A 55959-nucleotide genomic window follows, 5' to 3' on the forward strand; every position below is an offset into this window, starting at 1 on the left:
GGGGGTGGTCCCAGGCCAGCCAGGCCGCGCGCCGCCCGTCGGGCGAGAGGCGGGGGCCGGTGACGAACCGGTGCCGGGCGTCGGTGAGTTCACGTACGGCGTCCCGGTCCTGGGCCGCCGAGCCGTCCAGCGGCACCGCGGCCAGGACGCGGCGCACATCGGTGGGCCCGTCGCCGGTGAACTCCTCCAGCACGCCCCACACCTCACCGCGTCCGGTGAGCACCTGCGGCTCCGCCCAGCGCAGTCCGCCACCCACCTGGGACACCGGGGTGAGGGGGCGCGGTTCGCCTCCGGGCTCGTAGCGGTAGAGCCGCTGGTCGGCGAAGTTCACGAACACCACGAGCGGCCGGCCGTCCACCACGGTGCCGTCCCAGGGCCGGCCGCCGTACTCGATGACGCGGCTGCGCACGTTCCACGGGGCGGGCAGCACCGCCTCCTCGCGGCCGTCGGCGCGCCGCCGCACCAGGGTGCGTCTGCCGCCCTCGGCGGGACGGGGCTCGGTCCACCACGCCTCGTCCCCGACGAAGCCGACGAACTCGGGGCGCCCGTCGTGCGCGGCGGCGAGCGCCGCGTGGATGGGCGAGGGCCAGGATCCGTATGCCAGCGTCTGCACGTTCTCCCCCACCTTGCTCAGGCCGTCCGCAGGAACCGGTCGAGTACCCGCACACCGAAGTGCAGCGCCTCGACCGGGACCCTTTCGTCGACTCCGTGGAACATGGCCTGATAGTCGTAGCCCTCCGGGAGCCGCAGTGGCGTGAACCCGTATCCGGTGATGCCGAGGCGCGAGAACTGCTTGGCGTCGGTGCCGCCGGACATGCAGTACGGCACGATGTGCCCCTCGGGTGCGAACTCCTGGAGCGCCGCGCACATCTTCGCGTACGTCGGTGAGTCCAGCGGCGCCTGGAGGGCCACCTCCCGGTGGTAGAACTCCCACTCCACGTCGGGCCCGGTGAGCCGGTCGAGGGTCTCGCGGAACTCGTCCTCGCTGTCCGGAAGATAGCGGCCGTCGACATGGGCGACGGCCTCCCCCGGGATCACGTTGACCTTGTAACCGGCGTCCAGCATGGTCGGGTTGGCACTGTTGCGGACGGTCGACTCGACCAGCTTGGCGGCCGGGCCGAGCTTCTTCAGCAGTGCGTCGACGTCGTCCAGGTCGGACTCGAGGCCGTAGAGCTCGGCGAGTGCGGCCAGCGCGGCCCGCACGGTCGGGGTCGGCCGCAGCGGCCACTCGTACTCGCCGATGCGGGTGATGGCGGCCGAGAGCCGGGTGACGGCGTTCTCCTTGTTCACCTTGGAGCCGTGCCCGGCCCGCCCGCGCGCGGTGAGCCGCAGCCAGCCCGTGCCGCGCTCACCGGCCGCGACCGGGTAGATCTGCCGGCCGCTGCCGTCGTGGAACGTGAACGCCCCGGACTCGCTGACGCCCTCGGTGCAGCCCTCGAAGTGCCCCGCGTGCTCGTCGGCGAGGAACCCGGAGCCGTCCCGGGCGCTGTCCTCCTCGTCGGCGGTGAACGCGACGACGACGTCGCGCCGGGGCCGGATGCCCTCGCGCGCCCAGGACCGCACGATCGCGAGGATCATCGCGTCCATGTTCTTCATGTCGACCGCGCCGCGCCCCCACACCACCCCGTCGACGACCTCCCCGGAGAAGGGGTGCACGCTCCAGTCCGCGGCCTGGGCCGGGACGACGTCCAGGTGACCGTGGACGAGCAGCGCCCCGGCCGACGGGTCGGTCCCCTCGACGCGGGCCACGACGTTGGTCCGCCCCTCCGTGCGCTCCAGGAGCGTGGGTTCGAGCCCCGCCCCGGCCAGCTGCTCGGCCGCGTACTCGGCCGCGGGCCGCTCTCTGCAGTCCCCGGCGCCCCGGTTGGTCGTGTCGATGCGGATGAGATCGGAGGTGAACCGGACGACCTCGTCCAGCGCCTGCCCGTCAGCCATACTGCTCCTCCACCGCGGCCGAGACGATCGTCGTGACCGCCTTGAAGGTACGGATGCACTCGTACATGGCGGCGCTGGTGTACGCCACCTTCCGCTCACCGATCCGGTCCACACCCGGCACTACGGTGGCGGACATCGCGAGGTGCTCGGCGTCGAACTCCAGGGCCATGGTGAACGGCCCCGCCTGCACCGGCTCGTGACGGACCGCCAGCCGTGCTGCCTCCTTGGCGGCGGCCCGGATGTCGGCGGCGGTCCTGGACGGCGTACGGCACACGGCGGCGTACCGCGAGACATGGTCCTTGACGGCCACCTTCAGCGCCTCGGGCGCGTATCCGAGCGCGTCCTCGCAGGCCACGTCGTCGCCGGTGACGAGGACGACGGGTACCCCGAACTCGGCGACGACGTGCGCGTTGAGCAACCCCTCGCTGGCCCGTACGTCGTTCAGCCACACGCCGGTGAGGGAGTTGGCGAGATACGTGTGCGCGAGGACCCCCTCCATCCCGGCCCCGGCGTGATAACCGACGAAGGCGATCCCGTCCACGTCCCCGTGCTGCACGCCCTCCACCATGGACAGGGACTTGTGCCGCCCGGTGAGCATCTCGGTGCGCTCGTCCAGCTGCTCCAGGAGCAGATTGCGCATGCTCCAGTGGGCCTCGTTGACGACGACCTCGTCCGCCCCGCCGTCGAAGAACCCCAGCGCCGCGGCGTTCACGTCCGAGGTGAACATCGAACGGCACCGCTCCCACTGCGCAGTGCCCGGCAGCACATCGGCCGGCCAGGTCACCCCTGTGGCACCCTCCATGTCGGCGCTGATCAGGATCTTCATGGTGCGTCACGTTACGCGCCGCGGGCCGGGCGGGCCAGGAAGCGGCCGTGTCAGACGGCCCTCGGGGGAGCCCCTCCGTTCGTGCGCCCCGCCACCAGCCACTTCGACGGCAGCTCGATCCGGGTGCCGTTGGGCGCCGACTCCGTGGTGGTCAGGGGCAGTTCGCCGCTCGCCAGGACGGTGAGCCCGGCCGCGCGCACGTATTCGGGCACGGCGTCGTCGGCCACCTCGCCCGGTGCGATGCCGTGCTGGAAGATCGGGGCGAGCTTGGGCGGCGGTCCCGCGGGGCTCTGCGCCAGGCCCAGCAGGACGGGCTTGGCGGCCTCGGAGAGTTCCACGAGGAAGAGCCGGCCCCGGTCGCCGACGAGCGCGGCGATCCCGTCCACCATCGGCTGCCGGTCGTCCGGCTCGGCCTGGTGGAGGACACCGCGCACATAGACGTTGACGTCGCCGAGTTCGGCGTGCAGCGTCTCGGTCTCGCCCTTCTCGACGGCGTCCAGCACCCGGTACGTCGCCTGCCCGGCCGGATCGGCGTGCCGGGCGTGGTCGACGGCGGCGCCCGACAGGTCGGCGCCGACGACGTGCCCGAAGCGTTCGGCGAGGAAGCGCGTCTGGGTGCCGTTGCCGCAGCCCAGGTCCACCATCGCCAGACCGGGGTCGGTGAGGTGCGGCTCGAACAGGGCCAGATGGACGCCGGCGGTCAGCGCCGGCTCCGCGTCCCAGAAGACGGCTCCCTGCTCCTCGGGGGCCTCACGCCAGAAGCCCTCCCAGGCCTCCCGGTACCGACTCGTCACGCTCATGACCGACTCCCCAGGGTACGACGCGGTGACCCGCCCCAAGTGACGGGCGAGTACGGTCTATCGCGCCCTCGTCATGGCGACAAGCGCGTCGCGCATTCCTTCACTCCGCATTCGAGAGGTATGCGCTCCCGCGCGCCTCTCGGCCCCCGCGGGTGCGGTCAGCGCCGCGGCAGAGTGAGCTCGAACCAGACGGTCTTGCCCGTCTTCGTACGGCTGGTGCCCCACTCGCGGGCGAGGGTGCTGACCACCCGCAGCCCGCGCCCGAACTCGTCGGACGGACCGGCGCTGCGCAGCGTCGGCAGGTCGTGGTCGTCGTCGTCCACCTCGCACAGCAGGGTGTCGCCCCGGATCAGCCGCAGTTCGACCGGGCGGCTGTGGGAGTGCCGTACGGCATTGGTGACCAGCTCGCTGACCAGCAGCTCGGCGGGGTGGGTGAGCTTGCCGAGCCCCCAGTCGTGGAGCTGTTCGCGGACGACGGCACGCGCACGGCCGACCTCGATCGGGTCGAGGGCCAGGCGCCACTCGGCCACGTCGTCCGGCTCCACGCCGTTGAGCCGGGCCATCAGCAGGGCCACGTCGTCCTTGCGGCCGCCGCGGGTGTTCAGGGCGCGGATGATCATGTCGCAGGCGTCGTCCATGGAGGCGGCCGGGTGCGCCGCGGACTCGCAGAGCGTCGCCAGGCCCAGTTCGATGTCCTCGCCGCGCACCTCGACGAGTCCGTCGGTGCACATCACGAGCCGGTCGCCGGGCTCCACGCGCACGCGTACCGCCTCGAACGGCACTCCGCCGACGCCGATCGGCGCACCCGTCGGCAGGTCGAGCAGATCGCTGCGGCCGTCCCCGGCACGGACCAGGACGGGCGGGATGTGCCCGGCGTTGGCGATGTCCAGTTCGCCCGCGATCGGGTCGTAGACGGCGTACAGGCACGTCGCGAGATAGGTGTCGCCGAGGCGCTGGGCGAGGTCGTCGAGGTTGCGCAGCAGCTGGGCGGGCGGCAGGTCGAGGGCGGCCATGGTCTGCACGGCCGTACGCAACTGGCCCATCATCGCGGCGGAGTTGAGGCCGTGACCCATGACGTCGCCGACGACGAGGGCGGTGCGGGCGCCGGGGAGTTTCACCGAGTCGAACCAGTCGCCGCCGACGCGGCCGAGCAGCGTGCCCGGCAGATAGCGGGTGGCGATGTCGCAGCCCGCCATGCGCGGCGGGATGTGCGGCAGCATGCTGTCCTGGAGGGTCTCGGCGACACTCTCCTGGTAGGTGTACATGCGCGCGTTGTCGAGCACGAGGCCCGCGCGGGCGGCGAGTTCGGCGCCGGTGACGCGGTCCATGTCGTTGAAGACGGGCCGCTCCGGATGGCGCAGCAGGATCATGAAGCCGAGCACGACGTTCCGCGCCTTGAGCGGCACGACCAGCATCGAGCGGTGCGTGATCAGCGGCCGGATGTCGCGCTTCTCGAACTGCGCGGCGATCGCGTGGCCCATCTCCTCGCTGATGCGCGGCACCAGGACGGGCTCGCCGCTGGTCATGCACTGGAAGAACGGCGTGTGCGCGGGGAAGGGCATGGCCTCGCCGACGGGCACGACGTCGTCCCAGCGGCCGGGTTCGTCGGTGTGCTCGAGCGCGACCCGGTGCCACATCGTGGTCGTGTCCGGCACGCCGTCGGGGAACCCCTCGCCGGCGACGACCTGTTCGCGCAGATAGGTGCCGGCGACGTCCGTGAAGCGCGGGACGACGGCCCTGCTGACCTCGACGATGGTGCGCGACAGGTCGAGGGAGGTGCCGATGTGCCCGCTGACCTCCTTGAGGAACTCCAGATGCTCCCGTACGGCCGCGTACTCCAGGTCCTCGCCCTCGTCGGCGAGTTCCCGGGGCACCGGCTGCCCCTCGGCCATCGCGCGGGCCGCAAGCTCGCGGCGGGCCCTGCGCTCGGCGCGCCGCGGCACGCCCCAGTCGGGGGTGACGGGAACCCGGTCGTTCTGGCTGAACTCCAGGATCGGATAGCCCAGTTCGAGGACCTGCGAGACGATGCGGGCGCTCTCGTCGACGCTCATGCTGGGCAGGATCTCGGGCAGCCGTCGGGCCAGCTGCTCGGCCCCGGGGAAGTCCGTGTGCAGGGCGAAGCCGGGCGCGATCCGCTCGAACGCCATGTCGGCGTCGTCGCCGTGTTCGTCCTGCCGGAGCGCGCCCGCGTCGGCGGCGAGCACGAGCAGCCGCTCGTGGCCCGGGCCCACCAGGGGGTACGCCCACCACAGCACGTCCGCGCGCGCGTGCTTCTGCTCGGGAGCGGTCGGGTCGGGAGCCGTCGGGTCGGGAGCGGGAACCGTCAGCCGGGCACGGCCGGCGGCCGGGTAGGAGAGCCTGCCGTCGAGGGAGGACTCGAGGTCGGGGCCGAGTTCGTCGTACGGGGCGAACGCACCGTACGGGGCGACATCGTCGTCATCGGGCAGTGCGCCGGACACGGGCAGCAGGTCGACCGCCGAGCACCCGAGCGCCTCGTCCTTGGGGACCCCGAACAACCGGCCCGCACCCCTGCTCCAGTGGGACACGAGACCGCCGCGGTCCACGACCACCACGGCCAGCGGGACACGGCCGACCGCGGCGGGCTCCGCCGCCACGCCGCCCCCGGCTCCGCGGCTGGGAGGTGTGTCCCTCCCGGTGTCCCGGTCGGTGCCATTTTCCATGGCCCAGGCCCTCTCTCCCCACGGCTCCGCAAGATCTGTGCCGCCTACTCCACGGTACGGCTCCCGCCGGTGGTGATGTGCGGCAATACGGGAATTGGTGCGGCGGGGCGGTCACCCGCGCGCGGGGGTGTGCGCCGGGGCGCCCGGTTCCGCATGACGCTGTGTCAGGCCGTACCGGGCCGCGTCACCCGGAATCGCCGAGTGCGGGTGCGGCGCCGTCAGTCCTCGTGCCCCAACTGCAGGTCCCGCTCGGTCCGTCCGCCCCCCGCGACCTGGAGAACGGTGGCGACCGGCGGATAGCCCGCGGCGATCACGGTGTACTCGCCGGACGACAGGTCGATGAACCGGAACGTTCCGTCGGGTCCGGTGGTGAGCGTGTCCACCACGTTGCCCGCCGCGTCGAGCAGCGTCACACGCGCGTCCTCGACGGGCCGCCCGCCGCTCGCCCGCACGGTGCCGCGCAGCACGGCGCCGCCCGCGAGCTCGACGTCCTGACGGGTCTCCCGGGCGGCCTGGACGCTGACCGGGAGCGCGGCCGGGCGGAACGCCGGCGCGCTCGCGGCGAGGGTGTACTCGCCCGCGACCAGCTCGCCGATGACGTAACCGCCCTCGCGTCCGCTGCGGGTGGTGGCCACGACCTCGCCGTGCACATTGGTGAGCGTGACGGAGGCGTCCCGCACCGGGGAGCCGTCGGCGGTCAGCACGCTGCCCGCGAGGCGTCCGGCGCCGCCGAGGACCACGTCCAGCTCCACGGGGCGCTCGCCGACGGTCACGGACACGGCCTGCGGCTGGTGGCCGGCCGCGGCGGCGATGAGCACGTAGGACCCCGAGCCGGGCGTGGACAGCGCGTACCGCCCGTCCTCGCCGCTCGCGCCCCGCCCGATCTGCTGTCCCGCCACGTCGATGAGCGTGAGCGCCGCGCGCGGGACGACGGTTCCGTCCGGATGCTGCACCGTGCCGCAGACGGGGATGCCGGCGGGGTAGGGCGAGCGCGGCGAGGTGGGGGTCCCCCCGGCCGAAGGCTGGGGGCGGGCGTGCGGGACCGAGGAGTTCACGGCGTCCGTTTCGGTCGCGTGGTGGGACGCTGCGCTGTTCAAGAGGGGGATCTCCTTGAGGAAGAAGGCGATGACGAGACCGAGGGCGAGCACCGGCACCAGGTAGAGGAAGATCCGGGGCATGGCGTCGGCGTAGGCCCGGATGTAGACGTCGCGCAGCGGCGCGGGCAGCGCGTGGACGAGCTGCGGGGTGATCGACTCGGGGTCGGGCAGCCGCGCACCGGCGCGCGCGGGCAGCCGCTGCGCGAGGGCGTCGGCCAGCCGGCGGGAGAAGAGGGTGCCGAAGACGGCGGCGCCGACGCTGCCGCCGATCTGCCGGAAGTAGTTGTTGGCGCTGGTGGCGGTGCCGAGGTCGGCCGGGGGCACTGAGTTCTGCACGGCGAGGACCAGGACCGGCATCACCATGCCGATGCCGGCACCGAGCACCGCCATCCAGACGCTGTACTGGAGCCGGGACGTGTCGACCTCGAGCCGGGAGAGCAGCCACATGCCGAGGACGGACACGGCGCTGCCGAGCACCGGGTAGAGCTTGTAGCGCCCGGTGTGGCTGATGAGCTGTCCGGAGACGATGGAGGCGACGACGATCCCGCCCATCATGGGCAGCATCAGCAGGCCGGACTCGGTGGCGGAGGCCCCGTCGACCATCTGCAGGAAGGTCGGCAGATAGCTGGCGGCGCCGAACAGCGCGACGCCGATCACCAGACCCACCAGGCTCGTGACGTTGAAGACCTGGTCCCTGAACAGCCTGAGCGGGATGAGGGGTTCGGCCGCGAAGTGCTCGGCGACGAGGAAGAGCACGGTGGCGGCGGCCGCTCCCGCGCCCAGCCCGACGATCTCCCGCGAGCCCCACGCGTACTCGGTGCCACCCCAACTGGTCAGCAGCACAAGGCAGGTGGAGGCCGCGGCGAGCAGCAGCGCACCGAGGACGTCGAGCCGCGGCTTGGTCCTCGGCCGGGGCAGCTTCAGCACGACGGTGACGACGGCCAGGGTGAGCAGCCCGAAGGGGACGTTGAAGTAGAAGCACCAGCGCCACGAGAGGTGGTCGGTGAAGTAGCCGCCCAGCAGCGGTCCGGCGACGGACGCGAGGCCGAACGCGGCGCCGATCAGGCCCATGAAGCGGCCGCGCCGCCGGGGCGGCACGATGTCGGCGATGATCGCCTGCACGCCGATCATGAGCCCGCCCGCGCCGGCGCCCTGGACGGCGCGGAAGGCGATCAGCTGGTTCATCGACTGCGCCCGGCCCGCGAGCGCGGCGCCGATCACGAAGACCACGATGGCGAACTGGAAGACACCCTTGCGGCCCAGCAGATCGCCGAGCTTGCCGTAGATCGGGAGCCCGACGGTGGCGGTCAGCAGATAGGCGGTGATCGCCCAGGACATGCGGTCCAGGCCGTGCAGCTCGCCGACGATCTTCGGGAGCGCGGTGGCGACGATCATCTGCTCCAGGGCGGCGAGCAGTAGCGCCAGCATCAGCCCGAGGAAGACCAACCGCACCCGGCGCGGGCCCAGTTCGGCCGTCACGGCGAGCGGGGCGGCAGGGGTCCGCGGGGGCGCCGGCGCCGTTTTTTCGTACACCAGAGTCGTCCCGCCCACGTACCGCTCCCCTCGTCACGCTGCCACGCAATTCCCGCGTAAGGCGACAACTACGAGCAAGCGCGACGAGTTACGGCATACCGGAGCGGCCTCTGGAGATCCACTCGATCCGGTGAGGGGTCCAACACCCCCCGGGCACCGGGGACTTGCTTCGCGGAGCCGGTCGTTCCGCCTCGCGAAGCCGGTCGTTCCGTCTCGCGACCTCGGTCGTTCTACTTCTCGACCTCGGTGGCGAGGCGCGCGAGCACCGCGTCGTAGATCCGGCCGAGACCCTTCGGTGCGAACGTCTTCTCGAAGAAGCCGCCGATGCCGCCGGCGCCGTTCCAGACGGTGGTCACGACGACCCGGGACCTGCCCTCGCCCGCCGGGGTGACCCGCCAGGTGGTGACCATCGAGGAGTTGCGGTCCTTCTCGACGAGCTCGCCGTCGGTGGGCTCGCTGACCTCCAGGAGGCAGTCGCGCACCCGCTTGCTGGTGGCCTGGAGCTTCCAGTGGACGAGGGAGCCCTCGCCGTCGCCTCCCTCGCGCACCTCGTACTCGCTGAACTGCTCGGGCAGCAGCTTCGCGCGTGTGCCGCTGTAGTCGGCGAGGGCGTCGAACACCTTCTCCGCGTCTGCCGCGACGACCCGCTCGGTAGTGGCCTCGACCTGCGCCATCGGTTCCTCCAGGACTTGCTTCTCGGGGTGGGGGCAAGCCAACCACCCCCGCGCACGGCCCCCCAAATCGGGGTGCCCGCAGGCGGGCCCGAAGGGATCGGAAAGCACCCTTGCACAGTAATTCGAACACGTGTTTCACTCGGGTGGCAGCGCTACCGAGGAGGCGTCATGCGCTGGGAGAACCTGACAGTGGAGTCCGGCGGCCACAGCCGCGCGGCCGACGCCGCGCTGTTCGGCGCGGACGCGGTGGTCAGCCGCACCTTCGACACGCCCGAATTCCGTGGGATCACCTTCCACGAGGTGCGGGCCCGCTCGATCATCAACCGGGTACCCGGGGCCTCGCGCATGCCCTTCGAGTGGACGGTGAACCCCTATCGCGGCTGCTCGCACGCGTGCGTGTACTGCTTCGCCCGCAAGACGCACACGTATCTGGACCTCGACTCGGGCCTCGACTTCGACTCGCAGATCGTGGTGAAGGTGAACGCCCCGGAGCTGCTGCGCCGTCAGCTCGGCTCCCGCCGCTGGCCCGGCGAGCACATCGCGATGGGCACGAACGTCGACTGCTATCAGCGCGCCGAGGGCCGCTACCGCCTGATGCCGGGCATCCTGTCCGCCCTGCGCGACCACGCCAACCCGTTCTCGATCCTGACCAAGGGCACGCTGATCCTGCGCGACCTGGACCTGCTGGTGCAGTCGGCACAGGTGACGGACGTCGGCATCTCCGTCTCGGTCGGCTTCACCGACCCCGAGCTGTGGCGCACGGTGGAGCCGGGCACACCGGCCCCGGAGCGCCGCCTGGACGTCGTCCGCACGCTCGCCGAGCACGGCCTCGACTGCGGCGTCCTGATGGCCCCCGTACTGCCGTTCCTGAGCGACCATCCGGCCCAACTGCGTGCCACCGTAAGGGCGATCGCCGCCTCGGGCGCCTCATCCGTCACACCGCTGGTGCTGCATCTGCGCCCCGGTGCCCGCGAGTGGTTCATGGCCTGGCTGTCCCAGCACCACCCGCACCTGGTGCGCCGCTACGAGCGCCTGTACGCGGACGGCTCCTACGCCCCGAAGTGGTACCAGCGCCGGATCACCCGTCAGGTCCACGAGCTGGCGCAGGAGTACGGGATCGGGCCCGCGCGCGCGGGGATGCCCCGCCGGATTCAGCCACCGGAGCCGCCCGCCCCGGCCGTGACCGAATCGACCCAACTAACGCTCATTTGAGATCATTCGAGGGCATCACGCGACCCAATTGGGTCAAGTCTTGCCAGAACGAGTTCTTCCGGGGGTGCTTTCCGGGACGATGCGGCGGGAACCGTGAGACTCGCGGTCCGCAACCCTCCGTCCTGGGAGGACTCCATGAGAAAACGCGCAGCCGTGCTGTGTGGTGCCGTCGTCGTCGTGGCCGGATCCTTCACGGCGCTCCCGGCCGACGCCAGCAACGCGCAGACCTCGTCGGCCGCTTCCGCCGCGAAACTGACCTGGAAGGGCTGCGGCACCACCGACTATCCGACGCTGCAATGCGCGTCGCTGAAGGTGCCGCTGGACCACGACAACCCGCACGGGCGGCAGGTCACGCTCGCCCTCTCGCGGGTGCAGCACACCGCGAAGAAGAGCCAGGGCCCGCTGCTGGTCAACCCCGGCGGCCCCGGCGGCAGCGGTCTCTCGCTGGCCGGATTCGTCGCGTCCTCGCTGCCCAAGTCGGTCGCGTCGCAGTACGACGTCATCGGCTTCGACCCGCGCGGCGTCGGCCAGAGCAAGCCCGCCCTGGACTGCAAGCCGGGCTACTTCAACCCCGTGCGCCCGGACTCGGTGCCGAGCACGCCGGCCCTCGAGAAGGCCAACCTCACCCGCGCCAAGTCCTTCGCCGCGGCCTGCGGCCAGAAGTACGCGGGCCTGCTCCCGTACATCAACACGATCCAGGCCGTGCGGGACATGGACTCCATCCGCGCGGCCTTGGGCGCCGAGAAGACCAGCTACTTCGGGTACTCCTACGGCACCTACCTCGGCGCGGTGTACGCCAAGCTCTTCCCCGACCGGGTGAAGCGCCTCGTCCTCGACTCGATCGTCGACCCCACGGGTGTCTGGTACGACGACAACATCTCGCAGGACTACGCCTTCAACGCCCGCCACCAGGCGCTGATGGCCTGGATCGCCAAGTACAACTCGACGTACAAGCTGGGCACCGACCCGGCCAAGGTCGAGGCCAAGTGGTACGCGATGCGCAAGGCGCTCGCGAAGACGCCGGCCGGCGGCAAGGTCGGGGCCTCCGAACTGGAGGACACGTTCATCCCCGGCGGCTACTACAACGGCTACTGGCCCTACCTCGCCGAGGCGTTCGCGGCGTACGTGAACGACCACAACTCCGACCCGCTGGTCGAGGCCTACGACAACTTCGCCGCCGTCGACGCCTCCGGGGACAACGGCTACAGCGTCTACACCTCGGTGCAGTGCCGTGACGCCGCCTGGCCGCGGGACTGGAACCAGTGGCGCAAGGACAACTGGGCGGTCTACGACAAGGCGCCGTTCATGGCCTGGAACAACGCCTGGTACAACGCGCCGTGCGCCTTCTGGCCGACGCACCACAAGCACCCGATCAGCATCGCCAACCACAAGCTGCCGCCGGTCCTGCTCTTCCAGGCGACCAACGACGCGGCCACCCCGTACGAGGGCGGCGCCACGGTCCACCGCCTGCTGGCCCGGTCGAGCTTCGTCGTCGAGCAGGGCGGCGGGAACCACGGCATCACGCTGAGCGGCAACGCCTGCCTGGACAAGTACCTCGCCGACTATCTGGCGAACGGCACGGTTCCGCGCAGCGGCGGCCAGATCGACGCGGTCTGTCCCAAGGTGCCCGATCCCACTCCGCTGAGCTCGAAGGCGGCGGCCACGTCCGCCGGCGGCTCGGCCCTGCACGGAATGCTCGGCTTCCACAGCTGAACACCCCGTAGGCGAAGGCCCGTCGGGGGCGTTGTCAGACCGGTGGTCCACGATGGACGCATGAGTGAGCTGACCAGGATTCCCGCCCCCGACGGGGTCTTCCCCGCCGCCCAGTACAGCCACGTCGTCATGGGCACCGGCCGCTTCGTCGCGATCGCCGGCCAGCTCGCCCGTCGACGAGGACGGCAGGCTCGTCGGCGAGGGGGACGCCGAGGCCCAGGCCCGCCAGGTCTTCGAGAACCTCCGCCGCTGCCTCGCCGCGGCCGGCGCCGGCTTCGACGACGTCGTCAAACTCACCTTCTTCGTCACGGACATGACCCACATGCCCGCCATCCGCAAGGCCCGGGCCACCCACATACCGGACGACCGCCTGCCGGCGGCCTCGGCGATCCAGGTGGCGGCGCTGGTCCGACCCGAATTCCTGATGGAGATCGAGGCGTTCGCGGTCGTGGAGGCCCCCTAGGTCACCGCTGCTTCGGAATCCGCGCCAGCGCCCGCACCGCCGCCTCCGCGAGGACCGGGTGGGCCAGGGCCTCGTTCAGTACGGGGCGGGCTCGGGCGTCCTCCAGGGTGCCGAGACCCTCCACGCAGGCGAGCGCCACGCGGCGGTAGGGGTCGTGGGGGCGCAGTCTGCGTTCCAGGGTGGTGATCAGTGCGGGGACGGACTCCGGGGCGTGCAGGCTGATCAGGAGGCGGACCGGGTAGAGGGCGTAGGCGACGCGGAGTTCGTTGGTCGCGAGGGTGGCGGCGGCGCGAGCGGTGCGGGGGTCGTCGAGACGAGCGAGAGCGTAGGCGGCGGAGGCGCAGCGCTGGGGCTCGCGGTGGTTGAGGAACAGGACGAGGGACTCGAAGGCGCGCCGGTCACCCGCGAGCCCCAGCCGGAACGCGGCCAGCTCCCGGGCCCACAGCGGCTGTCCGCTCTCGGTGAGCACCCGCGCCAGTGCGTCGAGGTCGTCGGTCGCCAGGAGGCGGTCGTACGCGAGGGAGCCACGCGACTCCGTCCGTAAGCGCTCCGTGAGTGATCGCAACTCTTCGTCCATGGCACGAGACTAGAGGGGGCGTGGATCTCCCGGGACGTACATCACAAAGCCGGGGGCTGGCGCGCTCGTTACCCGCCGGTTAAGCTCAGACGAGCGAGTTACCCACTCGCACCCCTTATGGCGGCCTGGTGACGCAGCCGCCGTGAGAGCAGTCGGTTCGGTACTTCGAGTACCGCAGCACGACCCGGCCTCGGGACAGGGCCGGTCGGTTTCCCACCGTTCGCTCCAGGCGTGTGCGCGCCCATGGCGACGGATCCGGGCGTGTGCGCTCGCAGCCCGGCAACACCCGCATTCAGCAACGCATCCGGTGCGCCCCAGGCCCGGCCTCGGCCGGTCTCCCCCGGCGCACCCGGACGCGCTCCCAGTCGTCACCCCTCATTCCTGGAGTCCCGCGATGGCCACTCCCCTGTCCCCCTCTCCTTCCTCTCCGCTGTCGACCGTCGCCGTCGTCGGCCTCGGCACCATGGGCACCGGCATCGCCGAGGTCCTCGCCCGGGCCGGCCGCGAGGTCGTCGGCATCGACATCAGCGAGGCCGCGGCCGCCAAGGCCGTCGCCGCCCTGGAGGCCGCCACCGCCCGTGCCGTCGAGCGGGGCCGCCTGACCGAGCAGGAGCGCGCCGACGCCCTCGCCCGCGTCCGCACCTCCACCGACCTGCGCGCCGCGGCCGACGCCGACCTCGTCATCGAGGTGGCTCCGGAGTCGTACGAGATCAAGCAGCAGATCTTCCGTGAACTCGACGGGATCGTGCGGCCGGACACGATCCTTGCGACCGGCACCAACGCCCTGTCCGTGACCCGCCTGGCCGCCGACTCCTCCCGTCCGGAGCGCGTGCTCGGCCTGCACTTCTTCAACCCGGCGCCGGCCATGAAGCTCGTCGAGGTGGTCTCCTCGGTGCTGACCGCGCCGACCGCCGTCTCCGCGGTCACCAACCTCGCCCTGGACCTCGGCAAGGAGCCCGTCGCGGTCGGCGACCGGCCCGGATTCGTCGCCGACGGGCTGCTGTTCGGCTACCTCAACCAGGCCGCCGCGATGTACGAGGCGAAGTACGCCTCCCGCGAGGACATCGACGCCGCGATGCGGCTCGGCTGCGGTCTGCCGATGGGCCCGCTCGCGCTGCTCGACCTGATCGGCGTCGACACGGCCCGCACGGTCCTGGAGGCCATGTACGCCGCGTCCCACGACCGTCTGCACGCCCCCGCCCCGATCCTCAAGCAGCTCAGCGAGGCGGGCCTGACCGGCCGTAAGTCGGGCCGCGGCTTCTACACCTACGAGGCCCCGGGCAGCGCCACCGTCGTGCGCGACGCGCTGACCCCGCTGGAGGGCGCCGCCCTCACCCCGGGCCGCGAGATCCGCTCGGTCGGCGTGGCCGGCTCCGGCACCATGGCGTCCGGCATCGTCGAGGTCTTCGCCAAGGCCGGGTACGAGGTCGTGCTCGCCGCCCGCAGCGAGGAGAAGGCGCAGACCGCCAAGGCCCGTATCGGCAAGTCGCTTTCGCGCTCCGTCGACAAGGGCCGGATGACCGCCGAGGCCGCGGCGCAGACCCTGGACCGGATCACCGCGGCGGGTTCCTACGAGGCCTTCGCCGACGTCGACCTTGCCGTCGAGGCCGTCGCCGAGGACCTGGAGATCAAGCAGCAGCTGTTCGCGACGCTGGACAAGGTCTGCAAGCCGGGCGCGATCCTGGCCACCACGACCTCCTCACTGCCGGTCGTCGCCTGCGCCCGCGCCACCTCGCGCCCGCAGGACGTGATCGGCATGCACTTCTTCAACCCGGCGCCGGCCATGAAGCTGGTCGAGGTCGTCCGTACGGTGCTGACCGCCGAGGACGTGCACGCGACGGTCCGCGAGGTCTGCGGCAGGATCAAGAAGCACGCGGTCGACTGCGGGGACCGCGCCGGCTTCATCGTGAACGCGCTGCTGTTCCCGTACCTCAACAACGCGATCAAGATGGTGCAGGAGCACTACGCGACCCTCGACGACATCGACGCCGCCATGAAGCTGGGCGGCGGCTACCCGATGGGCCCCTTCGAGCTCCTGGACGTCGTCGGGCTCGATGTCTCGCTCGCGATCGAGAAGGTGCTGCACCGCGAGTTCCGGGACCCGGGCCTGGCCCCGGCCCCGCTGCTGGAGCACCTGGTGGCCGCGGGCTGCCTCGGCCGCAAGACCGGTCGCGGCTTCCGTGAGTATGCCCGGCGCTGACAGCGTCGGCGACTGGTTCAGAGGCGAGACGGACTGGGGAGGGCTGCTCGAACCGGGCAGTCATCCCCCGGCCGCGGGCCGCGGCGCTCCCCCGCCCGAGCAGGGCGGGGGAAACCCCGTACATGCGCAACAAGCTGCGCACATGCAGTACGTTCGGGTCATGTCCCAGCCCGCCAAGTCCTCACGTACACCAGCCACGCCCGACGCGCCGGAAAGTGCCGCAGGCAGTCGCGCGGCCGCCCAGCGCCTCAAGATGCGCCGCGAACTGGCGGCCGCGGCGATGGAGCTGTTCGCGACCAAGGGGTACGAGGCGACCACCGTCGACGAGATCGCGGCCGCGGCCGGGGTCGCGCGCCGCACCTTCTTCCGCCACTTCCGCTCCAAGGAAGAGGCGATCTTCCCGGACCACGACGACACGCTGGTCCGCGCGGAGGCGGTGCTCAACGCGGCGCCCCCGCACGAGCATCCGCTCGACACGGTGTGCCGCGGCATCAAGGAAGTCATGCGGATGTACGCGGCCCGGCCGGAGATCTCGGTCGCGCGCTACAAGCTGACGCGCGAGGTGCCCACCCTGCGTGAGGCGGAGATCGCGTCGGTGGCCCGCTACGAGCGCCTCTTCACCCGCTATCTGCTCGGCCACTTCGACGAGCACGCGCACGACGACGACGCCAACGACGACCCGCTGCTGGCGGAGGTCGCCGCGTCCGCCGTGGTCACCGCCCACAACCACGTCCTGCGGCGCTGGCTCAGGGCCGGCGGGCAGGGCGACGTGGAGGCGCAGCTGGACCACGCCTTCGCCATCGTGCGCAAGACGTTCGGGACGGGCATCGGGGCGGGGCGTTCCACGGCACCGCGGCAGACGGCCCCCGCGACGGTCTCGCACCAGGGCGAGGTGCTGGTGACGGTCGCCCGCACGGACGCTCCGCTGGACGAGGTCATGCGGACCATCGAGGAGGCGCTCAAGGAGCGCTGAAAAGCTCCTCGCCGCTGTGATGACGGCCACCCTTCGGGGTGGCCGTTTTGGCATGTCAGGGCCCCTTTTCGAGGAAATTTCAGGGCCCATTCGATCGATCATCGCTCATTTGTTACGTAAAGATTTCACCTGAGTGGAATCTCTGGCACTCAGTGCCTTGCGGGGTGACACGCGGTGTCATACGTTGAAGGAGTCCGGGCGGCCGGCGTGCAGCGACCTTTCGTACGCCGGCTGTCCCAGCAAGTCATCGACCTGCGTGCCCGGACGCCTGCGTCACAGGCAACCTCCCGCGCCACAAAGCGCTGCCGAAGCACCACCGAGCCGAACCGACGGCACCTTCAAAAACCCTCAGCAGCACCGACGTAACCCGAAGCGTCCCTCCCTCAGGACGCGTATCGCCGGAGGCAACACCGTGACCGTGAAGGACATCCTGGACGCGATCCAGTCGCCGGAATCGACGCCGGCCGACTTCGCCGCCATGCCACTCCCCGAGTCGTACCGCGCGATCACCGTGCACAAGGACGAGACGGAGATGTTCACGGGTCTGGAGACCCGCGACAAGGACCCGCGCAAGTCGATCCACCTCGACGACGTGCCGCTGCCCGAGCTCGGCCCGGGCGAGGCCCTGGTGGCCGTCATGGCCTCCTCGGTCAACTACAACTCGGTGTGGACCTCGATCTTCGAGCCGCTGTCCACCTTCGGGTTCCTGGAGCGCTACGGCCGTACCAACGAGCTGGCCAAGCGCCACGACCTGCCGTACCACATCATCGGCTCCGACCTCGCGGGCGTCGTGCTGCGTACCGGTCCGGGCGTGAATGCCTGGCAGCCCGGTGACGAGGTCGTCGCGCACTGCCTGTCCGTCGAGCTGGAGTCCAGCGACGGCCACAACGACACGATGCTCGACCCCGAGCAGCGCATCTGGGGCTTCGAGACCAACTTCGGCGGCCTCGCCGAGATCGCGCTGGTCAAGTCCAACCAGCTGATGCCGAAGCCGGACCACCTCAGCTGGGAGGAGGCCGCGGCCCCCGGTCTGGTCAACTCCACCGCCTACCGCCAGCTGGTCTCCCGCAACGGCGCCGGCATGAAGCAGGGCGACAACGTCCTGATCTGGGGCGCGAGCGGCGGACTCGGCTCCTACGCCACCCAGTTCGCGCTGGCCGGCGGCGCCAACCCGATCTGCGTCGTCTCCAGCGACCAGAAGGCGGACATCTGCCGCGCGATGGGCGCCGAGGCGATCATCGACCGCAACGCCGAGGGCTACAAGTTCTGGAAGGACGAGCACAACCAGGACCCGCGCGAGTGGAAGCGCTTCGGCAAGCGGATCCGCGAGCTCACCGGCGGCGAGGACGTCGACATCGTCTTCGAGCACCCCGGCCGGGAGACCTTCGGCGCCTCCGTGTACGTCACGCGCAAGGGCGGCACCATCGTCACCTGCGCCTCGACCTCGGGCTACAACCACGAGTACGACAACCGCTACCTGTGGATGTCCCTGAAGCGGATCATCGGCTCGCACTTCGCCAACTACCGCGAGGCCTGGGAGGCCAACCGGCTCATCGCGAAGGGCAAGATCCACCCGACGCTGTCGAAGGTCTACTCCCTGGAGGAGACCGGTCAGGCCGCGTACGACGTGCACCGCAACCTCCACCAGGGCAAGGTCGGCGTGCTGTGCCTCGCCCCCGAGGAGGGCCTCGGCGTGCGCGACGAGGAGATGCGCGCCAAGCACATCGACGCCATCAACCGCTTCCGCAACATCTGAGACACCCGAGGTCATAGATGACTGAGCGTCAGCCCGCCGAAGGCAAGCGGGAGAAGGACCGGCCGTGGCTCATGCGCACGTACGCCGGTCACTCCACGGCCGAGGCGTCCAACGAGCTGTACCGGCGCAACCTCGCCAAGGGCCAGACCGGACTGTCGGTCGCGTTCGACCTGCCGACGCAGACCGGCTACGACTCCGACCACATCCTCGCCCGCGGCGAGGTCGGCCGGGTCGGCGTGCCGGTGGCCCATCTCGGTGACATGCGGCGGCTGTTCCAGGACATCCCCCTGGAGCAGATGAACACCTCGATGACGATCAACGCCACCGCCATGTGGCTGCTGGCGCTCTACCAGGTCGTCGCCGAGGAGCAGGGCGCGGACATCACCAAGCTCCAGGGGACGACCCAGAACGACATCGTCAAGGAGTACCTGTCCCGCGGCACGCACGTCTTCCCGCCGGGGCCGAGCCTGCGTCTGACGACGGACATGATCGCGTACACGGTCTCGCACATCCCGAAGTGGAACCCGATCAACATCTGCAGCTACCACCTGCAGGAGGCGGGCGCCACGCCGGTGCAGGAGATCGCGTACGCGATGTCCACCGCGATCGCGGTCCTGGACGCCGTCCGGGACTCCGGTCAGGTGCCCGCCGAGAAGTTCGGCGACGTCGTCGCCCGTATCTCCTTCTTCGTGAACGCCGGCGTGCGGTTCGTCGAGGAGATGTGCAAGATGCGGGCGTTCGGCCGCATCTGGGACAAGGTCACGCGGGAGCGCTACGGCATCGAGAACGCCAAGCAGCGCCGCTTCCGCTACGGCGTCCAGGTCAACTCCCTGGGCCTGACCGAGGCGCAGCCGGAGAACAACGTCCAGCGGATCGTCCTCGAGATGCTGGCCGTGACCCTCTCCAAGGACGCACGCGCACGTGCCGTCCAGCTCCCGGCCTGGAACGAGGCGCTGGGCCTGCCCCGCCCCTGGGACCAGCAGTGGTCACTGCGCATCCAGCAGGTGCTGGCGCACGAGAGCGACCTGCTGGAGTACGAGGACATCTTCGAGGGCTCGCACGTCATCGAGGCGAAGGTCGCGAAGCTGGTCGAGGACTCCCTCGCCGAGATCGAGCGGATCCAGGAGATGGGCGGCGCGATGGCCGCCGTCGAGTCCGGCTACCTCAAGTCGCAGCTCGTCTCCTCGCACGCCGAGCGGCGGGGCCGTATCGAGTCCGGCCAGGAGAAGATCGTCGGCGTCAACATCTTCGAGACGACCGAGCCGAACCCGCTGACGGCCGATCTGGACACGGCCATCCAGACGGTCGACCCCGCGGTCGAGGCCCGGGTGATCGCGGGCCTTCAGCACTGGCGCGACACCCGCTACCAGCCGCCCTTCAACCACCCGCGGCCCTGCAAGGCGCTGGAGAAGCTGAAGGAGGCCGCGAAGGGGACCGGCAACCTCATGGAGGCCACCCTGGAGTGCGCCCGCGCCGGTGTCACGACCGGCGAGTGGTCCGGGGCCCTGCGCGAGGTGTTCGGCGAGTTCCGCGCGCCGACCGGTGTGTCGTCGGCGCCGGTGGCGGTCCCGGCCGAGGAGGGCTCGGCGATGTCGCTGGTCCGCCGCAGGGTCGACCTGACCGCAAAGGACCTGGGAGTCGGCAAGCTCCGCTTCCTGGTCGGCAAGCCCGGCCTGGACGGCCACTCCAACGGCGCCGAGCAGATCGCCGTCCGCGCGCGTGACGCCGGCTTCGAGGTGGTCTACCAGGGCATCCGGCTCACGCCCGAGCAGATCGTGGACGCGGCCCTGGCCGAGGACGTGCACGCGGTCGGCCTGTCCATCCTCTCCGGCTCGCACGCCCAGCTGGTGCCGGACGTCCTGGAGCGGCTCCGTGTGGCCGGTGCCACAGACATACCGGTGATCGCCGGTGGCATCATCCCGAATGGTGACGCCGAGCAGCTCAGGGCCGCCGGTGTGGCCGCCGTCTTCACCCCGAAGGACTTCGACATCACCGGGATCATCGGCCGCATAGTCGACGAGATCCGGAAAGCGAACAAGCTCGACCCCCTGGAGGTCCCCGCATGACGACCGTCAACCGTCTCCGCCCGCGGCGCTCGTGCCTGGCCGTGCCCGGTTCGAACCCCCGCTTCCTGGAGAAGGCGCAGGGTCTCCCCGCGGACCAGGTCTTCCTCGACCTGGAGGACGCGTGCGCGCCGCTCGCCAAGCCCGAGGCCCGGCACACCATCGTCAAGTTCCTCAACGAGGGTGACTGGACCGGCAAGACGAGGGTCGTGCGGGTCAACGACTGGACCACCGAGTGGACGTACCGCGACGTCGTCACGGTCGTCGAGGGCGCCGGCCAGAACCTCGACTGCATCATGCTGCCGAAGGTGCAGACGGCCCAGCAGGTCGTCGCCCTGGACCTGCTGCTGACCCAGATCGAGAAGACCATGGGCTTCGAGGTCGGCAAGATCGGCATCGAGGCGCAGATCGAGAACGCCCAGGGCCTGAACAACGTCAACGAGATCGCGACGGCCTCCCAGCGCGTGGAGACGATCATCTTCGGCCCGGCCGACTTCATGGCCTCCATCAACATGAAGTCGCTGGTCGTGGGCGAGCAGCCGCCCGGCTACCCGGCGGACGCCTACCACTACATCCTGATGAAGATCCTGATGGCCGCCCGCGCCAACAACCTCCAGGCGATCGACGGCCCCTACCTGCAGATCCGCAACATCGACGGCTACCGCGAGGTCGCCCGGCGCGCCGCCGCGCTCGGCTTCGACGGCAAGTGGGTGCTGCACCCGGGCCAGGTCGAGGCGTCCAACGAGATCTTCTCGCCCTCGCAGGAGGACTACGACCACGCCGAGCTGATCCTGGACGCGTACGACTACTACACGTCCGAGGCGGGCGGCAGGAAGGGCTCCGCGATGCTCGGCGACGAGATGATCGACGAGGCCAGCCGCAAGATGGCCCTGGTCATCTCCGGCAAGGGCCGGGCCGCCGGCATGCAGCGCACCAGCAAGTTCGAGATCCCGGAGGCCTGACCCTCATGCAGTTCGGACGCACCTACGAGGAGTTCGAGGTCGGGGCGACGTACAAGCACTGGCCCGGAAAGACGGTCACCGAGTACGACGACCATCTCTTCTGTCTCCTCACCATGAACCACCACCCGCTCCACATGGACACCAACTATGCGGAGAAGACGACGGACTTCGGCAAGAACGTCGTCGTCGGGAACTACATCTACTCCCTGCTGCTCGGCATGTCGGTGCCGGACATCTCCGGGAAGGCGATCGCCAACCTGGAGATCGAGTCGCTCAAGCACGTGGCGCCGACCTTCCACGGCGACACGATCTACGGCCAGACGACCGTGCTCGACAAGTGGCCGTCCAAGTCGAAGAACGACCGCGGCATCGTCTACGTCGAGACCAAGGGCTACAAGCAGGACGGCACGCTGGTCTGCATCTTCCGCCGCAAGGTGATGGTGCCGACCGAGACGTACATCAAGGAGCGCGGCGGCGAGCAGCCCGGCCGCCCCGAGCTCAAGTCCCAGGAGAAGTAGCCATGGCGCGCCTCGCCCAGACCGCCGGTCTGACCGACATCCAGCAGGAGATCCTCTCCACCGTCCGCGACTTCGTGGACAAGGAGATCATCCCGGTCGCCACCGAGCTGGAACACCGCGACGAGTACCCGCAGCAGATCGTCGACGGCCTCAAGGAGTTGGGCCTGTTCGGCCTGATGATCCCGGAGGAGTACGGCGGCCTGGGCGAGTCGCTCCTCACCTACGCCCTGTGCGTCGAGGAGATCGCCCGCGGCTGGATGTCGGTCTCCGGCATCATCAACACCCACTTCATCGTGGCGTACATGCTCAAGCAGCACGGCACGCAGGAGCAGAAGGACCACTACCTGCCGCGCATGGCGGCCGGCGACATCCGCGGCGCCTTCTCCATGTCGGAGCCGGCCCTCGGCTCGGACGTCTCGGCCATCACCTCCAAGGCGGTCAAGGACGGTGAGGAGTACGTCCTCAACGGCCAGAAGATGTGGCTGACGAACGGCGGAACGTCAAGCCTGGTCGCCGTTCTCGTCCGAAGTGACGAAGGACACCCTGAGGGCACCGCGCCCCACAAGTCGATGACCACCTTCCTGATCGAGAAGGAGCCCGGCTTCGGAGAGGTCCGCCCCGGCCTCACCATCCCCGGGAAGATCGACAAGATGGGCTACAAGGGTGTCGACACCACCGAGCTGATCATGGATGGCCTGCGGCTTCCGGCCGATCAGGTGCTCGGCGGCGTCACCGGCCGAGGTTTTTACCAAATGATGGACGGAGTCGAGGTCGGTCGCGTCAACGTGGCGGCGCGTGGCTGCGGCGTCGCACAGCGTGCCTTCGAACTCGGCATCCGATACGCCCAGCAGCGGCACACTTTCGGCAAGGCGATCGCCCAGCACCAGGCCATCCAGTTCAAGCTGGCCGAGATGGCCACCAAGGTCGAGGCCGCCCATGCGATGATGGTGAACGCGGCACGCAAAAAGGACTCCGGAGAGCGAAACGACCTTGAGGCCGGGATGGCGAAGTACCTCGCCTCCGAGTACTGCAAGGAGGTCGTGGAGGACGCCTTCCGGATCCACGGCGGCTACGGCTTCTCCAAGGAGTACGAGATCGAGCGCCTCTACCGCGAGGCGCCGATGCTGCTGATCGGCGAAGGTACCGCCGAGATCCAGAAAATGATCATCGGTCGCAGGCTGCTCGAAGAGTATCGATTCCAGGGCTAGATGTCCGGATACGGGGTGTTTTCTTGGAGAAGAAGATCACACCCCGTCATCCTTCTTCTGCCTCCGACTCGGCTTCCTGGCTTGCCCAGTTGTGGTCCGCGACCGGTACGATCCCGGGAAAGCCGCCGTCCCCCGTTACTGCGCGGCATCATCCGCTACGAAGGTCATCCATGCCCCACAGCCAAACCTCTGCACCAAGCGACAGCCGGGCCGGCGTACGCCTCGCGCGCGGAGCATCGCCGTGGCTTCTCCCGACCGTCGCCACCGCAGCCCTCAGCCTCGCCCGTGCGCGCCGCTCCGGCGTCGCCAAGGCCGTGGCCGTGCCCGCCACCGCGCTCGCGGCGGGCATGCTGTGGTTCTTCCGCGACCCCGAGCGTGAGATCGCCCAGGGCCGGGTCATCTCCCCCGCCGACGGCGTGGTGCAGAGCATCATGCCGTGGAAGGACGGCCGCACCCGCGTCGCGATCTTCATGAGCCCGCTCAACGTCCACGTCAACCGCGCGCCGCTCTCCGGCACGGTGACGTCGGTCGAGCACATCCCCGGCGGGTTCGTACCGGCGTTCAACAAGGAGAGCGAGAACAACGAGCGCGTAGTCTGGCATTTCGACACCGAACTCGGCGACATCGAGATGATCCAGATCGCCGGTGCGGTGGCCCGCCGCATCGTCCCCTACATCCCGCAGGGCACGAAGGTCGAGCAGGGCGACCGCATCGGGCTGATCCGCTTCGGCTCGCGCGTCGACATCTACCTGCCCGAGGGCGTGGAAGTCGCGGTCGAGGTCGGTCAGAAGACCGTGGCTGGGGTGACTCGCATTGACCGTGATTGATCCTGAGACCCAGGCGGGCTGGGTGCCCGAGGCGGACGAGGTGGACGAAGAGGAGGAGATGCCCCTCTCTCTGCGCCTCTCGATAGCGGACACCCTCACCCTCGGCAACGCCACGTGCGGCTTCATGGCGGTGTACTTCACCACCACCGGCATCCTGATCCCGCACCTCACCGGCGACCAGGAGACCGGCATGGCCCGCCACAGCGCGGCCACCGCGGTGATCCTGATGCTGTGCGCGGCGGTCTTCGACCTGTTCGACGGCCTGGTGGCGCGCAAGCTCCGCTCCTCCCCCATGGGGGCGGAGCTGGACAACCTCTCGGACCTGATCAGCTTCGGCCTGGCGCCGGCGTACTTCGTCCTCGTCTACGGCATGGTCGCCGACGACGCGCATCAGCGGATGGCCGCGGTCGGGGCAATCGTGGTGCTCCTGGCCGTCGTACTACGGCTGGCGCGCTTCTCCTGCGTGACGGTGCCGAACGGCATGTTCCAGGGCATGCCGTCACCGTTCGGGGCACTGACGGTCGTCTCGATCGTGCTGCTCGAGCTGCCCTTCGTGGCGACGCTCCTGGCGATCGTGGGCACGGCCTGGCTGATGGTGAGCCGGGTCGAGTACCCGAAGCCGCGGGGCCGCCTCGCGGTGGCCATGCTGTCCTGGATCGTCGTATCGATGGGCCTCCTGGCGGCCTGGGCGTTCGACGCCCCGGGCGGTCAGCTGCTGCTCCAGACGGGCTGCGCGCTGCAGCTGGTCACCGGCGCGGTGATCCCGCTGTTCGCCACGGCCCGCCGGGTGAACAACTTCCGCGGCAACCGGCGTGAGGCACGGGCGGCCCAGCTGCCGTAGGCTCCGCCGCGACGCTCCCGAGGGGGCCCGAACCGTTCACGGTTCGGGCCCCCTCGCTGCGGGGCGCCGGGTTCCGGTTCGTCTGGCGGATGCGGGCGGACTGCGAGGTCGGGGTCGTCGCGCCGGCGCCCGGCCAGAACCTGGACGGCGTTGCACGGGTGCTGGACGGGAGGCGCTCGGGGCCTGGCGGCATCAGTCCGGTGGTGCCCGGGCTCGCCGATCTCGGCCGGGCCCGGCGGCTCGCCGAACTGGCGCTGCGCACCTGCCCGCCCGATGCGAGCGCCGTCGTACGGCTGGACCGGCGCATGCCGACCGCGCTCGTGGTGAGCCAGCCCGAACTCGCCGACCGTCTGGTGGCGGACGCGTTCGGGGCGCTGCTGGAACTGGAGCCCGCCGACCGGGCGGTGCTGCTCGAGACCCTCGACGTGTGGCTGGTGTGCGAGGGCTCGGCGGGCCGGCCCGCGGGACGCCTGTACTGCCACCTCAACACGGTCTTCAACCGGCTGCGGCGCCTGGAACAGCTGACGTCCCGCTCACTGGCCCGGCCACGGGACCACATCGGGATGACACTGGCCCTGGACGCGTACCGCCTGTCGGGGGCGCGCGGTTGACGACACCGGTCCCGGCCAGCATGGCGTGCAGAGCCCTCGGACGAGGAGGGGTCCTCGGACGAGGGTCCTCAGACGAGGAAGTCCCGCGCGATGTGCTCCGCGACCCGCTCCAGGATCGGGCCCGCGTCCGCGATGCACTTCGCGACGTCCGGCTCCAGCTCCGTCAGGGGGTAGGCGCGGCGGATGCCCGCGCGGCCGAGTGCCTCCGGCGGCAGGGCGACGCGGCCGCACACGGCGATGACCTCCTTGTCCGCGGCGCGGGCCGCGGCGGCGACGCCCGCGGGCGCCTTGCCGTGCAGGGTCTGCTCGTCCAGCGAGCCCTCGCCGGTGATCACCAGGTCCGCCCACTCCAGCGCGGGCGCGAAGCCCAGCACCTCGAGCATGACCTCGATGCCCGGGCGGAAGCGGGCGCCGACGAGGAGCGCGCCGTAGCCGATGCCGCCGGCCGCGCCCGCGCCCGGGGAGGCCGCGAACTCCGCCGCCTTCGCCCCGGCCGCCTTCTCCAGCACCGTCGCGTAGTGCGCGAGGGCGGAGTCCAGGGTCTCCACGTCGTCCGGGGAGGCGCCCTTCTGCGGGCCGTAGACGGCGGGCGCGCCCTTCGGTCCGGTCAGCGGGTTGTCGACGTCGCTGGCCAGCACCAGTTCGACGGAGCCGAGGCGCGGGTCCAGATCCGAGAGGTCGGCGGAGACCAGCTCGCTCAGGCCGCCGCCGCCCGGGGGCACCGGCTCCCCGTCCGCGTCCAGGAACCGCGCGCCGAGCGCGGACAGCATTCCGGCGCCGCCGTCGGTGGTCGCGCTGCCGCCCACGCCGAACACGATGGTCCGCGCGCCCGCGTCCAGGGCGGCGCGCAGCAGCTCGCCGGAGCCGTACGTGGACGACGTGAGCGGTGCGAAGACGCCGGCCGGCAGCCGCTGGAGGCCGCTCGCCTCCGCCATCTCCACGACCGCGGTGCCGCCGCGCAGCGCGAACGACGCCGTGACCTCGTCCCCGAGCGGTCCCGCGACGCGCACGTCGCGCCGCTCGAAACCGGCCGCGACCGCCGCGTCCACGGTCCCGTCGCCGCCGTCGGCCACGGGCAGGGCCTCCACCGGGAGGTCCGGTACGACCCGGCGCAGCCCGGCCGTCACCCGCTGCGCGACCTGCACGGCCGTCAGCGACCCTTTGAACTTGTCCGCGGCGATGAGCACCCTCCGGGTGCCCGTGCCTGCAGCGTCCGCCACCTTGTCTTCCCCTTGCTCTCCGGGCCTCGCACGTGTCAAGGCCAGTCGCGCCGCTGCGACCATAACCGGAGGAAGGCCCCGCCGTCATGCCCCGCCCGGACCGTGGGACGCGTCCGGCGCTCGTCCCTGCGTCCTTGCGCGAAGGGCGCGCGGCCGGGTCCGGAATTGGGTAAACCAGGAGCTATGACCCCTGTGGGCACTGAGCCGGAGCTCGCCGACCGCATCCTCGGGGCCTGGCTGGGCCGGATCGCGGGCAACATGCTCGGTAAACCGGTCGAGCAGGGCGACCTGTGGACGCGCGACCGGATCGACCGTTACCTGCGGCAGGCAGCAGCCCTGCCCCTGACCGACTACCTCCCCGAGCCCGCCGTCGAGAGCGACGGCTTCGAGCTGCGCCCCGAGTGGCGCCAGTGCGTACGCGGCCGCATCCACGGCAGCTGCCGCGATGACGACGTCGACTACGCCATCCTCGGCCTTGACCTGCTGGAGACCCACGGCTTCGGCTTCAGCACGGAGCAGGTCGGGGAGCTGTGGCTGCTGCGGCTGCCGTATCTGCAGACCTTCACGGCGGAACGGGCGACGTACCGCAACCTCGCCAACGGGATCAAGCCGCCGCTGACGGCCACGTACGACAACCCGTACCAGGAGTGGATCGGCGCCCTGATCCGCGCCGACATCTACGGCTGGACCTGCCCCGGTGTCCCGCGCCGCGCGGCCTCCCTGGCCCGCCGCGACGCGGTGCTGTCGCACACCGGCAACGGCGTGTACGGCGCGATGTGGGCGGCGGCGCTGATCGCGGCGGCGTTCACGGCGCCCACCGTGCGGCACGCGGTGGACCAGGCGCTGGCGGTGATCCCGGCGAGCAGCCGGCTCGCGCGCACCGTGCGCCGCGTCGTCTCGCTCCACGACACCCGGATGACCTGGGAGGACACCCTCGCGACGGTCTCGGAGGAGACCGCCGGGCTCGGCTGGATCCACACCATCCCGAACGCGGCGGTCATCACCGCGGGCCTCCTGTACGGCGACGGCGACTTCACCCGCACCATCACCCTCACCGTCCGCGGCGGCCTGGACACCGACTCCAACGGCGCGACCGCCGGCTCGGTGGCCGGCGTCCTGACGGGGGCGGACGCCATCCCGGCGCAGTGGAAGGAACCGCTGGAGGACACCGTCCGCAGCGCGGTGTTCGGCTTCGACGGGGCACGGATCAGCGAGCTGGCGCAGCGGACGCTCCAGCTGGCGGGGACGGAGAGCTAGGGCCCGGAGTCAGCCGGAGTCCGGGCCAGGAGGCGGGGCCCGGATGCTCGGACCGGAGGTGCCGTGCCGGCTGGTTACCCTTCCTGGATGACCTCCACGCCAGACTTCGCCACGTACATCGCCGGCCTGCCCCGCGTCCTCGCCGGCGCCGCCGCCCTCTTCCGCGACGCCGAGGGCCGGGTGCTACTCGTCGAGCCCAACTACCGCGAGGGCTGGGCGCTTCCGGGCGGCACGATCGAGTCCGACGACGGCGAGAGCCCGCGCCAGGGCGCGCACCGCGAGACGCTGGAGGAGATCGGTCTCGACCGCGAGCTGGGGCGCCTGCTCGCGGTGGACTGGGTGTACCGGCCGGGCTGGCCGCCGCTGGTGGCCTACCTCTACGACGGCGGTGTACTCACCGAGGACGACTTCAAGGCGATCCGTCTCCAGGAGGAGGAGCTGCTGTCGTGGCGGCTCGTGGGGCGCGAGGACCTCGACGACTTCCTGCTCGGTACCCTCGGCCACCGCGTCCTGGCCGCCCTGGACGTGCTGGCGGAGGGCTCGGGCACGGCGGAGCTCGAGAACGGCCGCCGGGTGGGCTGAGCCGCCGCTACCGGGCGAGCGCCTCGTCCGGGTCGATGTGGCCGTGGTGGATCTGGCTGTGGTCGCGGTCGTTGCACGCGTCGTCCACCGACTGGGCGGTCCACGGCGCGGCCACCGGGACGAGCGCCATGGCCTCCTTGCAGAGCCCGTTGGTGGTCAGGGTCCTGCCCCCGATGTTGATGCGTCCGTGGTCGCCGTTGTCGGCGTGGGCCGGGGTGGCGAGCGCGAGACCGGCCATGGTGAGCGCCGCGAGGGCGCCGATCTTCTTCATAGCCTGGCCAACGACACCGGGATCGGGCAGGTCACGCCGCCGAATACTTCTTGGCTCCGAGCGGGGAGGCGCCCTTACGCTCGGCCTATGAACAGGCCTCTCGTCGCCGTCCTCAGTGGCGCCGGCATCTCCACCGACTCCGGCATCCCCGACTACCGCGGCCCGAACGGTCTGTGGCGCAAGGACCCCGAGGCCGAGAAGCTCGTGACGTACGAGTACTACATGGGCGATCCGGAGATCCGGCGGCGGTCCTGGCGGATGCGGCGCGAGAACGGCGCGCTCCGGGCCGAGCCGAACGCCGCGCACCGGGCCGTCGCCGAGCTGGAGAGGTCCGGCGTGCCGGTCAGGGTCATCACGCAGAACGTCGACGGGCTGCACCAGCTAGCCGGCCTGCCCGCCCGCAAGGTGCTCGAACTGCACGGCAGCGCGCGGAGCGTGGTGTGCACCGGGTGCCGGGCACGCGGGTCGATGGAGGCGGCACTCGCGCGCGTCGACGCGGGAGAGGCAGACCCGCCCTGCCTGGAGTGCGCCGGCATCCTGAAGCCGGCGACCGTGATGTTCGGCGAGCACCTCGACCCGGTGGTGCTCGGTGACGCGCTCGCCATCAGCAAGGCGTGCCAGGTCTTCGTCGCCGTCGGCAGCAGCCTGCAGGTCCAGCCCGCCGCCGGGCTCGCGGGCGTCGCTGCCGACCACGGGGCGCGGCTGATCATCGTCAACGCCGAGCCCACGCCGTACGACGAACTCGCGGACGAGGTCGTGCGCGCGCCCATCGGAACGGCACTGCCCGAGCTGCTGCGCGGGCTGGGCACGGATGCGGCGGGCTGATCGCCGCGTCATGGACGGAGCCGGCCTCGCCTGCCGTAGAAGGTGTCCTGCGTCGCACTCCGGCGGCTAGAACAGGGACCTGTCGCCTTCGAGGTCGAGCAGGCGCCGCTTGCGTTCGAGGCCGCCGCCGTAGCCCGTGAGGCTGCCGTTCGCGCCGACGACGCGGTGGCAGGGCACGATGATGCCGATCGGGTTCTTGCCGTTGGCGAGGCCGACGGCGCGGGAGGCGGCCGGTTTGCCGAGGGTGTCGGCGAGTTGGCCGTAGGAGCGGGTCTCGCCGTAGGGGATGCGGCGGAGTTCGTCCCAGACCGTGCGCTGGAACGGGGTGCCGTTCAGGTGGAGTTGAAGGGTGAACTCCTGCAACTCGCCCGCGAAATAGGCCTGCAGTTGTTCCTCTGCCTCGGCGAAGGGCGCGTCGTCGCGGTCGCCGAAGGTCTCCTCCGGCGGACGGTGGCGCTGGTCGGTCATGTAGAGGCCGCACAGGACGCCGTCGTCGGCCACCAGGGTCAGAGGGCCGTAGGGGCTGGTGACGACCGTGTGCTGCTTGGTGGAGCTCATGGTGAACGTCCTTACACCGGGAGGAAGTTGATCGGGTGGCTGTCCGTCGCCCACAGGTACTGGACGGCGTATGCCCGCCAGGGGCGCCAGGCCGCCGCGCGGGCGGTGAGGGCCGCCGGGGTGGACGGGAGGCCCAGCTCCTGGGCGGCGCGGCGGATGCCGAGGTCGGTGGGGAGGAAGGCGTCGGGGTCGCCGAGGGCACGCATGGCGATGACGTCGACCGTCCAGGGGCCGAAGCCGGGCAGGGCCAGGAGCCGGGCGCGGGTCTGAGGCCAGTCGCTCTCCGGCCCCAAGTGGAGGGTGCGGTCCGCGAGTTGACGTACGAGAGTGGTGAAGGTGGTGCGGCGCGTCCGCGGCATCGCCAAAGACTCCGGGTCCACGGCGGCGAGCGCGTCGGGGGTCGGGAAGACGTGGGTGAGGCCGCCCTCGGGGTCCTCCACCGGGTCGCCGTGCGCCGTGACGAGGCGGGCCGCGTGGGTGCGGGCCGCGGCCGTCGAGACCTGCTGGCCGAGCACGGCCCGGACGGCGAACTCCGCCTCGTCGACCGTGCGCGGGACGCGCCGGCCCGGGGCCTTGTCGACCAGCGGGGCGAGCAGGGGGTCCGTGCGCAGCTGGTCGTCGATCGCGACCGGATCGGCGTCCAGGTCGAGCATGCGGCGGCAGCGGCTGATGGCGACGGTGAGGTCGCGCAGGTCGCCGAGGGTGAGCCGGCAGGCGATGTGGTCGGGCTCGGGCGCCAGCGTCACGATGCCGTGGCCGTACGGCAGGCGGAGCGTGCGGCGGTAGGCGCCGTCCCGCCACTCCTCCACGCCGGGTACGGCGGTGGCCGCGAGGTGGCCGAAGAGGTTGTCGGGGTTGAGCGGGGTACGGAAGGGCAGGCGGAGCGTCAGCGCGCCCGGTGTGCCGGCCGGCGCGCTCTTCTTCGGCAGCCGGGCCCGCAGTTCACTCGGCGCCAGGGCGAAGACCTCGCGCACGGTGTCGTTGAAGGTGCGGATCGAGGAGAAGCCGGCGGCGAAGGCGACCTCGGCCATCGGCAGCGTCGTCGTCTCGATCAGCAGGCGGGCGGTCTGGGCTCGTTGGGCACGGGCCAGGGCGAGCGGGCCGGCGCCCAGCTCGGCGAGCAGCTGGCGTTCGATCTGCCGGGTGCTGTAGCCGAGGCGGGCGGCGAGGCCCGGGACGCCCTCGCGGTCCACGACGCCGTCGGCGATCAGGCGCATCGCGCGGGCCACGAGGTCGGCCCGCCGGTTCCACTCCGGTGAGCCGGGGCTGGTGTCGGGGCGGCAGCGCTTGCAGGCCCGGAATCCGGCCTGCTGGCAGGCGGCCGCGCTCGGGTAGAAGGTCATGTTCTCGGGCTTGGGCGGGACGACGGGGCAGCTGGGCCGGCAGTAGATGCGGGTCGTCAGGACCGCCGTGAAGAACCATCCGTCGAAGCGCGCGTCCTTGGACTGGACGGCGCGCACGCAGCGCTCTCGGTCGGTGTGCATCCCGTTCTGCATACGTCCAGCATCGGGGACGGGCGGGCCCGGGGCTGGCGAGAATCCGACATCAACCTCGCATGCGCTGGAGCGGCCCGGATCGCCTGCCGCCTCATGCCCCGCTCTCGTCGAGGAGAGCGCGCAGGGCGGCCTCCTCCGCCGAGGTCAGGCCGGTCACGAAGTGCTGGAGGGCGGCGATCGGGTCGGGACCGCGGGCCAGGGCGCGGTGCATGGCCTCGGCGGTCAGCTGGGCGGCGTTCTTCACCGGCCGGTAGGCGCCGCGCCTGCCGTCGGCGTCCCGCAGGACGAGGCCCTTGTCGTGCAGGCGCCGCAGGATCGTGTGCACGGTGTTGTAGGCGAGGCCGCCGCACAGACAGACCTGGATCTCGGCCGGCGTGAGGGCGCGGTCCGTCGCCCACAGGGTGGCGAGGATCTCGCTCTCCAGCTCGCCCGGGCCGCGTCGTACGGCCCTGTCGCGAGGAGTCGCGCCGGCCATGGCTCCACATTACGGCGCATACCCGGCGGCGGTCAGTGCGGTCACCGGCCCTTGCCGCCGGTCAGGACGAGGTCCCCTCGGAAGCACGGCGGGCACGCGCGCGGCGCGCCTCCAGGGCGATCGGGGTCAGGGAGACGAGGACCACGAGCGCGACCATCGGCAGCAGGTAGTGGTCGACGTTCGGCACCGAGGAACCCAGCGCATAGCCGCCCAGTGTCAGGCCGATCGTCCACACCAGGCCGCCCACCACCTGCCACACGGTGAAGACCCGCACCGGCACCTCCAGCGCACCGGCCAGGGGGTTCAGCACGGTGCGCACGATCGGCACGAAGCGGGCCAGGACCACCGCCTTGGCGTGGCCGTAGCGCTCGAGCAACTGCTCGGCCCGCTCCGCGCCCTCGTGCAGCTTCTTCGATCTGCTGCGCGCCAGCAGGGCCCGGCCGCCGCGGCGCCCGAGCCAGTACCCCGTCTGGGCGCCGAGGAGCGCACCGACGACGGCGGCCACCAGCACCTGCCAGAGCGAGAGATGGACGGATCTGTCGGAGTCACCGGCGCACAGCAGTCCGGCCGTGAACAGCAGGGAGTCGCCGGGCAGGAAGAAGCCGACCAGCAGTCCGGTCTCGGCGAACATCACGACGGCGACGCCGAGAGCACCGAACGCGGACAGCAGGGAACCGGCGTCCAGGACGTTCACCGCCTGGGTCACGGCCATGTGGGCAGCTGCCACGGAGACGACCCCTCTCATACTGGGACGTGGACGGAGCGGGCACGGGCCCGCACCGAACGACTACAGTCACGTAGACCGTCTACCGCACTGTAGACGAATGAGAGCCGAGGAGCGTTCCCATGTCCGATTGGCAGAGTGACGAGCCGGTCGACGGGCGCACGGACCGCCGGCCGGCCGGCGAGCTGGAGGCGAGCGTACTCGCCGCGCTGTGGTCCGCCGGCAAGGCGCTCACGCCCGGCGCCGTCCAGAAGGAGGTCGGCGGCGGCCTCGCGCGTACGACGGTGACGACGATCCTCACGCGTCTGCACGCCAAGGGCGCGGTGACCCGCGCGCGCTCGGGCCGCGGCTACGCCTACGCACCGGCCCAGGACTCGCACGGCCTCACGGCCCGCCGGATGCACGCCGAACTCGACAAGGACGCCGACCGCGGCACCGTCCTCGCCCGCTTCGTCTCCGATCTGAGCCCCGCGGACGAGCAGCTGCTGCGCTCGCTCCTTGATGACGCCCGGCCGGACGGGGACGGCAGCGCGTGAACGGCGCCGCTCCCCCGCTACCGGCTCCGCGTCAGCGGGTCCGCGCCTCGAACGCCTCGTAGGCCCGCTCGTCGAAGAGCACGAACCGGACCTCCTGGACGGATGTGTCCGCGGCCCGGACCGTCTCCACCGCGATGCGGGCTCCGTCGTCCATCGGCCAGCCGTAGATGCCGGTGGAGACGGCGGGGAACGCGACCGTACGGGCGCCGAGCTCGTCAGCGACACGGAGGGACTCGCGGTAGCAGGAGACCAGCAGCCCGGAACGGTCCTCGCCCGCGGACCAGACCGGACCCACGGTGTGGATCACCCAGCGTGCGTCCAGGTCGCCCGCGGTGGTGGCGACCGCCTGGCCGGTGCGCAGGCCCTTGCCGTACCTCGATGCGCGCAGCTTGCGGCACTCCTCGAGGATCGCCGGGCCGCCGCGGCGGTGGATGGCGCCGTCGACGCCTCCGCCGCCGAGCAGGGAGGAGTTCGCGGCGTTGACGATCGCGTCGACGCTCTCGCGTGTGATGTCGCCCTGGGCGAGCGTGATGGTGGTCATGTCTGCCTCAGCCTCTTCCAGACGGCCTTCGCGGCGTTGTGCCCGGACATGCCGTGTACCCCGGGGCCGGGCGGGGTCGCCGACGAGCAGATGAAAATGGCCGGATGCGGGGTGCTGTACGGCGAGAGGGAGAGCTTGGGGCGCAGCAGGGTCTGCAGGCCGGAGACCGCGCCGGTGCCGATGTCCCCGCCGATGTAGTTGTGGTTGCGGGCGGCCATCTCGGGCGGGCCGGCCGTGGCGCGGGCGAGGACGCGGTCGCGGAACCCCGGTGCGAAGCGCTCCAGTTGACGCTCCATGGCGTCGGTGAGGTCGCCGGTCCAGCCGCTCGGGACATGGCCGTAGGCCCAGAAGACGTGCTTGCCGTCGGGTGCGCGGCCGGGGTCGACGACGCTGGGCTGAACCGTGATCATGAACGGCCGCTCGGGCGCCCGGCCCTCCCGGGAGGCCTCCCGCAGCGCGGTGCCGATCTCGGCGCTGTCCGCTCCGATCTGCACGGTGCCGGCGGTGCGGGCCTCCTGGGCGGTCCACGGGACCGGGCCGTCCAGCGCGTAGTCGACCTTGAAGACGCCCGGGCCGTAGCGGTAGCCCTCGTAGTAGCGGCCGAAGCCCGCGATACGGGCCAGCGCGGTGGGTGAGGTGTCGAAGACGTACGCGCGCGCGGGCGGCAGGTCGTCGAGGCGCTTGACCTCGTAGTCCGTGTGGACCACGCCGTCCAGGTCCTTCAGGTACGCGGTGAGCGCGTCCGAGATGGACTGGGAGCCGCCGCGGGCCACGGGCCAGCCGCGGGCGTGCGCGGCGAGCGCGAAGACCAGGCCGATGGCGCCGGTGGCCAGGCCCGTCAGGGGTGCCATGACATGCGCGACGAGGCCCGCGAACAGGGTCTTGGCGGGCTCGTCGTGGAAGCGGCGGGTCAGCCAGGTCGACGGGGGCAGGCCGACCAGGCCGAAGCGGGCGAGGGTCACCGGGTCGCGCGGCAGCGCGGTGCCCGGCAGGGACATGAAGTCCCGCGTCAGGGTGTCCCACTTGGGCAGGAACGGCTCGACCAGCCTGCGGTACGCGCCCGCGTCCCGCGGGCCGAACGAGGCCGCCGTCTCGGCCACCGAACGGGACAGCACGGCGGCGCTGCCGTCGGTGAAGGGGTGGGCCATGGGCAGCTCGGGGTGCAGCCACTCCAGGCCGTACCGCTCCAGGGGCAGGGCGCGGAACGCCGGGGAGTTGATGCCCAGCGGGTGGGCCGAGGAACAGGGGTCGTGCCGGAAGCCGGGCAGGGTGAGCTCTTCGGTGCGGGCTCCGCCGCCGACTGTGTCGCGGGCCTCGAAGACCGCCACGGAGAAGCCGCGGCGGGCCAGCTCCACGGCGGCCGTCAGTCCGTTCGGCCCCGCACCCACCACGACAGCATCGAGCATCGACGGCACCTTCGGACCCCTTCGTCAGCCGATGGCCACTGAGGATCAGGATATGCCGGGGGGCCGGCGGTCTCCCGAGGCGGGTGGTTCAGTCCTGAACGGTCGCCCGGATCACGCCACGTCCGACAGCAGGCCCTTCACCCGGCGTGCCGTCGCCGCGTCGCGGGCGGCCGTGAACGGAAGGGCGTTGCCGCCCGTGATGCGGAACGGATCGCCGGTCAGCGTCAGATGGGCGCCGCCCGCCTCCTCGACCAGCAGGATGCCGGCGGCGTGGTCCCAAGCCGCTTCCCAGCTGAAGGCGAGGGCGTCCAACTCGCCCCGGGCGACGGCCAGATACTCCAGACCGGCCGAGCCGCAGGCGCGCGACGCGACGCCGTCGGTCCACAGGCCGATCAGGGCGCGCTTCTGCGCGTCGGTCGTGTAGTCGGGGTGGGAGGTGGCCACTTGGAGGCCGCGTGCCGGGTCGGGCGAACCGGCGTGCAGCCGCCGGCCGTCGAGGAAGGCGCCCTGTCCCCTCACGGCGGTGGCGAGCTGGTCCGAGGCCGGTATGTACGTCCAGGAGGCGAGCAGGACTCCGCGCCGGGCGAGCGCGACCAGTGTGCAGAATCCGGGGTCGCCGTGCACGAACTGGCGTGTCCCGTCGACCGGGTCGACGATCCAGACCGGGGCGTCGCCCTGTATCGCCTCGTACACCTGCGGGTCGGCGTGCACGGCCTCCTCGCCGACGACGACGGAACCGGGCAGGAGGCCGCCGAGCACGTCCGTGAGATACCGCTCGGTGAGGCGGTCGGCGTCGGTCACCAGGTCGTGCGGTCCGCTCTTCTGGTCGACCTCGTGCGCGGCCAGGCTGCGGAAGCGGGGCATGATCTCGGCCGCGGCGGCCTTGCGGACCGCCTCCTCCACGTCGGCCGAGTGGTGGGCGAGAAACTCGTCGATGGTTTCCTTGTCTTCGATCATGTCTCCATGAGAGCACGCGCCTCTGACAATCCACGCCGGGAGGGTGGATCTGCGGTGGAATCGGCGTGAACTCCGCGGCCGCGATCAGCGCCCCACCGCATACCCCTGCATGCCCCGCGGATTGGCGGCCGCCGACAGGACGCCGGTGGCCGGATCGCGGGCGACAGCGCACAGCCGCCCCTCCGACCAGGGCTCGCCGACGGTCACCTCGTGGCCCCGGCGCCGCAGTTCCCCGACGACCCCGGCGTCCATGCGGGACTCCACCGTCACGCTCCCCGGCCGCATGCCGCGCGGGTAGAACGAACCGGGGAAGCTGTCGTTGTGCCAGTTCGGGGCGTCGATCGCGCCCTGCAGGTCGAGGCCCCCGCGGACCTGGGCGCGCAGGGCGACGGCCAGGAAGAAGTGCAGCTGCCACTGGTCCTGCTGGTCGCCGCCGGGGGTGCCGAAGGCCATGACGGGGACGCCGTCGCGCAGGGCGATCGAGGGCGTGAGGGTGGTGCGGGGCCGGCGGCCGGGCGTGAGCGCGTTGGGCAGGTCCTCGTCCAGCCAGGTCATCTGGAGCCGGGTGCCGAGCGGGAAGCCGAGTTCGGGCACGACGGGGTTCGACTGGAGCCAGCCGCCGCTGGGGGTGGCGGCGACCATGTTGCCCCAGCGGTCGACGACGTCGAGGTGGCAGGTGTCGCCGCGGGTGCCGCCGTCCGCCGCGACCGGGGGCTCGCCCGGCACCGGGGAGACCGGCGGCTTGGCCACGGTCGGTTCGCCGACGCCCATGGGGCTGAATCCTGGCTCGTCACCGACGATCACGTGCGCGTGCGCGCTGAGCCGCGGGGTGCGTCCGCCGGGGCCGCCGGGGCGCAGCTCGTGCGAGGCCTTGGCGCCGACGAGGTGGCGCCGGGCCGCGTTGTAGTGCGCCGACAGCAGGTCGCCGAGCGGGACCTCGGCGGCGTCCCCGTACCAGGCCTCCCGGTCGGCCATGGCGAGCTTGCAGCCCTCGATCAGCAGATGGACGTAGTCGGCGGAGCCGTACTCGGGCAGTTCGGGCGGGAGCAGGGCGAGTTGCTGGAGGAAGGCGGGACCCTGGCTCCAGGGCCCGGCCTTGCACACGGTCCAGCCTTTCCAGTCGTACGTCGCCGGGGTCTCGTAGGTCGCGGACCAGCTGGCGAGGTCGGCGGCCGTCAGCGTGCCCGCGTGGCGCTCGCCGCTGGTGTCCATGGTCGGCCGCCGCGCCTGCCGGACCAGGGCCTCGGCGATGAACCCGGATCGCCACACCTCGCGCGCGGCCTCGATCTGCGCGAGGCGGTCCCCGGCGTCCGCGACCTCGGCGAGCAGCCGCTTCCAGGTGGCGGCGAGGGCGGGGTTGCGGAAGAGCTCGCCGGGTCCCGGGGCCTTCCCGCCCGGGAGATACACCTCCGCCGACGAGGTCCACTCCGTCTCGAAGAGTTCCCGTACGGTCTCCACGGTCGCGCCGACGTTCTCCACGGGCGCGTGGCCGTCCTCGGCGTATCCGATCGCGTACGCGAGGACCTCGGCGAGGGGCTTGGTGCCGTGGTCGCGCAGCAGGAGCATCCAGGCGTCGAACGCGCCGGGCACGGCGGCGGCGAGCGGTCCCGTGCCCGGGACCAGGTCCAGGCCGAGCGACCGGTAGTGCGCGACCGTGGCCCCGGCCGGGGCGACGCCCTGGCCGCACAGCACCCGCACCTCGCCGCCCGCCGGGGCGAGCAGGATCGGCACCTCGCCGGCCGGCCCGTTGAGATGCGGCTCGACGACGTGCAGCACGAACGCCCCCGCCACGGCCGCGTCGTAGGCGTTGCCGCCGGCCTCCAGCACCGCCATCGCCGACTGCGAGGCCAGCCAGTGGGTGGAGGACACCATCCCGAAGGTGCCCTGCAAGGTCGGCCGGGTCGTGAACGGCATCTCTCACCTCACTGCTGACGCGCCTTCGCAGCTCCGGTCGGCGCTCGGGTCCACCCGGCAGGCTACCCATCCCCCACGCCCACCAAGATTTTGCGTTCTCGCGGGGAGTCCATGAACCGGCTTGCACCTGGGCGAAGTCCCCTTTGTCCGGTTGCCGCGACTGCCGGACATCACGCGTTCACCCCGCCCGTCCTTCTCCGCGTTCTACGCGCGTGGTGTCATGCCCACGCTCACCACCCCCCACGTGGGCTTCAACTCGACCAGGAGTCACGCATGTTGTGGAAGGTCCTTGCCCGCGCGGGTGTCGCCCTGACCGCCGGCGCCGCCGTCCTCGCCACCGCCGTCCCCGCGAACGCCGCGAGCTACTCCGCGTTCGCCTTCTCGCAGAGCGACGGCGAGCCGGACATCTACGACTTCATCAACTCGGCCACCAGCTCCCTCGACATGACGATGTACGAGCTGGAGGACACCACCGCCGTGAGCGACCTCATAGCCCTGAGGAACAAGGGCGTCACTGTGCGGGTCGTCCTGGACCGGCAGCACAAGAGCGCCGACAACTCCGCCTACACGTCCCTGACGAACGCGGGCGTCGGCGTGGTCTGGTCGTCGTCCTCCTTCGTCTACACCCACCAGAAGACGATCACGGTCGACGGCGCCAAGTCGCTGGTCCTCACGGGCAATCTCACCTCGCAGTACTACGCGACCGGCCGCGACTACGGCGTCTTCACCGACGACACCCGTGACGTCGCCGCGATCGAGAAGGTCTTCGACGCGGACTACGCCGGCACCGCGGTGACCCCGACCGACGGCGACCATCTCCTCTGGTCGCCCACCGACTCCCGCAACCGCCTGCTGTCCGTGATCAACAGCGCGACGAAGACGCTCGACGTCGAGGAGCTGGAGTTCAGCGACAGCGCGGTCGTCGACGCGATCGTGGCGCGGGCGAAGGCGGGCGTGGCCGTACGGGTGGTCCTGGAGACCCCGGGCTCCTACTCGAGCGAGGTCACCGCGGTGAAGAACGCCGGCGGCGAGGTCGTCGGCTACTCCGACCCCGACGGCTTCTACATCCACGCCAAGGCCATGGTCGCCGACTACGGGCTGTCCACCCAGGAGGTGGAGGCGGGCTCGATGAACATCAGCAGCAACTCGCTCTCCGGCAACCGCGAGCTGGGCATCGTCCTGACCGGCACCGGGGTGGCCCAGTCCGTGGCCACCACCGTCGAGACCACGTTCGCCGGCGACTACGCGGGCGGTACGGCCGCCTGACCGCTGCGCGCGGCGGCCGCTCAGGCGTGCCGTGGCGAGACCAGGCCCGACTCGTAGGCGAAGACGACGAGTTGGGCCCGGTCCCGCGCACCCAGCTTGGTCATCGCGCGGCTGACGTGGGTCTTGGCCGTGAAGGGGCTGACGACCATGTGGGCCGCGATCTCCTCGTTGCTCAGGCCCCGGGCGGCCAGGGCCGTCACCTCGCGCTCGCGCCGGGTCAGGCAGTCGAGCCCGGGCGCCGTCGCCCGGTCCGGCGGCCGGGACACGAACTCGCCGATCAGCGTGCGGGTGACCGACGGCGAGAGCAGCGCCTCGCCGCGGGCCACCACCTGGATGGCCTGGAGCAGGTCGGCCGGTTCCGTGTCCTTGAGGAGGAAGCCGCTCGCACCGGCGCGCAGCGCCTCGAAGACGTACCCGTCCAGGCCGTAGTTGGTGAGGATGACGACGCGTACGGCCGCCAGCGCGGGGTCGGCGGCGATCCGGCGGGTGGCCTCGATGCCCGTCATCACCGGCATCTGCACGTCGATCAGCGCGATGTCGGGCGTGTGCGCCCGCACCAGCGCCAGGCCCCGCTCACCGTCGGACGCCTCCCCCACCACCTCGATGCCCTCCTCGGCCTCCAGCAGCGCACGGAACCCCGCCCGCATGAGGGCCTGGTCGTCGACGAGAGCCACCCTGATCATCGGGCCTCCCCCAGCGGCAGCCGCGCCCGCACCTCGAACCCGCCCTCCGCGCGCGGGCCCGTGTGCAGGGTGCCGGCGAGGGCCGTGACCCGTTCGCGCATACCGGTCAGGCCCACTCCGGGTGTGGTCGGGCGGGACGGGTCGGCCGTGCCGTCGTCGGTCACGGTGATCGTCAACCCGTCCGGCTCGTAGGCCAGTTGGACCTGCACCTTCGCGGGGCCCGCATGGCGGGCCGCGTTCGTCAGGGCCTCCTGGACGATGCGGTAGACGGCGCGGTCGAGCGCCGGAGGCAGGGGTCCGACCTCGCCGGTCACCTTGAGGTCGGCGGCCAGGCCCGCCGCGCAGGCCCGCTCCACCAGCAGCGCGGGCGTGCCGGTCGGCTCGTCGCTGCGCAGCACCTCCAGGGTGGAGCGCAGTTCGCGCATCGCCTCGCTGCTGGCGTCCTGGATGGCGAGCAGCGCGGGCGGCACCTCCTCGCCGCGCTTGCGGGCCAGGTGGACAGCGACGCCCGCCTGGAGCTTGACGATCGAGATGCTGTGGGTGAGCGAGTCGTGCAACTCCCGCGCGATGCGCAGGCGTTCCTCGCCGGCCCGGCGCAGGGCCGCCTCCTCGCGGGTGCGCTCCGCCTCCAGGGCGCGCTGTTCCGTCTGGCGCAGATACGCCTGCCAGTTGCGGTCCGCCATGCCCGTGATCACCGCGCACAGGAACCAGCCCGCGAGCAGCGCGGTCCTCTCGACGACGTCGTGGGTGGTCGGCCCGGTCGGGATGTACGCGGCCACGAACACCCCGCTCGCCCCGGCCGCGTACCCGCGGTGGCCCGCGCGGGCCGCCACCAGGACGGCGGCGAAGACGGGCAGCGACGCGGCCGGTCCCGGGTGGGCGTGCAGGACGTACGCGCTGCCGCTCACCGTCGACACCGCCAGCACGGCCTGCGGGGTCTTGCGGGAGAAGGCCAGCGCGGCCGAACTCACCGCGAGCAGCGCGTAGTCGACGGCGGTGGTGTCCGCGTCGAAGGCGGCCGCGGTCAGCACGATGACGCCGACGGCGACCGCGAAGGCCACGTCGGCGAGCCGCTCGCGTGAGACCCGGTGCCCGCTCATGACCGCACAGTAGACGGCCGTACGGACAACGGCGTCAGCCCTGTGGACGGCTCTCGCGCTACTCCCGCCGTAGTAGAACCGGCTGCCGGTGACCCGGCCGTCGCAGGGCGCACCGCATTCGGCCGTACGACGACGCCGGCCGGCCCCGGGGCGCACGCTGCTGCACATGTCCACACCTTTCCGCTTCACCGAACCACTGCCGCCCAGGGCGGCCACCGGCCGTGTCGCCGAGGTGTACGAGCAGCTCGCCCGCGACTTCGGCATCGACAAGGCCGCCACCTTCGTGGTGCTGTCCTCCGCGCCCGAAATCCTCGCCCCCGCCTGGGCGTTGATGCGCGAGTCGCTGATCGCCGGGGCGGGCAGCCGCACCGGCAAGGAACTGGCGGCGTACGGGGTGTCGCGCGCCAACAAGTGCCCGTTCTGCGTGGACGCGCACACGGTCCTGCTGCACGCCACCGGCGACCACGCGCTCGCCGAGCGGCTGGCGCGGGGCGAGCGGCCGGAGAGCGATGAGCACGCGCGTGTGCTGAGCTGGGGACAGCACACGCGCGTGCCGGGCGCCGGGCTGATGCCGTACCCGTTCCCGCTCGAACACGCCCCCGCCTACATCGGCACGGCGCTCGCCTTCCACTTCATCAACCGGATCGTGTCGGCCCTGCTGACCGAGCGGCTGCTGCCGGGCAACGTCCAGCGGTGGCGCCCGGTGCGCAGCCTCGCGGGCCGTTCGCTCGCCGGGACCGTCCGGCGCAGTGCCGTGCCCGGCGCGGCCCTCGCCCTGCTCGACGACCCGGCGCCGGGCCCCGCATGGGCGGCCGGCACGACCGTCGGCCCAGCCTACGCGGCGCTGCGCGCGGCGACCGCGACGGGCGCGGACCTCCTCGACGCCGACGACCAGGCCCTCGTACGGGAGGCTCTGTGGGACTGGGACGGATCGCATCCGCCGCTGTCCTGGGCGGGGCTCCCGGACCGGCGTGAGCGCCCCGGCACTCGCCTGGCCCTGCTGGCGGCCCTCGCGCCGTACCGCATCACGGAGGAGGACGTGACGGCCTGGCGGCGGCCGGAGCACACCGACGAACACCTCGTCCGCCTCGTCGCCCACGGCGCGTTCGCCGCCGTGGACCGCGTCGAGAGCGCCTTCACCCTGCACGCCGCGCGGGAGGGCTCATGACCACGAGCGCCCGTCTCCGCCGGACGTCCTGCGACGCACTGCTCGCGGCGGCGGGCGTCCGGCCCGCCGACCGGGTCCTCGACGTCGGCTGCGGCGCCGGCGACACGACCCGGACCGCCGCCCGGCTGGCCTCGCGCGGGTACGCGGTCGGCGTCGACCTCTCGGCGCCGCTGCTGCGGCGGGCACAGGAGCTGACGGCGGCGGAGAAGATCCACAACGCCACGTACTTCGTGGCGGACGCGCAGGTCCACCCGTTCCCGCCGTGCGGCTACGACGTCATCGTCAGCCAGGGCGGCGTGACGTCCTTCGCGGACACCGCGGCCGCCTTCCGCAATCTCGCGCGGGCGCTGCTGCCGGGCGGCCGCCTGGCGTTCACGTGCCCCCGCCCGGCCGGAGGTGTCCGGACGGCCCTGGAGGGCTGGGAGTACGTCGAGATCACGCCGCTCACCCTCGAAACCCCCTCGCGCGCCGACGTCTGGCTGATCACCGCGAACCGCCCACGGAGCGTGCCCGCCGCGCACCCGCCCACGGTGACCCGGTGGTAACCAGGCGTGCACGGAGCGAGTTGACACTTCCGTCTCACAGAGACTCATGTGAAACTGGCGCCCCGTCCGCAGTGCGGACCCCTTCCGCACACCGTCCCCCACCGAAAAGTGTGCCGTGCGCGATTTTCCTCTGCCGCTCGCTCTGACCGCGCGTCTGTCCCCGGTCGTCGTGCTGGCGGCGGCCGGCTGGGCGCTGTCGTCCGGACCCGCCGCGACGCCGGCCGCCGAGCACAAGGACGCGCCGAAGACCGGCACCCAGTCGGCCACCGCCCCGGCCACGACGGCCCAGAGCAAGTCGTACTCCTCCGCGCCCGCACCGTGCGGCAGTGTGGACGTCAAGACGCTCAAATCGCTGGTGCCGGGCGCCAAGACGGCCGGCAAGGAGATCAAGTCGACGGACGAGAAGCTGCGCCGCACCTGCTCCTGGAACGCGCTCGACGGCTACGACTACCGCTGGCTCGACGTCTCCTTCGAGGTCATGAACTCGGACGATGCGGGACAGACCGCATACAAGAACCGCATCGCGGACAAGAGCGGCGGAGGCGCTGTTCCCGGACTCGGTGACGAGGGCTACTCCGTCGTGAACCTGACCACGGAGAACAAGCAGCAGACGCGCGAGGGCGTGGTGATCTCCCGGGTGGGCAACGTGCTGGTGGTCATCACCTACAACGGCAGCGACTTCGAGACGAAGAAGGCGCCGGGCACAGACGAGATCAACAAGGGCGCCATCAAGGCCGCCAAGGAGGCCGTGGCCGCGCTGCAGAGCGGCCGGACGAGCTGAGACCCGCCGGCCGCCCCCGCGCTCCGCGTCAGACGGTGCGCTCCCTGTCCCGTCCGCGCAGCAGCATCAGCACCAGGTAGAGCGCCATCGAGGTGCCGAGGCCGACCGCCCAGCCGTAGTCCGCAAGGGACTTCAGCGCCGGGATGGGCCGTCCGTCGATCAGCGGCTTGAAGTTCGCGCCGCCGATCGCGAGCACGCCGCCCACCACGAAGGCCACCACGGCCCGCCAGTTCCAGCCGCCCGCGTACCAGTAACGGCCGCCCGCGCGGTAGAGGTCGACCAGGTCCAGCTTGCCCCGGCGCAGGATCCAGTAGTCGGCGATGAGGATGCCGGCGACCGTGCCGAGCAGACCGCCGACCAGTCCGAGCCAGGTGAAGATGTAGCCCTGCGGGTCGGAGTACAGCTTCCACGGGAAGATCAGCACGGCGAGCACCGCGGTGATCAGCGCACCGGAGCGGAAACTCACCTTCCGGGGCGCGACGTTGGAGAAGTCGAAGGCCGGCGAGACCAGGTTGGCCGCGATGTTCACGGAGAGGGTCGCCACCAGCACGGTCACCAGCGCGTACAGCAGGCCGAGGACGTTGTCCGTCTTGGACGCGAGCTGGACCGGGTCCCAGATCGTCTGGCCGTAGACGGCCTGCGAGCCGGAGGTGACCAGCACCGAGAGGAACGCGAACAGCGTCATCGTGGTCGGCAGGCCGAGCGCCTGGCCCCAGGTCTGCGCCTTCTGGCTCTTGCCGTAGCGGGTGAAGTCGGGGATGTTCAGCGACAGCGTGGACCAGAAGCCGATCATGCCCATGAGGGACGGCCAGAACAGTTTCCAGAACTCGCCGCCCCAGCCGAGCTTGGAGGGCTGGTCGAGCAACGGGCCGAAGCCGCCCGCCTTGTTGCTCATCCAGATCAGCATCACCAGCGCGCCGACGATGACGAAGGGCGCCGCCCAGTTCTCGAAGCGGCGGATCGTCTCCATGCCGCGGTAGATGATGGCGACCTGGATGACCCAGAAGATCGCGAACGACAGCCACATCGTCCAGGGGTGGCCGCCGATCTTCGCGGCGTCCGACCAGCCGTTGCCGATCAGCTTGCCGGCCAGGAAGAAGATCGCCTCGCCGCCGATCCAGGTCTGGATGCCGAACCAGCCGCACGCCACCAACGCCCGTACGACGGCGGGCAGATTGGCACCGCGGACGCCGAACGAGGCGCGCGCGAAGACCGGGAAGGGGATGCCGTACTTCGGTCCCGCGTGACCGGTGAGCAGCATCGGGACCAGCACGATCACATTGGCCAGGGCGATGGTGAACACCGCCTGCTTCCAGTCCATGCCGACGGCGATCAGGCCGGAGGCCAGCGTCCAGGAGGCCGTGTTGTGGGCCATGCCGACCCACAGGGCGGAGAAGTTGTACGTGGTCCAGGTGCGTCTTTCGACGGGCACCGGGAGCAGGTCCTTGTTCGCGTACGGACCGCTGGGCAGGGGTGAACCGGGAGCGATCTCCACGCGCCCGTCGTCCAGGGTGACTTGGGCTGCCGGCGGTATGGCTGAGGGAGCGGTGTCGGTCATGAGCAGGCCAATCGATCAAAGGGGTCCGGAAAGGCCGTGCGGGTCTCCGGTCTTCGGCCCCCTCCCCGGGGAGGTGGGGAGGGGGAGAACTGGAGTGGGGGGCGGTGGATCTGCGCGGGTGCCGCGGACGTCAGGCGTTGACCGCCGGGATGACCTTGTCGCCGTAGGCGTCGATCACGGTCTCCTGCGCGTCGTGCATGTCGTACACGGCGAACTGGTCGACGCCCAGCGCGCGCAGCGCGTTCAGCTTCTCGACGTGCCGCTCGACCGGCCCGATGAGGCAGAAGCGGTCGACGATCTCGTCGGGGACGAACTGGGTGTCGGGGTTTCCGCTGCGGCCGTGGTGGGAGTAGTCGTACCCCTCACGGGACTTGATGTAGTCGGTGAGCTCCTCCGGGACCTGGGAGGAGTGCTCGCCGTACTTGGAGACCAGGTCGGCGACGTGGTTGCCGACCATCCCGCCGAACCAGCGGCACTGCTCGCGCGCGTGGGCGAGCGCCTCGGGCGAGTCGTCGGCGGTGACGTAGGCGGGCGCGGCGACGCAGATGGTGACGTCGTCCGGGTCGCGGCCGGCCGCGGCGGCCGCGTCCTTGACCGCCTTCACCATGTACTCGGTGAGGTAGAGGTCGGCCAGCTGGAGGATGAATCCGTCGGCCTCCTCGCCGGTCATCTTCAGGGCCTTCGGGCCGTACGCCGCCATCCACACCGGGAGTTGGGCGTCCGGCTTGATCCAGGGGAACTTCACGACTGTGCCGCCGCCGAGGTCGGCCTCCTCGCCGCGGCCGAGCGCGCGGATGACCTTCATGGCCTCGCTGATCCGGGCGAGGGTGTTGGGTTTGCGGCCCGCGACGCGCATCGCGGAGTCCCCGCGGCCGATGCCGCACACGGTGCGGTTGCCGAACATGTCGTTGAGGGTGGCGAAGGTGGAGGCGGTGACCTCCCAGGTGCGCGTGCCCGGGTTGGTGACCATCGGGCCCACCGTCAGCTTCTGCGTGTTCGCGAGGATCTGACTGTAGATCACGAACGGTTCCTGCCACAGCACGGCGGAGTCGAAGGTCCAGCCGTGGGTGAAGCCGTTGCGCTCGGCGCGCTTCATCAGGCTCACGACCCTCGAGGCCGGCGGGTCGGTCTGCAGGACGAGTCCGAAGTCCATGGCGCCACTCCTAGTTGAGGTACTGACAGGTGGAGCGCGGGGTGTAGACGCCGTGACCTGCGTGTCCGGTGTACTCCCGCTCGTTGATGACGACTTCGCCGCGCGAGAGGACCGTGTCGACGCGGCCGGTGATGTGCCTGCCCTCGTACGCCGAGTAGTCGACGTTCATGTGGTGCGTCCCGGCGGACAGGACCTGCTCGGCCTGCGGGTCGTAGAGGACGACGTCCGCGTCGGCGCCCGGCGCGATGGTGCCCTTCTTGGGATACATGCCGAACATGCGGGCCGGGGTGGCGCAGGCGATCTCGATCCAGCGGCGGCGGCTGATGTGCCCGTCGACGACGGCCTGGTGGAGCAGGTCCATACGGTTCTCGACACCCGGAAGACCGTTGGGGATCTTGGAGAAGTCGCCCTTGCCGAGCTCCTTCTGGCCCACGAAACAGAAGGGGCAGTGATCGGTGGAGACGACCTGGAGGTCGTTGGTACGCAGGCCCCGCCACAGCGCGGCCTGGTGCTCCTTGGGCCGAAGCGGCGTGCTGCACACGTACTTGGCGCCCTCGAAGTCCGGCTCGGCGAGGTTGTCGGTGGACAGGAAGAGGTACTGCGGGCAGGTCTCGCCGTAGACGGGCAGGCCCTCGTCGCGCGCACGGGCCAGCTCGGCGATCGCCTCCGCCGCGGAGACGTGCACGACGTAGAGCGGTGCCCCGGCGACCTGCGCGAGCTTGATGGCCCGGTGGGTGGCCTCGGCCTCCAGCAGGGCCTTGCGGACCTCCCCGTGGAAGCGCGGGTCGGTCTCCCCGCGGGCCAGCGCCTGCTCCACCAGTACGTCGATCGCGATGCCGTTCTCGGCGTGCATCATGATCAGGCCGCCGTTGTCGGCGGCGCGCTGCATGGCGCGCAGGATCTGGCCGTCGTCGCTGTAGAAGACGCCCGGGTAGGCCATGAACTGCTTGAAGGAGGTGACGCCCTCCTCGACGAGGAGGTCCATCTCCTTGAGCGTCTCGCCGTTCACGTCGGAGACGATCATGTGGAAGCCGTAGTCGACGGCGCAGTTGCCCTCGGCCTTGGCGTGCCAGGCGTCGAGCCCCTCGCGCAGGGACTGGCCGACGCTCTGGATGGCGAAGTCGACGATGGTCGTCGTGCCGCCCCAGGCGGCGGCCCGGGTGCCGGTCTCGAAGGTGTCGGCGGCGTAGGTGCCGCCGAACGGCATCTCCATGTGGGTGTGGGCGTCGACGCCGCCCGGGATGACGTACTTGCCGGTGGCGTCCATGACCCTCTCGGCCGTGAACGCCTCGGCGGCCGGGGTGCCGGAGGCGGCGAGTGCGGCGATACGGCCGTCCTCGATCAGGACGTCGGCGTGCATCTCGTCGGAGGCGGTGATGACGAGGCCACCGCGGATGACGGTACGGCTGCTCATGGTCCCTCTCCTGCCAGGGTGGACGGTTCGGTCAGGGTGCGGTCAGCGGCTCGTACGCGTCCGGGCGGCGGTCGCGGAAGAACTGCCAGCGGTCGCGTACCTCGCGCAGCTTGGCCAGGTCCAGGTCGCGCACGATCAGCTCGGTCTCCTTCTCCGAGGCCACCTCGCCGACGAACTGGGCCTCCGGGTCCACGAAGTACGAGGTCCCGTAGAAGTCGTTGTCGCCCAGCTCCTCCACGCCGACCCGGTTGATCGCGCCGACGAAGTACTCGTTGGCGACGGCCGCCGCCGGCTGCTCCAGCTGCCACAGGTAGCGGGAGAGTCCGCGCGAGGTGGCAGAGGGGTTGAAGACGATCTCCGCTCCCCCGAGGCCCAACGCCCGCCAGCCCTCCGGGAAGTGGCGGTCGTAGCAGATGTAGACGGCGATCCTGCCGACGGCGGTCTCGAAGACCGGCCAGCCGCTGTTGCCAGGACGGAAGTAGAACTTCTCCCAGAATCCCTGCACTTGGGGGATGTGGTGCTTGCGGTACTTGCCGAGGTACGAGCCGTCCGCGTCGATCACGGCGGCCGTGTTGTAGAGGACGCCCGGCTGCTCCTCCTCGTACATCGGCAGGATCAGGACGAGGCCCAGCTCCTTGGCCAGCGCCTGGAAGCGCTTGACGATCGGGCCGTCCGGGATCCGCTCGGCGTACTCGTAGAAGGCCTTGTCCTGGACCTGGCAGAAGTAGGGCCCGTAGAACAACTCCTGGAAGCACAGCACCTGGGCACCCTGGGCGGCCGCGTCGCGGGCCGCCTGCTCGTGCACCTGGATCATCGATTCCTTGTCGCCCGTCCACGCTGTCTGGAAGAGGGCGGCACGGATCACTCGGCTCATCGGGACCTCCGGTCGCTCGGTGTGCCGGAAGCGTAGGAAGTCCGGAAGTCGTCTTTGAGTTGCACGGTGTCACGCATACCGGCCGGCGGCGTGTCACGGTGTCACCCTTTCGCGATCCCATGTTTCACCGCCGTTTTCCCAGGTCGTGAGGTGTTTCAGCCCTGTTGCGCGTCGTGCGCGAGGAGCGCGATGTGTACCGATGCGGCCTGCTCGAAGTCGTCGAGGTCGACGCCGAGCCGGCCCTGTATGGCCTCCAGCCGGCGGTAGAGCGCGGGCCGGGAGACGTGGTGGAGCTGGGCGGTGCGGGACTTGTTGCGGCCGGTGGCGAGGTAGGTGCGCAGCACGGACAGCAGATCGTCGCCGTCCGGGCGCAGCAGCCCGTCCAGCTCCCGCTCCGCGAACGACTGCACCTGTGGATCGTCCCTCAACAGCCTTATCAGGCCCCGTAGATGAACGTCCTTGAGGCGTACCACGCACGGCAGGTCGAGAGCGGACGAGGAGTCCGCGACGGCGTCGGCGACGTGCTGCGCCTCGCGCAGTCCCACCGGCACGTCGTCCCAGGCGGTCCGCGGGTCGGCGGCGGCCACCACCGTCCGGCCGGCCTCCGAGCGCATCCGGGCCGCGAAGTTCGCCACAAGCACGGCCGCGTCCTGGTCGCGGGCGAGGCTGAGCAGGACGGCGGTGGCCCCGTCGGCCAGCTCCGCGACGAGACCGGGCAGGCCCAGCAGCCGCAGCACACGCTCGAGTTGGGCGGGTTCCCCGTCGTGCACGACCAGCGGCACGAAGGTGCGCCGGTTGACCGGCAGTCCGGCGGCACGCGCGCGCGGCAGCAGCTGCCGTGCCGGTACGACACCGCTGACCAGGTCGGTCAGCAGGCTCTGCGCCGACTGCTCCTCCCAGGTGTGCGCCGAGGTGCCGCCGAGCATGCGGTGCAGGACGAGGGCCTCGGCGGCCCGGTCGGCGAGCAGCCGCCCGGTGGCGGTGTCGCCGCGGTAGCCGCACAGCATGATCCGGCCCCAGCGCTCGCCCCGCCCGCCGAGCTCGGCGCGGATCCAGCCGTCGCCCTCGCTGCCGCCGGCCTGCCGGGCGATGCGCTCCCAGTCGCGCAGCACGTCGTCCACGGCGGGCCGCTCCCCCGCCGTGGCGAGGACGCGGTGGGCGAGGTTGGTGACGACGACCGGGCAGGCGCTGTGCTGGGCGACCTCGTCGAGGAGCGGCTGCAGCGGGGCGCCCGCCGTGATGAGTCCGGTCAGGGCCGTGCGCACGGACTCCGAGAGGCTGACCGCGGCGAACTTCCGCCGCACCAGCCGGGCCTGGACCTCCTCGGTCAACTCAGCGAAGGGGAACGGCCGGTGCAGGACCACCATCGGCAGCCCGCAGCGCTCGGCGGCGCGGCGCATCACGTCCGGCGCGGCGGGGAACGCCCGCCCGAGGCCGAGCACGACCGCCGCCGCCTCCGCGCGGTGCAGCGAGCGGATGTACTCGGCCTGCTTCTCCTCGTCGCCGGCGAGCAGCACCCCCGTGGTGAGCACCATCTCGCCGCCGGTGAGCATCACGCCCACGTCGGGCGCCTCGGCGACATGCACCCAGCGCACCGGCCGGTCGAGCTGGTCCGCGCCGGCCACCACCTCGGGCTCCCCGGCGAGCACCCGTTCCAGGGTCAGCACCTGGCGCACCGACAGGGCGGGTTCGAGGGTCCCGAAGGTGGTGGTCATGACCGTCTTCCCTTGTTCGGTGCGCTGCTACGACAGGCTCCTCAGCGCGCGTTCGAGGATCGCGGCGCCCTCCTCGGCCTCCGCGACCGTGAGGGACAGGGGCGGCGCGATGCGCAGGGCGCTGGTGTTGTGACCGCCGCCCTTGCCGATGAGCAGCCCGTCCGCCCGGGCCGTCTCCAGCACGGCGGACGCGGCCTCGGGATCCGCCTCGTCCGTGCCCGGCTTCACCAGCTCGACGCCGAGCATCAGCCCGCGCCCGCGCACCTCCCGTACGTGCGGAACCTGGGCCGCGACGGCCCGCAGCCGCTCGATGAGCAGGCCGCCGACGCGCCGGGCGTTGCCCTGGAGGTCGTGCTCCAGCAGGTAGTTGAGGTTGGCGAGGCCCGCCGCCATGGTGATCTGGGTGCCGCCGAAGGTCGAGATGCTGTTGGAGTCCAGGCAGTTCATGATCTCGGCGCGGGCGACCACACCGCCGATGGAGCTGCCGTTGCCGATGCCCTTGGCGAAGGTGAGCAGGTCCGGCGGGCCGCTGCGCCCGTGGGCCTGCCAGCCCCAGAAGTGGTCGCCGGTGCGGCCCCAGCCGGTCTGCACCTCGTCGGCGATCCACAGGATGCCGCGCTCGGCGAGCACCTCGCGGAAGGCGGCGTAGAGGCCGTCCGGCGGGGAGGTGAAGCCGCCGACGCCCTGGATGGGCTCGGCGATCAGGGCCGCGGGCGGGCGGGTGTGGCCGAGCAGGTCCTCGAGGTCGTCGACGCAGGCCGCGATGAACTCGTCGTCGCTGAGGGAGGCGTACGGGCCGCGGGTGCGGACGCCGCCGTGGACGTACAGGGTCTGCAGCGGGGACAGCGAGGTCGGGGACCAGCCGCGGTTGCCGGTGATGCCGACCGCGCTGAAGGAGCGGCCGTGGTAGCTGTTGCGCATCGCCAGCAGGGTGTTGCTGCGCCGGTAGGTCGTGGCGAGCAGCAGGGCGGTGTCGTTGGCCTCGGTGCCGGAGGTGGTGAAGAAGACACGGGCGTCCGGGATGCCGCTCAACTGGGCGATGCGCTCGGCGAGTTCGACCATCGGCCGGTTGAGGTAGAGCGTGGAGGAGTGCAGGATGCGCCCGGCCTGCTCGCTCACCGCCTTGGTGATCTCGGGCAGCGCGTGCGCGGTCATCGTCGTCAGGATGCCGCCGAAGAAGTCGAGGTACCTGTTGCCCTCGGCGTCCCACACGTGCCGGCCCTCGCCGTGCGTGATCTCCAGCGGGTCCTCGTAGTAGAGGGCCAGCCAGTCGGGCAGGACCGAGCGGTGGCGTGCGTACAGGTCGTTCACGGCTGCACCAGCCCCTCGTAGGCGTCGGGCCGCCGGTCGCGGTAGAACGCCCACTGCTGCCGGACTTCCTCGATCAGGTCGAAGTCGAGGTCGCGGACCACGAGTTCCTCCTTGCTGTCGCTGGCGGCCTCGCCTACGAACTGTCCGCGCGGGTCGACGAAGTACGACGTCCCGTAGAAGTCGTTGTCGCCGTACTCCTCCTGGCCGACGCGGTTGATCGCGGCGACGAAGTACTCGTTGGCGACGGCCGCGGCGGGCTGCTCCAGCTGCCACAGGTACGACGAGAGCCCGCGGTGCGTGGCCGACGGGTTATAGACCAACTGGGCGCCGTTGAGGCCGAGTTGGCGCCAGCCTTCCGGGAAGTGGCGGTCGTAGCAGATGTATACGCCCACCCTGCCGACCGCCGTGTCGAAGACGGGCCAGCCGACGTTGCCCGGCTTGAAGTAGAACTTCTCCCAGAAGCCCTTGACCTGCGGGATGTGGTGCTTGCGGTACTTGCCGAGGAAGGTGCCGTCGGCGTCGATCACGGCCGCGGTGTTGTAGTAGAAGCCGGACTGCTCGACCTCGAAGACCGGCACGACGATCACCATGCGCGTCTCGCGGGCGAGCTCCTGCATCCGGCTGACGGTCGGGCCCTCGGGCACCGGCTCGGCCCAGCGGTAGTGCTCGGCGTCCTGCACCTGACAGAAGTAGGGGCTGTTGAAGACCTCCTGGAAACCGATGATCTTCGCACCCTGCCGGGCCGCCTCCCGGGCGTGCTCCTCGTGTTTCGCCACCATGGACTCGGTGTCGCCGGTCCAGGTCGCCTGGACCAGAGCGGCGCGTACGACGTTGGCCATGAGCTGCTCCTTCGGCGTGTCGTCAGAGCTTCTACGCCCGTAGACGGGGCCGTAGAGGGATGAACGTAAGCCTCCGGGAGAGCCTTGCCAAGACCATCGCCGTCAACCGGCCGAGTCGATCACGTTTCGCACTCCTGTGGGTGAGCGTCGAGGCTGTCGGCAGACGGTGGTCGGGGGTGTCAGGTGGCGAAACCGGCGACCCGGAGGGCGTGCACCAGATCCCAGTGTCGCTCCTCCGAAACGCCCTGCGCAGCCTCCAGGAGGAGCGGTACGAGCGCCACCGGGCCGGGCTCGGCGCTGCGGGCCGCCTCCTCGGGGGTGCGGACGCGGACGTAGGCGTCGAGCAGCGCGTGCACCTCGCGGTTCCGGCCCTGCGCGGCCAGCTCCAGCACGGCCTGCCCTATCTCGGCGGCGGGCCGGGCGACGCCCTGCCTCAGGATCTGCTCGCCGTCCGCCCCGCGCCCGGCCGCGACCAGCGCGTCCGCCGCAGCGACGAGCCGGCCGGCGGGCAGTGAGGCGGCCTCCCACAGCAGCGTGGCCCAGTCGGCGCCGAGCCCGGCCCGGCCGAGTTCCTCGGCGAGCAGCGGCAGGCGGGCGGGCGCCCAGTGGGCGGCCTCGGCGAGCAGTACGTGCGCCTCGCCGCTCCGGCCCTCGCCCCGCAGCCGTACGAGCCGGGCGACGGCCCCGGCGACCTCGCGCGCCCCCGCCACGTCCACCGCCTCGACCCGCGGCTCCGGCCGCTCGGCGGCAACGCCGGCGAACCGGGCCCCACGCGGCGCCCGCCCACCGCCGTCCGGGGCGGGCAGCACCGGCCCGGCGGCGGACGGCACGACGACGGCCGCGCCCTCCTCCTCGACCATCCCGGCGAAACGGGCACTGCCCCGGCGGCGTCTGCGTTGCTTGGGGGCGGCCGGTCGCGGTTCGGGGGCGGGGGCGGACTCGAGCTCGGGGTCGGGCCTCCGGGGAGTTGGCCCGGGCGGGGAGGGCTCGCGCGGGGCGGGCCGGGAGTGGATGGGCCCGGGCGGTACAGGCTCGTCCCGGACAGGCTCGGGTCGAGCAGACTCGGGCCAGGCGGACTCGGATGGAACGGGCTCGGGCGGTACGGGCTGGGGCGGGGCGGCTTCGCGTGGGGCGTGGCCGAAGGATGGGGCCGGGGCGGCTGCGCGAGGGGCGGGGCCCTCCGGCTGGGCCGGGGCGGCTGTGCTTGGCGCGTGGTCGAAGTCCGGGGTGCGGCCTGGCGCCTGTTGGTCCAACTTGTCCATTCGGGCGCGGAGTTCGGCGCAGCGGGCGGTGGCTCGCTCGTGGTCGTCGCGGGCCCAGGCGAGGTCGAGGCGGAGGGCTTCGGCCTCCTGCCGGGTGCCGGCGGAGGTGAGCAACCGGCCCAGTTCGAGCCGTCGTTCGGTGGCGTGGCGCTGTTCGCGGAGCATGGCGTCGAGGCGCTCGCCGAGCGCGTCCCGGCCGCCGGGACGGACGTCGTACGCGGCGATCGCGGCGGCGTGCAGCGGGCGGGCCCGCTCCGCCTCCCGGGCCGCGGCGTCCGGACCGTACACGACGGCGAGGTCCTGGAGCAGCGCCTCGATCACGTCCCACGGCGGCACCTCACGCCCGTCGAGACAGGCGCGCATGCCGTGCGGGTCGCGCTGCCAGAACACCGCGCACCAACCGCCGCCCTGGTCCAGGTGGGCCAGCAGGCCGTTCAGGTAGTTCACGAACTCCCGCACCCTGCCCGGGAGTTGATCCACAGCCATTGCTCAACTCCCACCTGACCGGAACACTCCGGTTCCGTAGGCAACACCAGCCGTGTTACGGCTGCGCTACGGGGAGTTTTCGGCGAGCGTGCGGAAGCCTCATTGCCCGATCTTGACCGAGGCGCGGCACAGCTTCACCGCGTCACAGCTTCACCGCGTCATCGCGTCATCGCGTCATCGCGTCATCGCGTCATCGCGTCATCGCGTCATCGCGTCATCGCGTCATCGCGGAAAGCAGGGCGCACCGTTCCACCAGCTCGTCCATCGACAGCCCGAGCGCGCGGGCGAGCGCGGCGACGGTGAAGAAGGCCGGAGTCGGCGCCCGCCCGGTCTCGATCTTGCGGAGCGTCTCCGCGGAGATCCCGGCCTCGGCTGCCACTTCCGTCATGCTCCGCCCGCCGCGGGCCTCGCGGAGCAGCCGGCCGAGCCGTTCGCCGCGTTCGCGCTCTTCGGGGGTGAGAGGGGTGCGCACCATGCCGTCATTCTAATCCCGCATTTTAATCCGGTCTAACAAGCCGGTATATTAATTGGCATGGTGGAACTGAAGACAGACACATCGATCGACGCCATGTACGAGGCGGGGCAGGTCGTCGGGCAGGCCCTGACGGCCGTACGGCAGGCCGCCGACGTGGGCGTCTCCCTGCTGGAGCTGGACGAGGTGGCGCGGGCGGTGCTGCGGGACGCGGGGGCCTCCTCCCCCTTCCTCGGCTACCGCCCCTCCTTCGCTCCGACCCCCTTCCCGGCGGTCATCTGCGCCTCCGTGAACGAGGCGATCGTGCACGGCATCCCGACCGGCTACCGCCTGCGCGACGGCGACCTCGTCTCGATCGACTGCGGCGCCGAACTGGGCGGCTGGGCGGGCGACTCGGCGATCAGCTTCGTCGTGGGCGAGCAACGCCCGGCGGACGTACGGCTGATCGAGACGGCGGAGCGCGCGCTGGCGGCCGGCATCGGGGCGGCGGTCGTCGGCAACCGCACCGGCGACATCGCGCACGCGATCGGCACGGTGTGCCGGGACGGCGGATACGGCGTTCCGCAGGGCTTCGGCGGCCACGGCGTGGGCCGCCGTATGCACGAGGACCCGGAGGTCCCGAACGAGGGGCGCCCGGGCCGCGGCTTCCCGCTGCGGCACGGCATGGTCATCGCGATCGAGCCCATGCTGATCGGCAGCGGCCGGGACGGCTATCACGAGGCGGACGACGGCTGGACCCTGCGCACGAACGACGGATCGCGCGCGGCCCATGTGGAGCACACGGTGGCGATCACGGAGAGCGGGCCGCGCGTGCTCACCGAGCGGACACCGTAAGGGCGCGTCGAGCGGACGCCGTAGCCGCACCGCCACCGGACGCCCCAGGCACCGTGCGCGGACGCCTCAGCGGCACGTCGACCGGACACCCCCAGGCACCGCGCGCGGACGCCTGGAGGCACGGAGTGCGGAGGCCTTGGACCACGGAGAGCGGACGCCCTGAGGCACCTCGCGCGGACGCCCCGGAGGTATGCCGTACGGACGCCGTGCAGGCACGTGGAGCCGACGCCGTGGCGGCACGTCGAAAGTGCCCGCGCTCCTGGACG

General features: G+C 71.5%; 49 protein-coding genes and 2 pseudogenes (1 of these 51 running past the window's edge). 22 read left to right on the top strand and 29 right to left on the bottom strand.

Annotated elements, in window-relative coordinates; all coding sequences use genetic code 11:
• The 7 genes from ACGFYN_RS01230 to ACGFYN_RS01260 all read right to left on the bottom strand — a co-directional run.
• On the bottom strand, positions 1-613 hold the start of the coding sequence (locus ACGFYN_RS01230; RefSeq protein ID WP_393863621.1) for a prolyl oligopeptidase family serine peptidase. 1379 nt of this gene lie to the left of the window's left edge; only the first 613 of its 1992 coding nucleotides appear in the window; the start codon lies at positions 611-613; its stop codon lies beyond the left edge, outside the window.
• 17 nt (positions 614-630) lie between these two features.
• Entirely contained in the window at positions 631-1935 is a 1305-nt protein-coding gene (locus ACGFYN_RS01235) for a M20/M25/M40 family metallo-hydrolase (protein ID WP_393863622.1), read from the bottom strand.
• Complete coding sequence (locus ACGFYN_RS01240) at positions 1928-2761, bottom strand: M55 family metallopeptidase (RefSeq protein ID WP_393863623.1); 834 nt, start codon at positions 2759-2761, stop codon at positions 1928-1930. Before ACGFYN_RS01240 ends, ACGFYN_RS01235 begins: the two co-directional genes overlap by 8 nt.
• A gap of 50 nt (positions 2762-2811) precedes the next feature.
• A complete protein-coding gene (locus ACGFYN_RS01245; protein WP_393863624.1) occupies positions 2812-3561 on the bottom strand; it encodes a class I SAM-dependent methyltransferase in 750 nt (249 codons plus the stop codon).
• Between the two features lie 158 nt (positions 3562-3719).
• Positions 3720-6242, bottom strand: coding sequence for a SpoIIE family protein phosphatase (locus tag ACGFYN_RS01250; RefSeq protein WP_393863625.1), 2523 nt, complete (start codon positions 6240-6242; stop codon positions 3720-3722).
• Between the two features lie 218 nt (positions 6243-6460).
• A complete protein-coding gene (locus tag ACGFYN_RS01255; protein ID WP_393863626.1) occupies positions 6461-8890 on the bottom strand; it encodes an MFS transporter in 2430 nt (809 codons plus the stop codon).
• Positions 8891-9102: 212 nt separating this feature from the next.
• Positions 9103-9546 (bottom strand): SRPBCC family protein, encoded by a 444-nt coding sequence (locus ACGFYN_RS01260; protein ID WP_393863627.1) that lies wholly within the window; start codon positions 9544-9546, stop codon positions 9103-9105.
• 168 nt (positions 9547-9714) lie between these two features.
• Here ACGFYN_RS01260 and ACGFYN_RS01265 point away from each other — a divergent pair, with 168 nt between their 5' ends.
• The 3 genes and pseudogenes from ACGFYN_RS01265 (at position 9715) to ACGFYN_RS01275 (ending at position 12934) form a co-directional block, all read left to right on the top strand.
• Positions 9715-10758, top strand: a complete 1044-nt coding sequence (locus tag ACGFYN_RS01265; RefSeq protein WP_393863628.1) for an Rv2578c family radical SAM protein — start codon at positions 9715-9717, stop codon at positions 10756-10758.
• 135 nt (positions 10759-10893) lie between these two features.
• Positions 10894-12471: an alpha/beta hydrolase gene (locus ACGFYN_RS01270; RefSeq protein ID WP_393863629.1), complete on the top strand. Its 1578-nt coding sequence runs from the start codon at positions 10894-10896 to the stop codon at positions 12469-12471.
• 60 nt (positions 12472-12531) lie between these two features.
• Positions 12532-12934: pseudogene (locus ACGFYN_RS01275) on the top strand (RidA family protein).
• A 1-nt stretch (position 12935) separates the two neighbouring features.
• On the opposite strand, the gene ACGFYN_RS01280 reads toward ACGFYN_RS01275, so the two are convergent.
• On the bottom strand, positions 12936-13511 hold the full coding sequence (locus ACGFYN_RS01280; RefSeq protein ID WP_393863630.1) for an adenylosuccinate lyase: 576 nt from the start codon (positions 13509-13511) through the stop codon (positions 12936-12938).
• Positions 13512-13905: 394 nt separating this feature from the next.
• Here ACGFYN_RS01280 and ACGFYN_RS01285 point away from each other — a divergent pair, with 394 nt between their 5' ends.
• The 10 genes and pseudogenes from ACGFYN_RS01285 to ACGFYN_RS01330 form a co-directional block, all read left to right on the top strand.
• Complete coding sequence (locus ACGFYN_RS01285) at positions 13906-15711, top strand: 3-hydroxyacyl-CoA dehydrogenase family protein (RefSeq protein ID WP_393863631.1); 1806 nt, start codon at positions 13906-13908, stop codon at positions 15709-15711.
• Between the two features lie 160 nt (positions 15712-15871).
• Positions 15872-16684, top strand: a complete 813-nt coding sequence (locus tag ACGFYN_RS01290; protein ID WP_393863632.1) for a TetR family transcriptional regulator — start codon at positions 15872-15874, stop codon at positions 16682-16684.
• 418 nt (positions 16685-17102) lie between these two features.
• The gene (ccrA, locus tag ACGFYN_RS01295; RefSeq protein ID WP_393864140.1) at positions 17103-18440 is read left to right on the top strand and encodes a crotonyl-CoA carboxylase/reductase; all 1338 of its coding nucleotides are present in this window, start codon (positions 17103-17105) and stop codon (positions 18438-18440) included.
• Positions 18441-18457: 17 nt separating this feature from the next.
• Positions 18458-20506: a protein meaA gene (locus ACGFYN_RS01300; protein WP_393863633.1), complete on the top strand. Its 2049-nt coding sequence runs from the start codon at positions 18458-18460 to the stop codon at positions 20504-20506.
• Positions 20503-21465 carry an HpcH/HpaI aldolase/citrate lyase family protein gene (locus tag ACGFYN_RS01305; RefSeq protein ID WP_393863634.1) on the top strand — a complete coding sequence of 321 codons (963 nt, stop codon included), beginning with the start codon at positions 20503-20505 and terminating at the stop codon, positions 21463-21465. Before ACGFYN_RS01300 ends, ACGFYN_RS01305 begins: the two co-directional genes overlap by 4 nt.
• A gap of 5 nt (positions 21466-21470) precedes the next feature.
• Positions 21471-21983 (top strand): MaoC family dehydratase, encoded by a 513-nt coding sequence (locus ACGFYN_RS01310; RefSeq protein WP_393863635.1) that lies wholly within the window; start codon positions 21471-21473, stop codon positions 21981-21983.
• A 2-nt stretch (positions 21984-21985) separates the two neighbouring features.
• Positions 21986-23191 carry an acyl-CoA dehydrogenase family protein gene (locus ACGFYN_RS01315; RefSeq protein ID WP_393863636.1) on the top strand — a complete coding sequence of 402 codons (1206 nt, stop codon included), beginning with the start codon at positions 21986-21988 and terminating at the stop codon, positions 23189-23191.
• 170 nt (positions 23192-23361) lie between these two features.
• Positions 23362-24018: a phosphatidylserine decarboxylase gene (locus tag ACGFYN_RS01320; protein ID WP_393864141.1), complete on the top strand. Its 657-nt coding sequence runs from the start codon at positions 23362-23364 to the stop codon at positions 24016-24018.
• Complete coding sequence (pssA, locus tag ACGFYN_RS01325) at positions 24005-24859, top strand: CDP-diacylglycerol--serine O-phosphatidyltransferase (RefSeq protein WP_393863637.1); 855 nt, start codon at positions 24005-24007, stop codon at positions 24857-24859. Before ACGFYN_RS01320 ends, pssA begins: the two co-directional genes overlap by 14 nt.
• A 56-nt stretch (positions 24860-24915) precedes the next feature.
• Positions 24916-25470, top strand: a pseudogene (locus tag ACGFYN_RS01330) (helix-turn-helix domain-containing protein); the annotation flags it as partial.
• 68 nt (positions 25471-25538) lie between these two features.
• Here ACGFYN_RS01330 and ACGFYN_RS01335 read toward each other — a convergent pair.
• Positions 25539-26657 (bottom strand): glycerate kinase, encoded by a 1119-nt coding sequence (locus ACGFYN_RS01335; protein ID WP_393864142.1) that lies wholly within the window; start codon positions 26655-26657, stop codon positions 25539-25541.
• Between the two features lie 216 nt (positions 26658-26873).
• Here ACGFYN_RS01335 and ACGFYN_RS01340 point away from each other — a divergent pair, with 216 nt between their 5' ends.
• Positions 26874-27947 carry an ADP-ribosylglycohydrolase family protein gene (locus tag ACGFYN_RS01340; protein WP_393863638.1) on the top strand — a complete coding sequence of 358 codons (1074 nt, stop codon included), beginning with the start codon at positions 26874-26876 and terminating at the stop codon, positions 27945-27947.
• Positions 27948-28034: 87 nt separating this feature from the next.
• Positions 28035-28529, top strand: coding sequence for an NUDIX domain-containing protein (locus ACGFYN_RS01345; RefSeq protein ID WP_393863639.1), 495 nt, complete (start codon positions 28035-28037; stop codon positions 28527-28529).
• A gap of 7 nt (positions 28530-28536) precedes the next feature.
• Here ACGFYN_RS01345 and ACGFYN_RS01350 read toward each other — a convergent pair whose 3' ends face one another.
• Positions 28537-28800: a hypothetical protein gene (locus ACGFYN_RS01350; protein WP_393863640.1), complete on the bottom strand. Its 264-nt coding sequence runs from the start codon at positions 28798-28800 to the stop codon at positions 28537-28539.
• 87 nt (positions 28801-28887) lie between these two features.
• On the opposite strand from ACGFYN_RS01350, the gene ACGFYN_RS01355 reads away from it, so the two are divergent.
• A complete protein-coding gene (locus tag ACGFYN_RS01355) occupies positions 28888-29625 on the top strand; it encodes an NAD-dependent deacetylase (RefSeq protein WP_393863641.1) in 738 nt (245 codons plus the stop codon).
• Positions 29626-29691: 66 nt separating this feature from the next.
• Here the strand turns inward: ACGFYN_RS01355 and ACGFYN_RS01360 are convergent, their stop codons facing one another.
• From ACGFYN_RS01360 to ACGFYN_RS01375, 4 genes are all read right to left on the bottom strand, one after another.
• Entirely contained in the window at positions 29692-30183 is a 492-nt protein-coding gene (locus ACGFYN_RS01360; RefSeq protein ID WP_393863642.1) for a methylated-DNA--[protein]-cysteine S-methyltransferase, read from the bottom strand.
• 11 nt (positions 30184-30194) lie between these two features.
• Positions 30195-31667: a DNA-3-methyladenine glycosylase 2 family protein gene (locus tag ACGFYN_RS01365; RefSeq protein ID WP_393863643.1), complete on the bottom strand. Its 1473-nt coding sequence runs from the start codon at positions 31665-31667 to the stop codon at positions 30195-30197.
• Between the two features lie 103 nt (positions 31668-31770).
• Positions 31771-32154, bottom strand: a complete 384-nt coding sequence (locus tag ACGFYN_RS01370) for a BlaI/MecI/CopY family transcriptional regulator (protein WP_393863644.1) — start codon at positions 32152-32154, stop codon at positions 31771-31773.
• Between the two features lie 61 nt (positions 32155-32215).
• Entirely contained in the window at positions 32216-32866 is a 651-nt protein-coding gene (locus tag ACGFYN_RS01375; RefSeq protein ID WP_393864143.1) for a DedA family protein, read from the bottom strand.
• A gap of 134 nt (positions 32867-33000) precedes the next feature.
• Between ACGFYN_RS01375 and ACGFYN_RS01380 the strand changes: the two genes are divergently transcribed.
• Entirely contained in the window at positions 33001-33414 is a 414-nt protein-coding gene (locus tag ACGFYN_RS01380; RefSeq protein ID WP_393863645.1) for a BlaI/MecI/CopY family transcriptional regulator, read from the top strand.
• Between the two features lie 31 nt (positions 33415-33445).
• On the opposite strand, the gene ACGFYN_RS01385 is transcribed toward ACGFYN_RS01380, so the two are convergent.
• The 4 genes from ACGFYN_RS01385 to ACGFYN_RS01400 all read right to left on the bottom strand — a co-directional run bounded on the left by ACGFYN_RS01385 (position 33446) and on the right by ACGFYN_RS01400 (position 38232).
• Positions 33446-33955: an O-acetyl-ADP-ribose deacetylase gene (locus ACGFYN_RS01385; RefSeq protein WP_393863646.1), complete on the bottom strand. Its 510-nt coding sequence runs from the start codon at positions 33953-33955 to the stop codon at positions 33446-33448.
• Positions 33952-35361, bottom strand: coding sequence for a phytoene desaturase family protein (locus ACGFYN_RS01390; protein WP_393863647.1), 1410 nt, complete (start codon positions 35359-35361; stop codon positions 33952-33954). Before ACGFYN_RS01390 ends, ACGFYN_RS01385 begins: the two co-directional genes overlap by 4 nt.
• Positions 35362-35472: 111 nt before the next feature.
• Entirely contained in the window at positions 35473-36318 is an 846-nt protein-coding gene (locus ACGFYN_RS01395; RefSeq protein ID WP_393863648.1) for an inositol monophosphatase family protein, read from the bottom strand.
• Between the two features lie 84 nt (positions 36319-36402).
• Complete coding sequence (locus tag ACGFYN_RS01400; RefSeq protein ID WP_393863649.1) at positions 36403-38232, bottom strand: gamma-glutamyltransferase family protein; 1830 nt, start codon at positions 38230-38232, stop codon at positions 36403-36405.
• 273 nt (positions 38233-38505) lie between these two features.
• Here ACGFYN_RS01400 and ACGFYN_RS01405 point away from each other — a divergent pair, with 273 nt between their 5' ends.
• Complete coding sequence (locus tag ACGFYN_RS01405) at positions 38506-39498, top strand: phospholipase D-like domain-containing protein (RefSeq protein ID WP_393863650.1); 993 nt, start codon at positions 38506-38508, stop codon at positions 39496-39498.
• Positions 39499-39518: 20 nt separating this feature from the next.
• On the opposite strand, the gene ACGFYN_RS01410 is transcribed toward ACGFYN_RS01405, so the two are convergent.
• Positions 39519-40181, bottom strand: a complete 663-nt coding sequence (locus ACGFYN_RS01410) for a response regulator (RefSeq protein WP_393863651.1) — start codon at positions 40179-40181, stop codon at positions 39519-39521.
• Entirely contained in the window at positions 40178-41281 is a 1104-nt protein-coding gene (locus ACGFYN_RS01415) for a sensor histidine kinase (RefSeq protein WP_393863652.1), read from the bottom strand. The genes ACGFYN_RS01410 and ACGFYN_RS01415 overlap by 4 nt, the downstream gene beginning before the upstream one ends.
• Before the next feature lie 166 nt (positions 41282-41447).
• On the opposite strand from ACGFYN_RS01415, the gene ACGFYN_RS01420 reads away from it, so the two are divergent.
• From ACGFYN_RS01420 to ACGFYN_RS01430, 3 genes are all read left to right on the top strand, one after another.
• Positions 41448-42449: a carboxymuconolactone decarboxylase family protein gene (locus ACGFYN_RS01420; protein ID WP_393863653.1), complete on the top strand. Its 1002-nt coding sequence runs from the start codon at positions 41448-41450 to the stop codon at positions 42447-42449.
• The gene (locus ACGFYN_RS01425) at positions 42446-42994 is read left to right on the top strand and encodes a class I SAM-dependent methyltransferase (RefSeq protein WP_393863654.1); all 549 of its coding nucleotides are present in this window, start codon (positions 42446-42448) and stop codon (positions 42992-42994) included. Before ACGFYN_RS01420 ends, ACGFYN_RS01425 begins: the two co-directional genes overlap by 4 nt.
• Positions 42995-43109: 115 nt before the next feature.
• Positions 43110-43775, top strand: a complete 666-nt coding sequence (locus ACGFYN_RS01430) for a hypothetical protein (RefSeq protein ID WP_393863655.1) — start codon at positions 43110-43112, stop codon at positions 43773-43775.
• 28 nt (positions 43776-43803) lie between these two features.
• On the opposite strand, the gene ACGFYN_RS01435 is transcribed toward ACGFYN_RS01430, so the two are convergent.
• The 9 genes from ACGFYN_RS01435 to ACGFYN_RS01475 all read right to left on the bottom strand — a co-directional run bounded on the left by ACGFYN_RS01435 (position 43804) and on the right by ACGFYN_RS01475 (position 54862).
• On the bottom strand, positions 43804-45333 hold the full coding sequence (locus ACGFYN_RS01435; protein ID WP_393863656.1) for an NCS1 family nucleobase:cation symporter-1: 1530 nt from the start codon (positions 45331-45333) through the stop codon (positions 43804-43806).
• A gap of 130 nt (positions 45334-45463) precedes the next feature.
• Positions 45464-46486: a TIGR03842 family LLM class F420-dependent oxidoreductase gene (locus tag ACGFYN_RS01440; RefSeq protein WP_393863657.1), complete on the bottom strand. Its 1023-nt coding sequence runs from the start codon at positions 46484-46486 to the stop codon at positions 45464-45466.
• Positions 46487-46496: 10 nt separating this feature from the next.
• A complete protein-coding gene (hydA, locus tag ACGFYN_RS01445) occupies positions 46497-47900 on the bottom strand; it encodes a dihydropyrimidinase (RefSeq protein WP_393863658.1) in 1404 nt (467 codons plus the stop codon).
• Between the two features lie 31 nt (positions 47901-47931).
• On the bottom strand, positions 47932-48774 hold the full coding sequence (locus tag ACGFYN_RS01450) for a nitrilase-related carbon-nitrogen hydrolase (protein ID WP_393863659.1): 843 nt from the start codon (positions 48772-48774) through the stop codon (positions 47932-47934).
• Positions 48775-48929: 155 nt separating this feature from the next.
• Positions 48930-50489 (bottom strand): PucR family transcriptional regulator, encoded by a 1560-nt coding sequence (locus ACGFYN_RS01455; RefSeq protein ID WP_393863660.1) that lies wholly within the window; start codon positions 50487-50489, stop codon positions 48930-48932.
• 27 nt (positions 50490-50516) lie between these two features.
• Positions 50517-51800: an aspartate aminotransferase family protein gene (locus tag ACGFYN_RS01460; RefSeq protein ID WP_393863661.1), complete on the bottom strand. Its 1284-nt coding sequence runs from the start codon at positions 51798-51800 to the stop codon at positions 50517-50519.
• Positions 51797-52639, bottom strand: a complete 843-nt coding sequence (locus ACGFYN_RS01465; RefSeq protein WP_393863662.1) for a nitrilase-related carbon-nitrogen hydrolase — start codon at positions 52637-52639, stop codon at positions 51797-51799. The genes ACGFYN_RS01460 and ACGFYN_RS01465 overlap by 4 nt, the downstream gene beginning before the upstream one ends.
• Before the next feature lie 179 nt (positions 52640-52818).
• On the bottom strand, positions 52819-54387 hold the full coding sequence (locus tag ACGFYN_RS01470) for a hypothetical protein (protein WP_393863663.1): 1569 nt from the start codon (positions 54385-54387) through the stop codon (positions 52819-52821).
• 214 nt (positions 54388-54601) lie between these two features.
• Positions 54602-54862 (bottom strand): helix-turn-helix domain-containing protein, encoded by a 261-nt coding sequence (locus ACGFYN_RS01475; RefSeq protein ID WP_393863664.1) that lies wholly within the window; start codon positions 54860-54862, stop codon positions 54602-54604.
• 57 nt (positions 54863-54919) lie between these two features.
• Here ACGFYN_RS01475 and map point away from each other — a divergent pair, with 57 nt between their 5' ends.
• Complete coding sequence (gene map, locus ACGFYN_RS01480; RefSeq protein WP_393863665.1) at positions 54920-55693, top strand: type I methionyl aminopeptidase; 774 nt, start codon at positions 54920-54922, stop codon at positions 55691-55693.
• Positions 55694-55959 lie beyond the last annotated feature (266 nt).

The organism is Streptomyces sp. NPDC048419, assembly GCF_043200415.1.
Classification (GTDB): domain Bacteria; phylum Actinomycetota; class Actinomycetes; order Streptomycetales; family Streptomycetaceae; genus Streptomyces.

What these genes read in the sequence shown, in the direction of transcription:
- ACGFYN_RS01235 (WP_393863622.1), bottom strand. Translation starts at nt 1,935, where the DNA reads ATGGCTGACGGGCAGGCGCTGGACGAGGTCGTCCGGTTCACCTCCGAT.
- ACGFYN_RS01240 (WP_393863623.1), bottom strand. Translation starts at nt 2,761, where the DNA reads ATGAAGATCCTGATCAGCGCCGACATGGAGGGTGCCACAGGGGTGACC.
- ACGFYN_RS01245 (WP_393863624.1), bottom strand. Translation starts at nt 3,561, where the DNA reads ATGAGCGTGACGAGTCGGTACCGGGAGGCCTGGGAGGGCTTCTGGCGT.
- ACGFYN_RS01250 (WP_393863625.1), bottom strand. Translation starts at nt 6,242, where the DNA reads ATGGAAAATGGCACCGACCGGGACACCGGGAGGGACACACCTCCCAGC.
- ACGFYN_RS01260 (WP_393863627.1), bottom strand. Translation starts at nt 9,546, where the DNA reads ATGGCGCAGGTCGAGGCCACTACCGAGCGGGTCGTCGCGGCAGACGCG.
- ACGFYN_RS01265 (WP_393863628.1), top strand. Translation starts at nt 9,715, where the DNA reads ATGCGCTGGGAGAACCTGACAGTGGAGTCCGGCGGCCACAGCCGCGCG.
- ACGFYN_RS01270 (WP_393863629.1), top strand. Translation starts at nt 10,894, where the DNA reads ATGAGAAAACGCGCAGCCGTGCTGTGTGGTGCCGTCGTCGTCGTGGCC.
- ACGFYN_RS01280 (WP_393863630.1), bottom strand. Translation starts at nt 13,511, where the DNA reads ATGGACGAAGAGTTGCGATCACTCACGGAGCGCTTACGGACGGAGTCG.
- ACGFYN_RS01285 (WP_393863631.1), top strand. Translation starts at nt 13,906, where the DNA reads ATGGCCACTCCCCTGTCCCCCTCTCCTTCCTCTCCGCTGTCGACCGTC.
- ACGFYN_RS01290 (WP_393863632.1), top strand. Translation starts at nt 15,872, where the DNA reads ATGTCCCAGCCCGCCAAGTCCTCACGTACACCAGCCACGCCCGACGCG.
- ACGFYN_RS01300 (WP_393863633.1), top strand. Translation starts at nt 18,458, where the DNA reads ATGACTGAGCGTCAGCCCGCCGAAGGCAAGCGGGAGAAGGACCGGCCG.
- ACGFYN_RS01305 (WP_393863634.1), top strand. Translation starts at nt 20,503, where the DNA reads ATGACGACCGTCAACCGTCTCCGCCCGCGGCGCTCGTGCCTGGCCGTG.
- ACGFYN_RS01310 (WP_393863635.1), top strand. Translation starts at nt 21,471, where the DNA reads ATGCAGTTCGGACGCACCTACGAGGAGTTCGAGGTCGGGGCGACGTAC.
- ACGFYN_RS01315 (WP_393863636.1), top strand. Translation starts at nt 21,986, where the DNA reads ATGGCGCGCCTCGCCCAGACCGCCGGTCTGACCGACATCCAGCAGGAG.
- ACGFYN_RS01320 (WP_393864141.1), top strand. Translation starts at nt 23,362, where the DNA reads ATGCCCCACAGCCAAACCTCTGCACCAAGCGACAGCCGGGCCGGCGTA.
- ACGFYN_RS01340 (WP_393863638.1), top strand. Translation starts at nt 26,874, where the DNA reads ATGACCCCTGTGGGCACTGAGCCGGAGCTCGCCGACCGCATCCTCGGG.
- ACGFYN_RS01345 (WP_393863639.1), top strand. Translation starts at nt 28,035, where the DNA reads ATGACCTCCACGCCAGACTTCGCCACGTACATCGCCGGCCTGCCCCGC.
- ACGFYN_RS01350 (WP_393863640.1), bottom strand. Translation starts at nt 28,800, where the DNA reads ATGAAGAAGATCGGCGCCCTCGCGGCGCTCACCATGGCCGGTCTCGCG.
- ACGFYN_RS01355 (WP_393863641.1), top strand. Translation starts at nt 28,888, where the DNA reads ATGAACAGGCCTCTCGTCGCCGTCCTCAGTGGCGCCGGCATCTCCACC.
- ACGFYN_RS01360 (WP_393863642.1), bottom strand. Translation starts at nt 30,183, where the DNA reads ATGAGCTCCACCAAGCAGCACACGGTCGTCACCAGCCCCTACGGCCCT.
- ACGFYN_RS01365 (WP_393863643.1), bottom strand. Translation starts at nt 31,667, where the DNA reads ATGCACACCGACCGAGAGCGCTGCGTGCGCGCCGTCCAGTCCAAGGAC.
- ACGFYN_RS01370 (WP_393863644.1), bottom strand. Translation starts at nt 32,154, where the DNA reads ATGGCCGGCGCGACTCCTCGCGACAGGGCCGTACGACGCGGCCCGGGC.
- ACGFYN_RS01375 (WP_393864143.1), bottom strand. Translation starts at nt 32,866, where the DNA reads ATGGCCGTGACCCAGGCGGTGAACGTCCTGGACGCCGGTTCCCTGCTG.
- ACGFYN_RS01380 (WP_393863645.1), top strand. Translation starts at nt 33,001, where the DNA reads ATGTCCGATTGGCAGAGTGACGAGCCGGTCGACGGGCGCACGGACCGC.
- ACGFYN_RS01385 (WP_393863646.1), bottom strand. Translation starts at nt 33,955, where the DNA reads ATGACCACCATCACGCTCGCCCAGGGCGACATCACACGCGAGAGCGTC.
- ACGFYN_RS01390 (WP_393863647.1), bottom strand. Translation starts at nt 35,361, where the DNA reads ATGCTCGATGCTGTCGTGGTGGGTGCGGGGCCGAACGGACTGACGGCC.
- ACGFYN_RS01395 (WP_393863648.1), bottom strand. Translation starts at nt 36,318, where the DNA reads ATGATCGAAGACAAGGAAACCATCGACGAGTTTCTCGCCCACCACTCG.
- ACGFYN_RS01400 (WP_393863649.1), bottom strand. Translation starts at nt 38,232, where the DNA reads ATGCCGTTCACGACCCGGCCGACCTTGCAGGGCACCTTCGGGATGGTG.
- ACGFYN_RS01405 (WP_393863650.1), top strand. Translation starts at nt 38,506, where the DNA reads ATGTTGTGGAAGGTCCTTGCCCGCGCGGGTGTCGCCCTGACCGCCGGC.
- ACGFYN_RS01410 (WP_393863651.1), bottom strand. Translation starts at nt 40,181, where the DNA reads ATGATCAGGGTGGCTCTCGTCGACGACCAGGCCCTCATGCGGGCGGGG.
- ACGFYN_RS01415 (WP_393863652.1), bottom strand. Translation starts at nt 41,281, where the DNA reads ATGAGCGGGCACCGGGTCTCACGCGAGCGGCTCGCCGACGTGGCCTTC.
- ACGFYN_RS01420 (WP_393863653.1), top strand. Translation starts at nt 41,448, where the DNA reads ATGTCCACACCTTTCCGCTTCACCGAACCACTGCCGCCCAGGGCGGCC.
- ACGFYN_RS01425 (WP_393863654.1), top strand. Translation starts at nt 42,446, where the DNA reads ATGACCACGAGCGCCCGTCTCCGCCGGACGTCCTGCGACGCACTGCTC.
- ACGFYN_RS01435 (WP_393863656.1), bottom strand. Translation starts at nt 45,333, where the DNA reads ATGACCGACACCGCTCCCTCAGCCATACCGCCGGCAGCCCAAGTCACC.
- ACGFYN_RS01440 (WP_393863657.1), bottom strand. Translation starts at nt 46,486, where the DNA reads ATGGACTTCGGACTCGTCCTGCAGACCGACCCGCCGGCCTCGAGGGTC.
- hydA (WP_393863658.1), bottom strand. Translation starts at nt 47,900, where the DNA reads ATGAGCAGCCGTACCGTCATCCGCGGTGGCCTCGTCATCACCGCCTCC.
- ACGFYN_RS01450 (WP_393863659.1), bottom strand. Translation starts at nt 48,774, where the DNA reads ATGAGCCGAGTGATCCGTGCCGCCCTCTTCCAGACAGCGTGGACGGGC.
- ACGFYN_RS01455 (WP_393863660.1), bottom strand. Translation starts at nt 50,489, where the DNA reads ATGACCACCACCTTCGGGACCCTCGAACCCGCCCTGTCGGTGCGCCAG.
- ACGFYN_RS01465 (WP_393863662.1), bottom strand. Translation starts at nt 52,639, where the DNA reads ATGGCCAACGTCGTACGCGCCGCTCTGGTCCAGGCGACCTGGACCGGC.
- ACGFYN_RS01470 (WP_393863663.1), bottom strand. Translation starts at nt 54,387, where the DNA reads ATGGCTGTGGATCAACTCCCGGGCAGGGTGCGGGAGTTCGTGAACTAC.
- ACGFYN_RS01475 (WP_393863664.1), bottom strand. Translation starts at nt 54,862, where the DNA reads ATGGTGCGCACCCCTCTCACCCCCGAAGAGCGCGAACGCGGCGAACGG.
- map (WP_393863665.1), top strand. Translation starts at nt 54,920, where the DNA reads ATGGTGGAACTGAAGACAGACACATCGATCGACGCCATGTACGAGGCG.